Origin of the sequence: Aquilutibacter rugosus, from assembly GCF_036541335.1 — a bacterium.
GTDB classification, from domain to species: domain Bacteria; phylum Pseudomonadota; class Gammaproteobacteria; order Xanthomonadales; family Xanthomonadaceae; genus Aquilutibacter; species Aquilutibacter rugosus.
Genome location: NZ_JAZHBO010000001.1, coordinates 472,501 through 530,171, shown reverse-complemented (window position 1 = coordinate 530,171; position 57,671 = coordinate 472,501). Strand labels below are relative to the sequence as shown.

General features: G+C 61.9%; 45 protein-coding genes and 3 pseudogenes (2 of these 48 only partly in view). 24 read left to right on the top strand and 24 right to left on the bottom strand.

The features are described from left to right. Positions 1 to 399, bottom strand: partial view of a YybH family protein gene (locus V3390_RS02495; protein ID WP_331703229.1) — the 5' portion only. The gene continues 129 nt to the left of window position 1, outside the view; the window shows 399 of its 528 coding nt (coding positions 1-399); the start codon lies at positions 397 to 399; its stop codon lies off the left edge, out of view. Positions 400 to 1,667: 1,268 nt separating this feature from the next. On the opposite strand from V3390_RS02495, the gene V3390_RS02490 reads away from it, so the two are divergent. Continuing rightward, the gene (locus V3390_RS02490; RefSeq protein ID WP_331703228.1) at positions 1,668 to 2,204 is read left to right on the top strand and encodes a gamma carbonic anhydrase family protein; all 537 of its coding nucleotides are present in this window, start codon (positions 1,668 to 1,670) and stop codon (positions 2,202 to 2,204) included. Positions 2,205 to 2,208: 4 nt separating this feature from the next. Here V3390_RS02490 and aroE read toward each other — a convergent pair whose 3' ends face one another. Both aroE and hemB read right to left on the bottom strand, forming a co-directional pair. Next, the gene (gene aroE, locus V3390_RS02485; RefSeq protein ID WP_331703227.1) at positions 2,209 to 3,036 is read right to left on the bottom strand and encodes a shikimate dehydrogenase; all 828 of its coding nucleotides are present in this window, start codon (positions 3,034 to 3,036) and stop codon (positions 2,209 to 2,211) included. Next, complete coding sequence (gene hemB, locus V3390_RS02480; RefSeq protein ID WP_331703226.1) at positions 3,036 to 4,025, bottom strand: porphobilinogen synthase; 990 nt, start codon at positions 4,023 to 4,025, stop codon at positions 3,036 to 3,038. Before hemB ends, aroE begins: the two co-directional genes overlap by 1 nt. A gap of 46 nt (positions 4,026 to 4,071) precedes the next feature. On the opposite strand from hemB, the gene V3390_RS02475 reads away from it, so the two are divergent. Both V3390_RS02475 and nikE read left to right on the top strand, forming a co-directional pair. Further along, positions 4,072 to 4,917, top strand: a complete 846-nt coding sequence (locus V3390_RS02475) for an ABC transporter permease (protein WP_331690153.1) — start codon at positions 4,072 to 4,074, stop codon at positions 4,915 to 4,917. Beyond that, on the top strand, positions 4,914 to 6,464 hold the full coding sequence (gene nikE / locus V3390_RS02470; protein ID WP_331703225.1) for an ABC transporter ATP-binding protein: 1,551 nt from the start codon (positions 4,914 to 4,916) through the stop codon (positions 6,462 to 6,464). The genes V3390_RS02475 and nikE overlap by 4 nt, the downstream gene beginning before the upstream one ends. Positions 6,465 to 6,478: 14 nt before the next feature. Here nikE and V3390_RS02465 read toward each other — a convergent pair whose 3' ends face one another. From V3390_RS02465 to V3390_RS02450, 4 genes are all read right to left on the bottom strand, one after another. After that, entirely contained in the window at positions 6,479 to 7,909 is a 1,431-nt protein-coding gene (locus tag V3390_RS02465) for a hypothetical protein (protein WP_331703224.1), read from the bottom strand. After that, positions 7,906 to 9,285, bottom strand: coding sequence for a hypothetical protein (locus tag V3390_RS02460; protein ID WP_331703223.1), 1,380 nt, complete (start codon positions 9,283 to 9,285; stop codon positions 7,906 to 7,908). Before V3390_RS02460 ends, V3390_RS02465 begins: the two co-directional genes overlap by 4 nt. Positions 9,286 to 9,305: 20 nt before the next feature. Further along, positions 9,306 to 10,388 carry a hypothetical protein gene (locus V3390_RS02455; RefSeq protein WP_331690149.1) on the bottom strand — a complete coding sequence of 361 codons (1,083 nt, stop codon included), beginning with the start codon at positions 10,386 to 10,388 and terminating at the stop codon, positions 9,306 to 9,308. A 77-nt stretch (positions 10,389 to 10,465) separates the two neighbouring features. Beyond that, a complete protein-coding gene (locus V3390_RS02450) occupies positions 10,466 to 11,239 on the bottom strand; it encodes a glycosyltransferase family 2 protein (protein ID WP_331690148.1) in 774 nt (257 codons plus the stop codon). Positions 11,240 to 11,335: 96 nt separating this feature from the next. Here V3390_RS02450 and V3390_RS02445 point away from each other — a divergent pair, with 96 nt between their 5' ends. After that, a complete protein-coding gene (locus V3390_RS02445; RefSeq protein WP_331690147.1) occupies positions 11,336 to 12,034 on the top strand; it encodes a YdcF family protein in 699 nt (232 codons plus the stop codon). A gap of 406 nt (positions 12,035 to 12,440) precedes the next feature. Here V3390_RS02445 and V3390_RS02440 read toward each other — a convergent pair whose 3' ends face one another. Next, positions 12,441 to 14,693, bottom strand: coding sequence for a S9 family peptidase (locus tag V3390_RS02440; protein WP_406805166.1), 2,253 nt, complete (start codon positions 14,691 to 14,693; stop codon positions 12,441 to 12,443). 81 nt (positions 14,694 to 14,774) lie between these two features. Here V3390_RS02440 and uvrD point away from each other — a divergent pair, with 81 nt between their 5' ends. Further along, positions 14,775 to 16,988: a DNA helicase II gene (gene uvrD / locus V3390_RS02435; protein WP_331703222.1), complete on the top strand. Its 2,214-nt coding sequence runs from the start codon at positions 14,775 to 14,777 to the stop codon at positions 16,986 to 16,988. 153 nt (positions 16,989 to 17,141) lie between these two features. On the opposite strand, the gene V3390_RS02430 is transcribed toward uvrD, so the two are convergent. Beyond that, positions 17,142 to 17,438 carry a DUF2782 domain-containing protein gene (locus V3390_RS02430; protein WP_331690145.1) on the bottom strand — a complete coding sequence of 99 codons (297 nt, stop codon included), beginning with the start codon at positions 17,436 to 17,438 and terminating at the stop codon, positions 17,142 to 17,144. Between the two features lie 74 nt (positions 17,439 to 17,512). Here V3390_RS02430 and polA point away from each other — a divergent pair, with 74 nt between their 5' ends. After that, the gene (gene polA, locus V3390_RS02425; protein ID WP_331703221.1) at positions 17,513 to 20,275 is read left to right on the top strand and encodes a DNA polymerase I; all 2,763 of its coding nucleotides are present in this window, start codon (positions 17,513 to 17,515) and stop codon (positions 20,273 to 20,275) included. A gap of 371 nt (positions 20,276 to 20,646) precedes the next feature. Here the strand turns inward: polA and hemF are convergent, their stop codons facing one another. Together hemF and V3390_RS02415 are read right to left on the bottom strand one after the other, a co-directional pair. Continuing rightward, entirely contained in the window at positions 20,647 to 21,591 is a 945-nt protein-coding gene (hemF, locus tag V3390_RS02420; RefSeq protein ID WP_331690143.1) for an oxygen-dependent coproporphyrinogen oxidase, read from the bottom strand. Then, the gene (locus tag V3390_RS02415; protein WP_425493008.1) at positions 21,588 to 23,939 is read right to left on the bottom strand and encodes a S9 family peptidase; all 2,352 of its coding nucleotides are present in this window, start codon (positions 23,937 to 23,939) and stop codon (positions 21,588 to 21,590) included. Before V3390_RS02415 ends, hemF begins: the two co-directional genes overlap by 4 nt. A 99-nt stretch (positions 23,940 to 24,038) precedes the next feature. Here V3390_RS02415 and V3390_RS02410 point away from each other — a divergent pair, with 99 nt between their 5' ends. Together V3390_RS02410 and V3390_RS02405 are read left to right on the top strand one after the other, a co-directional pair. Beyond that, a complete protein-coding gene (locus tag V3390_RS02410; protein WP_331690141.1) occupies positions 24,039 to 24,311 on the top strand; it encodes a YcgL domain-containing protein in 273 nt (90 codons plus the stop codon). Next, entirely contained in the window at positions 24,304 to 27,429 is a 3,126-nt protein-coding gene (locus V3390_RS02405; RefSeq protein ID WP_331703219.1) for an ankyrin repeat domain-containing protein, read from the top strand. Before V3390_RS02410 ends, V3390_RS02405 begins: the two co-directional genes overlap by 8 nt. Here V3390_RS02405 and V3390_RS02400 read toward each other — a convergent pair whose 3' ends face one another. The 3 genes and pseudogenes from V3390_RS02400 to trxA all read right to left on the bottom strand — a co-directional run bounded on the left by V3390_RS02400 (position 27,430) and on the right by trxA (position 32,059). Beyond that, positions 27,430 to 29,259, bottom strand: coding sequence for a monovalent cation:proton antiporter-2 (CPA2) family protein (locus tag V3390_RS02400; protein WP_331703218.1), 1,830 nt, complete (start codon positions 29,257 to 29,259; stop codon positions 27,430 to 27,432). It lies immediately after the preceding gene. Positions 29,260 to 29,472: 213 nt separating this feature from the next. Then, positions 29,473 to 31,098: pseudogene (gene rho, locus V3390_RS02395) on the bottom strand (transcription termination factor Rho); the annotation flags it as partial. Positions 31,099 to 31,720: 622 nt separating this feature from the next. Beyond that, complete coding sequence (gene trxA, locus V3390_RS02390; RefSeq protein WP_331690137.1) at positions 31,721 to 32,059, bottom strand: thioredoxin; 339 nt, start codon at positions 32,057 to 32,059, stop codon at positions 31,721 to 31,723. A gap of 123 nt (positions 32,060 to 32,182) precedes the next feature. Here trxA and rhlB point away from each other — a divergent pair, with 123 nt between their 5' ends. The 7 genes from rhlB (at position 32,183) to V3390_RS02355 (ending at position 38,146) form a co-directional block, all read left to right on the top strand. Next, complete coding sequence (rhlB, locus tag V3390_RS02385; protein WP_331703217.1) at positions 32,183 to 33,868, top strand: ATP-dependent RNA helicase RhlB; 1,686 nt, start codon at positions 32,183 to 32,185, stop codon at positions 33,866 to 33,868. 13 nt (positions 33,869 to 33,881) lie between these two features. Next, the gene (ftsE, locus tag V3390_RS02380) at positions 33,882 to 34,568 is read left to right on the top strand and encodes a cell division ATP-binding protein FtsE (protein ID WP_331690135.1); all 687 of its coding nucleotides are present in this window, start codon (positions 33,882 to 33,884) and stop codon (positions 34,566 to 34,568) included. Beyond that, positions 34,565 to 35,506 (top strand): permease-like cell division protein FtsX, encoded by a 942-nt coding sequence (gene ftsX / locus V3390_RS02375; RefSeq protein WP_331703216.1) that lies wholly within the window; start codon positions 34,565 to 34,567, stop codon positions 35,504 to 35,506. Before ftsE ends, ftsX begins: the two co-directional genes overlap by 4 nt. Before the next feature lie 22 nt (positions 35,507 to 35,528). Then, complete coding sequence (gene ung, locus V3390_RS02370; RefSeq protein ID WP_425493007.1) at positions 35,529 to 36,215, top strand: uracil-DNA glycosylase; 687 nt, start codon at positions 35,529 to 35,531, stop codon at positions 36,213 to 36,215. Between the two features lie 64 nt (positions 36,216 to 36,279). Continuing rightward, positions 36,280 to 37,176 (top strand): RNA polymerase sigma factor RpoH, encoded by an 897-nt coding sequence (gene rpoH, locus V3390_RS02365; protein ID WP_331703214.1) that lies wholly within the window; start codon positions 36,280 to 36,282, stop codon positions 37,174 to 37,176. A 55-nt stretch (positions 37,177 to 37,231) separates the two neighbouring features. After that, positions 37,232 to 37,822: a DNA-3-methyladenine glycosylase I gene (locus V3390_RS02360; protein ID WP_331703213.1), complete on the top strand. Its 591-nt coding sequence runs from the start codon at positions 37,232 to 37,234 to the stop codon at positions 37,820 to 37,822. Between the two features lie 15 nt (positions 37,823 to 37,837). Continuing rightward, positions 37,838 to 38,146 (top strand): TfoX/Sxy family protein, encoded by a 309-nt coding sequence (locus tag V3390_RS02355; RefSeq protein WP_331703212.1) that lies wholly within the window; start codon positions 37,838 to 37,840, stop codon positions 38,144 to 38,146. Between the two features lie 31 nt (positions 38,147 to 38,177). Here V3390_RS02355 and V3390_RS02350 read toward each other — a convergent pair whose 3' ends face one another. Both V3390_RS02350 and V3390_RS02345 read right to left on the bottom strand, forming a co-directional pair. Further along, entirely contained in the window at positions 38,178 to 38,873 is a 696-nt protein-coding gene (locus V3390_RS02350) for a VIT1/CCC1 transporter family protein (RefSeq protein WP_331690130.1), read from the bottom strand. A gap of 121 nt (positions 38,874 to 38,994) precedes the next feature. Continuing rightward, the gene (locus V3390_RS02345) at positions 38,995 to 39,396 is read right to left on the bottom strand and encodes a hypothetical protein (RefSeq protein ID WP_331703211.1); all 402 of its coding nucleotides are present in this window, start codon (positions 39,394 to 39,396) and stop codon (positions 38,995 to 38,997) included. Positions 39,397 to 39,536: 140 nt separating this feature from the next. Between V3390_RS02345 and V3390_RS02340 the strand changes: the two genes are divergently transcribed. Then, on the top strand, positions 39,537 to 40,238 hold the full coding sequence (locus V3390_RS02340) for a transposase (protein ID WP_331703210.1): 702 nt from the start codon (positions 39,537 to 39,539) through the stop codon (positions 40,236 to 40,238). A gap of 15 nt (positions 40,239 to 40,253) precedes the next feature. On the opposite strand, the gene speE is transcribed toward V3390_RS02340, so the two are convergent. After that, positions 40,254 to 41,096, bottom strand: coding sequence for a polyamine aminopropyltransferase (speE, locus tag V3390_RS02335; protein WP_331703209.1), 843 nt, complete (start codon positions 41,094 to 41,096; stop codon positions 40,254 to 40,256). A gap of 137 nt (positions 41,097 to 41,233) precedes the next feature. On the opposite strand from speE, the gene speA reads away from it, so the two are divergent. Further along, the gene (gene speA / locus V3390_RS02330; protein WP_331703208.1) at positions 41,234 to 43,123 is read left to right on the top strand and encodes a biosynthetic arginine decarboxylase; all 1,890 of its coding nucleotides are present in this window, start codon (positions 41,234 to 41,236) and stop codon (positions 43,121 to 43,123) included. 115 nt (positions 43,124 to 43,238) lie between these two features. Next, a complete protein-coding gene (locus V3390_RS02325; protein ID WP_331703207.1) occupies positions 43,239 to 44,114 on the top strand; it encodes an NAD(P)-dependent oxidoreductase in 876 nt (291 codons plus the stop codon). A 100-nt stretch (positions 44,115 to 44,214) separates the two neighbouring features. Here the strand turns inward: V3390_RS02325 and V3390_RS02320 are convergent, their stop codons facing one another. The 4 genes from V3390_RS02320 to radC form a co-directional block, all read right to left on the bottom strand. Further along, a complete protein-coding gene (locus V3390_RS02320; RefSeq protein WP_331703206.1) occupies positions 44,215 to 44,760 on the bottom strand; it encodes an NADPH-dependent FMN reductase in 546 nt (181 codons plus the stop codon). Positions 44,761 to 44,794: 34 nt separating this feature from the next. Then, positions 44,795 to 45,946 (bottom strand): SPOR domain-containing protein, encoded by a 1,152-nt coding sequence (locus V3390_RS02315; RefSeq protein ID WP_331690123.1) that lies wholly within the window; start codon positions 45,944 to 45,946, stop codon positions 44,795 to 44,797. 2 nt (positions 45,947 to 45,948) lie between these two features. Next, positions 45,949 to 47,637, bottom strand: coding sequence for an arginine--tRNA ligase (argS, locus tag V3390_RS02310; protein ID WP_331703205.1), 1,689 nt, complete (start codon positions 47,635 to 47,637; stop codon positions 45,949 to 45,951). A gap of 92 nt (positions 47,638 to 47,729) precedes the next feature. After that, the gene (gene radC, locus V3390_RS02305) at positions 47,730 to 48,404 is read right to left on the bottom strand and encodes a RadC family protein (protein WP_331690121.1); all 675 of its coding nucleotides are present in this window, start codon (positions 48,402 to 48,404) and stop codon (positions 47,730 to 47,732) included. A 104-nt stretch (positions 48,405 to 48,508) separates the two neighbouring features. On the opposite strand from radC, the pseudogene coaBC reads away from it, so the two are divergent. From coaBC to V3390_RS02290, 3 genes and pseudogenes are all read left to right on the top strand, one after another. After that, positions 48,509 to 49,755: pseudogene (gene coaBC, locus V3390_RS02300) on the top strand (bifunctional phosphopantothenoylcysteine decarboxylase/phosphopantothenate--cysteine ligase CoaBC). Then, positions 49,752 to 50,210 (top strand): dUTP diphosphatase, encoded by a 459-nt coding sequence (gene dut / locus V3390_RS02295; RefSeq protein WP_331703204.1) that lies wholly within the window; start codon positions 49,752 to 49,754, stop codon positions 50,208 to 50,210. The pseudogene coaBC and the gene dut overlap by 4 nt, the downstream one beginning before the upstream one ends. Positions 50,211 to 50,312: 102 nt before the next feature. Further along, positions 50,313 to 51,710 (top strand): annotated as a pseudogene (locus tag V3390_RS02290) (phosphomannomutase/phosphoglucomutase); the annotation flags it as partial. A gap of 40 nt (positions 51,711 to 51,750) precedes the next feature. Here V3390_RS02290 and pyrE read toward each other — a convergent pair. Continuing rightward, on the bottom strand, positions 51,751 to 52,413 hold the full coding sequence (gene pyrE, locus V3390_RS02285; RefSeq protein WP_331703203.1) for an orotate phosphoribosyltransferase: 663 nt from the start codon (positions 52,411 to 52,413) through the stop codon (positions 51,751 to 51,753). A gap of 67 nt (positions 52,414 to 52,480) precedes the next feature. Here pyrE and V3390_RS02280 point away from each other — a divergent pair, with 67 nt between their 5' ends. Together V3390_RS02280 and V3390_RS02275 are read left to right on the top strand one after the other, a co-directional pair. Then, entirely contained in the window at positions 52,481 to 53,302 is an 822-nt protein-coding gene (locus V3390_RS02280; protein ID WP_331703202.1) for an exodeoxyribonuclease III, read from the top strand. Then, positions 53,280 to 54,611, top strand: coding sequence for an AmpG family muropeptide MFS transporter (locus V3390_RS02275; RefSeq protein WP_331703201.1), 1,332 nt, complete (start codon positions 53,280 to 53,282; stop codon positions 54,609 to 54,611). Before V3390_RS02280 ends, V3390_RS02275 begins: the two co-directional genes overlap by 23 nt. A gap of 18 nt (positions 54,612 to 54,629) precedes the next feature. On the opposite strand, the gene V3390_RS02270 is transcribed toward V3390_RS02275, so the two are convergent. Both V3390_RS02270 and V3390_RS02265 read right to left on the bottom strand, forming a co-directional pair. Then, positions 54,630 to 55,739: an anhydro-N-acetylmuramic acid kinase gene (locus tag V3390_RS02270; RefSeq protein WP_331703200.1), complete on the bottom strand. Its 1,110-nt coding sequence runs from the start codon at positions 55,737 to 55,739 to the stop codon at positions 54,630 to 54,632. Next, positions 55,739 to 57,217 (bottom strand): M23 family metallopeptidase, encoded by a 1,479-nt coding sequence (locus V3390_RS02265; protein ID WP_331703199.1) that lies wholly within the window; start codon positions 57,215 to 57,217, stop codon positions 55,739 to 55,741. Before V3390_RS02265 ends, V3390_RS02270 begins: the two co-directional genes overlap by 1 nt. A gap of 120 nt (positions 57,218 to 57,337) precedes the next feature. On the opposite strand from V3390_RS02265, the gene tyrS reads away from it, so the two are divergent. Then, positions 57,338 to 57,671: the beginning of a tyrosine--tRNA ligase gene (gene tyrS, locus V3390_RS02260; protein WP_331703198.1), read on the top strand. It continues 911 nt past the right edge of the window; only the first 334 of its 1,245 coding nucleotides appear in the window; it begins with the start codon at positions 57,338 to 57,340; the stop codon falls past the right edge of the window.

Genomic DNA, 57,671 nt, shown 5'->3' with positions numbered 1-57,671 from the left:
CTCGCTCTCGCTGCCAATCCAGGCCAGGTCGCCCGCGCTGCGCGCGATACGTCGCTTGAGCTGGTGATGGCTGCCCTTGAGGAACTTCGCATCGCTGATCGCGTGGTGGCTCATGTATTCGGCGCGGCTGCGCTCCGCCCCGCCGGTCTCAAGGATCAACACCTCAGGGGCCAGCAAGGCTTCCACCGTTTTGAGGTCGCCGGCAGCCAGTGCTGTGCCGAAACGCTCCGCTACCGCCACGGCCGGGCCGGCAGTGGCGGAAATGTCCAGCGCGGGGTCGGTTGCCGTGGGCTGTTCATGCGCGGCGTGCGCCGAGGCGGCTGGCTTGGTCTGGGCACTGGTGTCCATCACGCCGCCAAGGGCGAAGGCGGCAAGCAGGAAAGTCACGATCGATTTCATGGGTTTTACTCCGTCAGGTTCAGTGTTGGTGATCGTGGCCATCGCCTGCCTTGGCGGGTTCCGCCCACGCCCATGCGGCGGGCGAGCTCGCGACGGGGCATGCCCAGTGCCTCGCGGATCGACGGGATCCAGCCCCCGCGCCGTGCGACGAGGCTGGAAGGGGGCAAGGATTTCAAGGCGACAAGTCGCTCGTCGAGTCGCTTGCGCGCCAGTTGTCGCATGGGACGGGTGGTAGCCATTGTTCCTCCGCAAGCGAGATTGTGGCAGCCTACATAGTAGAACTGCTATAAAAAAGTTCCATTAATTCAGCATCAAGTGCAATACAAATATTGCATGCAATATCTGTTAAGAGTAATAAATATATGGCATATAACTTTAGCTAACAGCCATAAAAAAATACAACAAAAATGACTTCAAGGCCAACGAGACTGGAATCCATTAACAAGCGGGTCCGGTTTAAACGTCAAGACGGCAACGTCTCTTCCATAGTGGGTAGGGCGAAAAGTTCTCCATATATTTGCCGGCGGAACATATGGATGGAGATGTGGGCCATGTGATTGGCAGCTCAACACATGGTAGATATCGTCAACAATCTCGGCGACCGGCAACTGCGTCTACGTAGAACCTGCCGGCGCGGTTACGAAGCCAACGAAGTCAAGAAGCCGTTTCGGATTGTTCTCTCGATGTAAGGTAAATATATAAGGGTGGGGAGTGTCTCCTCAGGTGAACACTCAGTGTCAGGTAATGGACGTTATGGCCATAATTTGTAAATCCAAGTTCGGTTGTGATCAAGATTGGTCTGCTATGTCACCCATCGATGAGGACCCATCTGTTCGCCATTGCGACTCGTGCAACGGGGCGGTCCATCGATGTTTCAACCTCCAGGAGCTTGGCGAACACGTACAGCAAGGGCACTGTGTAGCCTTCGGTTCCGAGACCGACGGTGAGTGCGTGATTCCAAGCTACGTCGGGGAGTCACATGCACTGTATTTGCATGTCATCTCGAATGGGCTAACTGATTCGGACTAGGCTCGCCATTTGTTATTCTCGTTGGCCAGCGGTTACGATTGAGCTAGAGGGATTGGCGTACGCGTAACGAGTTGCGGCAGTACTGGCGCGATAGCTTGGCAAGGCGCGAGCCATGGGTCTCTACGAGCGATAGAGCGAAAAGGTCGTCAACGGTCTCGGCGACCGGGCCCCTACATTCGCTGTACGTGCCTGGCGAATCCGGTCTACGACACGCCCAAGTAATTCGGTAGGCTATAGCAATGACTATCCGGCCGTATCTAGACAATCTTCCTGCCCTTGGCGACCGCGTTTACGTGGATCCTGCCGCCACCGTGATCGGACGCGTGACGCTGGGCGATGACGTGAGCATCTGGCCGGGCACGGTGCTGCGCGGCGATGTGAACTACATCACCGTGGGTGCCCGCACCAATATCCAGGACGGGACCATCGTGCACGTCTCGCACGACAGCCCCTTCAACAAGCAAGGCGGCCAGCCGACGATCATCGGCCAGGGTGTGACCGTCGGTCACGGTGCCATCGTGCATGCCTGCACGATTGGTGATTACGCCCTGATTGGCATGGGATCGACCATTCTCGACGGTGCGCAGATCGGTGCGTATGCCATCGTCGGTGCGGGGGCGGTGATTCCGCCGGGCAAGGTGATCGGTGAGGGCGAAGTATGGGTCGGCAATCCGGCCAAATGCGTGCGCACGCTAGATGCCAAGGGCCGCGAGTCGCTGGAATACAGCGCCGCACACTACGTCAAACTGAAAGATCAGTATCTGGCGTCCGGCTGACAGATCAGTATTTGTCAGCGAACGAAGCGTAAACCGGCGCCGTATCGGGCATCGCGCCGTCGTTCCACAGCGCATACGACAGCGCGGCCTGTTCGATCAGCATCGGCAGGCCATTGACAAAGACTTGCACGTCGTGCACGGCGGCCCAAGCGCGCAGGGCCGAGGCGCGTTCGCCGTAGTTCAGATCCACCACCAGCGTGCGCGGCGAGGCGATCAGCTCGCCCTTGAGGCCGAACGCGGTGACCGGCGATTCAGTGGCGGTGTTGATGATCAGATCGAAGGCGCCGACCTCGCCCAGCTGTTCGATGCGGCGGGTGTGGACGCGGGCGGGTTCGCCGATGCGGTCGGCCAGTGCGTCGGCATTGGCTTGGCTACGGTTGACCAGATAGAGGGAGCCGACGCCGGCCTCGAGCAGGGCGGGGACGACGGCATGCGCCGCACCGCCGGCGCCGAGCACCAGCGTGCGGCGGTCGCGCAGGTCCTGGCCGAGCGTGCCGGTCAGGGCGCGGATCAGGCCTTCGCCATCGGTCAGATCGCCTTGCCAGCCGCCGTCGGGCATGGCGCTGAGCGTGTTGACGGCACCGGCGCGTTCGGCGGTGGGCGAGAGCAGCGTGCACAGGCCAAAGGCCTCGCGCTTGAGCGGGGCGGTGATGTTGGCACCCACGCCGCCGCGGGCACAGAACGATTCCAGCGCAGCGGCCAGCCCACCGGCGGGGACGTCAATGGCTTCGTAGTGCAGTTGCGGTTGCCCGAACTGTGCAGCAAACGCGCGATGGATCGCCGGCGACAGCGAATGCGATACGGGCGAACCCATCACGGCGTAAATGCTCATTACTCGTCCTTTAACCATTGCGCTGCATCGAGCGCGAAGTAAGTCAGAATGCCATCGGCACCGGCACGTTTGAAGCCAAGCAGGGACTCGAGCACGCAGGCACGCTCATCGAGCCAGCCGTTTTGCGCAGCGGCCTTGAGCATGGCGTACTCACCACTGACCTGATACGCAAAGGTCGGCACGCCGAACTCGTCTTTAGCGCGGCGAACCACGTCGAGATACGGCATGCCCGGCTTGATCATGATCATGTCCGCGCCTTCCTGCAGATCCTGCGCGATTTCCTGCAGGGCCTCATCGGTGTTGGCGGGATCCATCTGGTACGTCTTTTTGTCGGCCTTGCCGAGGGCGGCGGCACTGCCGACGGCATCGCGGAACGGGCCATAGAATGCCGAGGCGTACTTGGCGGAATAGGCCAGAATGCGCGTGTGGATGTAACCGTCGGACTCGAGCGCGTCGCGCAGGGCACCGATGCGGCCATCCATCATGTCGCTGGGGGCGACGACGTCGGCACCGGCGCGGGCATGCGACAGCGCCTGCTGCACCAGCACGTCCACGGTCTCATCGTTCATGACATAGCCGCTGGCATCGAGCAGGCCATCCTGACCGTGCGAGGTGTAGGGATCCAGGGCCACGTCGGTGATCACACCGAGCTGCGGGAAATGCGATTTCAGGGCACGCACGGCGCGCTGGCACAGGCCATCGTCATCGTAGGCGGCAGCGGCATCGAGCGATTTGGCCTCGGGTGCGGTGACCGGGAACAGGGCCAGGGCGGGAATGCGCAGTTCGACGGCGCGTTCGGCGACGCGCAGCAGCTCATCAATCGAAAGACGTTCGACACCGGGCATCGAGGCGATCGCTTCACGGCCCTGCAATTCGTGCACGAACACGGGGTAAATGAAGTCATTGGCCGTCAGCACATGCTCACGCATCAGCCGCCGGGAGAAATCATCGCGGCGCATCCGCCGCAAACGGTTATACGGATAGCTCATCCGAATATTTTACGCCCTCTGTCGCCGAACGGTATGATGCAAAGGTATGCCTGAGTCCATCGTTCGCCCTTCGTTGCCGCTAATTGCCAAGTTGTGTTTGGCCGGACTCGTGGCGCTGTTGCTGCTGTGTTTTCTCGGTCCGTATCTGTCGCCGTACAACCCGTTCTCGCCGCACTGGCAGGCGCTGTCGGTACGCCCGGGTGTGCAGCAGCATTGGTTCGGCACCGATGCCATCGGTCGCGATGTGTTTGCCCGCACGCTGGCCGGTGGTCGGCTGTCCCTGACGATCGGTCTGCTGTCGTCGGTGATCGCGCTACTGATCGGTGTCAGTTACGGGGCCATCGCCGGTTTGGCGGGTGGGCGCGTCGAACGCATCATGGTGCGCCTGCTCGATGTGCTTTCCGCGCTACCGTTTTTGCTGGTCGTGATCCTGTTGCTGACGCTGTTTGAGCGCTCGCTCGGGCTTCTGCTGGCGGCCATCGGCGGCTACGTCTGGATTGATCTGGCCCGCGTCATGCGCGCCGAGGCGTCCCGCCTGCGTGAGGCGCCCTTCGTGCTGGCATCTGAGGCGGCCGGCGCTCGCTTCAACCAACGTTTGCGCTGGCATGTCATCCCCAATCTGATGCCGCTGGCACTGGTGTACTTGGGTCTGATCCTGCCGCAGGCCATTCTGGTCGAGAGCTTTCTCGGGTTTCTGGGTCTGTCGGTCGATGAGCCCTCGGCCTCGTGGGGTTCGCTACTCGCCGAAGGCGTCCAGGAGATGGATTCCGCACCGTGGACCTTGCTGTTCCCGGCTGTGTTCCTGGTGCTGACTTTGTTGATCTTCCAGTTCCTGGGCGATGCCCTAAGCGACCGTCTCGATGTGCGCCGCGGCGCCGGAGCCGCTGCATGAGCCTGCAGCATCATCGCGTGGCCCTGGAGCAACTGGTGATCCGCAACGGCGCGCAGGCCTTGCTCGGCCCGCTCGATCTGTCGGTCGCGCCGGGTGAATGCGTCGGGCTGGTCGGCGAATCGGGCTCGGGCAAAAGCCTGACCGCGCTGACGCTGCTCGGTCTGTTGCCCTCCAACTTGCAGGCGCAGGGACGGCTGACCTTGGCCGGCCAACCCCTCGACCTGTTCAGTACCGCCCACCGTGAACTGCGCGGCCGCGTCTTGGCCTGGATTCCGCAGGATCCGCTGGCCAGTCTGCATCCTCTACGCACGGTCGGTTCGCAGCTGCTCGAGATTCTCCAAGTGCACGAAGGCCAGGCCGACCGCCGCCGCGCTCTGCAGTTGCTGGAACGGGTTCAGTTGCCCGATCCGCCGCAGGCGTTGCGCAAGGTACCGCATCAGTTCTCGGGTGGTCAGCGTCAACGCATTGCCATCGCCATGGCTTTGGCGGCGCGGCCCAAAATCCTGATCGCCGACGAGCCGACCTCGGCGCTCGACGCGCGGATCGCCCGCGACATTCTGGATCTGCTGGACACGCTCCGTCGCGAAGACGGTCTGGGCATGCTGCTGATCAGTCACGACCTGCCGCTAGTCGGCCAGTACGCCCAGCGCGTGGTGGTCCTGCAAAAGGGTCATGTGGTCGAGCAGGGCGATACACGTGCGGTCTTCGCCAACCCGCAGCAGGACTACACCCGCGAGCTGCTGGCCGCCGATCAGCTGCCTCCGCTGGCCGCGCCCCTGGACGACGCGCCGGTGGTGCTGCAAGCCAGCGGCTTGCGAGTGCAATATCCGGGCGCCACGCAGCCGGTGCTGCACGATGTCGGGCTGGAACTGCGCCGCGGCGAGGGCTTGGCATTGGTCGGCGAATCGGGCTCGGGCAAGTCCACCTTAGGTCGGGCCTTATTGAAACTACTGCCCGGGCAGACGTTTGGGGCCGTCCGCTTCGAGGGTCGTGACCTGCTGCAGATGTCCTCGGCCGAGCTGCGGCGTGAGCGGCGCCAGTTGGGCATAGTGTTTCAGGACCCCTACGCCTCGCTAAATCCGCGGATGCGCGTGCGCGACCTGATCGCCGAGCCGCTGCGTATTCATCAGCCAAAGGCCCCGGTGGACGCTACTGTCTCGGAGTTGCTGGTCTCCGTCGGCCTGGATCCCGCCATGGCCTCGCGCTATTCCCACCAGTTCTCTGGCGGCCAGCGCCAACGCATCGCCATTGCCCGCGCTCTGGCGACCGATCCGGCCGTCCTGATCTGCGACGAAGCCGTCTCGGCCCTCGACGCTCACCACCGGGCGGGCATTCTGGAACTACTGTCCCGACTTAAGTCGGAGCGGGGTCTAGCCCTGCTGTTCATCACCCACGACCTGGCCGCCGCCGCAGCCGTAGCCGAGCGCATCGCCGTCATGGAACGCGGTCATCTGGTCGAAGTGGGCGCCACCGCCGACGTCCTCCGCAGCCCGCAACATCCGCACACGCAGGCCTTGCTGGCCGCCCGCCCGGATCACGCGGCCTAAAACTAAAAAGCCGCTTAGGGTGTAGTTGTCGAAGGCGCGACCGCCGCCGGATCCACCACCGCCGGCTGTTGCAGCGTGGCATTGGGGTCAGCTGTGGCGTCAATGACGCCTTGCTGCGGTACCGGCGCGGGCAACGGGTCGATGGTCGGCGCCGACTGCGCGGCCTTGGTGCGCTGCTGATCGCGGTAGTACGTCACGCCCATCGAACCCAAAATCAGCGCCCCGATGATGGCCAGCGCGACGTACAGCATCAGCCGGTTGTTGTCCCAGAACGCCGCCGCATCGCGTCCGCTGCGCTGCACCCGTCGGGCCCCGCCGCCGCGACTGCTACCGCTCGAGGACCGCGCCGGACTCGGCTGCATCACCTGCGTCACCTTGGCGCGCAAGCGATCGCCCAGCTCGGGCGACTGCCCGGCATTGCGTACCTTGACCTTGTAGGCCTGAAAATCGGCCTGCGCGCGCTCCAGCTCGGACCGCAGACGATTGGCTTCGTCGGCCTGCTCGCGGGTCTGTTCGTGCGCGGTTTTTTCGTTACGCAAGGCCGCATCGGCCCGCTGCAGGTCGAGGCGCTGCCGCTCGGCCGTCTGCCGTAGCAGTTCCAGCTCCTCCTGCACCGTGCCCAGATCCGCCTGCGCCTGCGCCCGCTCGGCTTGCGCTCGCTGCTCGGCCTCGCGTGCTGCCCGCTCGCGCGCCGCCGACCCGACGCTGAAATTCACCGCATGATGATTGAGCGCATTGAGCGGCGTACTCACGCCGAACAGCGACTCGAGCGCCCGCTTGCGCTCCTCGACGCGCGGCTCCGTAGCCGCCTGCTCGTCTTGCAGCAACAGCAATCGCGTCATGCCGGCACGGGTACGCGCAATCATGGCGGCGCTCAAGGTGGCCAGCGCATCGACGCCGAACACATTGCGCATCCGCACGGTGGTCCGCTGCGCATCACGCGGCGCGCCTTCGGAGCCCTGCAGACCCAGATCCGGATCGGTCGGGCCACCGATGGCATGCGAACGCAACCACTCGATAGCGCCGTTGGCGTAGTCCGGCAACTGCACATTGAGTTGCGCCTGCGCCTGCGTCGGGTTGGCATCCATGGTCGAGACAATGCGATCCACCACGTGACGCAAGGCCTCAATCACCTGATCCAGCGCAATCAGCGGATTGTCCGGCAGCCACAGACCGGCGCCCACGTAATTGCCGCGATCGCCCAGCACCGGATCCGGTCGCCCACGATACACAGCCAGCCAGGTCAGCGTCTTCACCACGCCGGCCCGCACCGCAAAGCGCGACAGATCCACGGCATAGTCGCCGGTCACGGGGCGCGGATCCTGATTGATCAGGCCGACAAAATCCGACGATGGCAGATACGCCGGACGCGTCGGCGCACCGAACAGCGCGACCTTGCGGCCATCGGCATACAAATGGACCTCGAGTAGTGCTTGCTCGCTCATTTGCCGGGTTTCACGCCCAACAGGCCGAGCATGCTATCGGTCGCATTGCGCAGCCCGGAGAACAGCGAACGCGGCGAGATCGGTTCGGGATCAACCTGCACACCAAAGGCAAATCGGCTCAGCAGGTTCCACAGACGGCGGTGGTAGGTATGCAGCGCCCGCAACTCAATGCGATCGGGCGAGGCAATGATGCGATTGCTCATCAGCCCCGACGAATACTGCATCACCACCTTCTTCCGTTCGGGTCGGTCGCCCACGTTCATGGACTCAAAGTAGGCGAAGGCATCGCTATAGTGGTCGCGCGCAAAGGCGACGGCATCTTCGAGCTGCGGTTCCTCGAACCCGCGCGACGCGGCGCCCGGCTCAAACACGCTATCCCACTTGGTCAGCAGGAACATCTGCAGATCGAGACGGCGTTTGTGCGCCCGATGTTGCGAATAGTGCTGCATGGCACCGACCAGACCTTGAGCCGCATCGCGCATGGAGGCGGCATTGGAACCGCCGACCGGTCGGCGCGGCGAGGCGCCATCGAAACTCATCTGCGTCGCAGGCGCGACGTAGAACATCGAGATCGAGCCCTTAAAGTGATTGAACAGCGCCTCGAGCTCGGGCCGCAGGTCTTTGTACAGCGCCGGCGAGTTGTAATCGGGGCGATACCATTCGCCATCGCTCTCTAAGAACGCGTAACGCTGGACCTTGCCATCGTGGAACTGCAGCTCGACCGGTACAAAGAACGGCTGCGAGGCTTTGGTCGCCGGTGGCGCCACACCGCTCAGGAATGCCTGCAGGGCCTGATTGAACAGCCCGACGGCCTGCTCCTGGATCTGCTGGCCATAGGCGGTGGTCTGGTCGATCAGCGGTTGACCGAGCATGACCTGCACATTGGTCGCCTTGGATGCCCCGCGCAAGTATCCCAGCAGCGACAGCAGCAGCGCGGTCTTGCCCGCACCGGCCGTGCCGACAATCACCACCGGGTGATAACCCAGGGTATTGAGTTGCTCAGCGATGAGCTTGCCGTTGTCGTACGCATCGCCGCTGTCCCCGAAGCTGGAAAATGGTGCTTGGGAAGTGGTAAATGGTGCTTGGGAAGTGGTAAATGGTGCCGCGGCGTCGACGGAAGTCGGCGTCGGTGAGATAGGGGCGGTGGAGTCGGGTGGCGCAGCGACGGCGGGCGTCATGGCGGGCTCGCCGTACGATCCATCGGCAGCTGGCACTGCGGGGGCTATGGACGGATCCGGGATCGGCGCGGGCGACACCGGCTCCGCCGATGCCGGCACAGACGAAGGGGCTACTGGCGCAGCAGCGGGCGCGGCCTTCTCCCATGGAGCACGAACAGGAGAGGGTGGCGGCAGATCGTCATCGAAATCGGGGCACATGGATGTATCTTACTCGCGCGTCAACGACCGAACCCGCCGGAGAAACCGCCGGCACTGCCGCGCGGATCGTCACGACGGTCGAACTCGTCTTCCTCATTGCGGGTGAACTCGGCAAGGCGGGCGAACATATGCACCAGCAGCCAGTCCAGGAACACGGCAATGCCCAGGTACACCCAGGTCTGAATCTTGTCCAGACGCGACAGCATCAGCGGCAGTAGGTGACCCCATTCGCCGATGTTGCGTGCGCTCTGAATATCCAGCGCCGGCTTGAAGCGATCGTCCTGCATCACGCTCGGCACTTCGGCGCGGACCTTGGTGGTCTGTTCGGCGTAGTTGGCGGCGATCACTTCGAGCTGATTGCGGGCCTGATGCAGGTCCAGACCGCTATCGACCTGTTTCTTGAGCGCGTTGAGCTTGGCGATCTGTTCGGCGCTGTTGGCTTGCACGGTGTTGTACAGACCGACGTGCGCGGCGGCAAACTCCGGCGACTTGGCCAGCAGTTCATCGATCTGTTCGTTGTAGCTGCGGATCAGCGCCTTGTTCTGCGAGCAGTCGACATTGTTGCCCGACAGCCGCGTAAAGGTCGGCAGTTCGGCCTTGATGCCGTCGAGAATCTCGCGGGCCTTGGGGCCATCGCCGCAGTTGCGCGGGTTGGCGATCTCCTGCGCCAGCTGTACTTTCAGGGCTTCGATGCGGGCGCGCTTGGCGTCGGCCTCCTTGTTGCCCGAGCCGGTGCGCAAGGTCAGCGGCAGGTCGGTGTACTGGCGGGTGGCCGCGTCAATGGACTCAACGTAGATGGTCTTGCCTTCGAGCTTGAGCATTAAGGTGTTGAAGACACCAATGGCGCTGATGCCGAGCAGGAAGATAAACAATGGCAGGTCGCCGCGAATGCCCTCTTTATGCCCGCCGATGATTTTGGCGATGAACCACGCCAGTAGCGCGGCCAGCGCGGCAATGACTGCGACCAGTCCCTGATGCATGGTGCCGTACAGCAGGTGGTACCAGCCAAACCCGAGAATGCCCAGAAACAGCAGTGAATACAGGACCAAGCCGATACCGCGAGCGCGCTGTTGGCTTTGTTTGGTGCCGTGGGGAGTGGCCATTGTTGGAGTTACCTGCAAGTAAAACGGATTTCCTGCTTTGATAGCAGAACCCGCAGGTAAATAACAGTGCTGTCCGTTTAGTCGTTAGCCGGCGGGTCAAAAATGACCGGCGGATGACGTCGGATTTCGCGGTACGTGTCAACCATGCTGCGACTGCTCAACACGCGTCGAACCACGTGCGACGTGATCCCGAATAGGTCGTGCAGCGGACGGAAGTGCGAAGCGCGGAATTCCTCTTCGGACTCCTGCGACGAATAGCGGCTTTCGATCGGCACCGACACCACGCGCGTGCCCAAGTGTTGCGCGGCGCTGATCAGAATCTCGGCTTCGAACACAAAGCCTTCGGCCGGTACATCCTGCAGCGCCATCACATTGGCGGGGTAGAAACGTTGGCCGCTTTGCGTGTCGGCGATCTGGTAGCCGGTGCCCCAGGCAATGCCCCAATCGCCGAAGTGATTGGCCATGGTGCGGTACTTGGGCTGCAGGGCCCGCTTTTTCAGGCGCGCGCCGATCACGATATGGTTCGGATACTGATTGGCTGCCGCCAGCAAACGGGGGATGTCATGGCCGGCATGCTGGCCATCGCCATCCATGGTGACGACGCCCTGCTTACCCAGTTCCAGAGCCTTGGCAAAGCCATCGCGCAAGGAGGCACCTTTGCCCATGCGCTCGGGGTGGCGCACCACTGTTACGTTCAAGCCGGCGATGCGTTCCAGCGTGGCGTCGGTCGAGCCATCGTCCACTACGATCACAGTCGGGCAGTAGCGCAGGGCATCGTCCACGACGCCGCGGATGCGCAGTTCCTCGTTCAGAGCGGGGATGACGACGGCAATGTCGTTAACAGTCAGCATGGGGCGGCGAAGTGTAATGATGTCGACAATTTGTGCCTGCAGTATAAGCGGATGGCCGTGATAAGGAATAAAATGGACCCTAGGGGAGTTCATCGTATGAAATCGCGTCTTCACCATCGTATCGCTCTGACGCTCGACCGTGATGTCCTGCAGGTCAGTGCCGTTGCCCTGGCTGCCACTATGGCCACGGCGGGTTTACTGTATGTGGCGTATTTCGCCCACGTAGTGCGGGTGGCGCGACGGGCTCCCATTGCCAGCGCCGAGGCCGATCAGGTCCTGCTGTTCGGAAAATTCTCGCCCGACGGCAAGCCCGACGACGATTTCGAAGCGCGGATCGCCCGTGCCGTTGAACTCCATCGCAGCAGCGAAGCCGCGCAAAAGCCCGTTTCCTGGGTCCTGTTGGGCGGCGGCGAGCCGGGCCAGCCGTCCGAGGCGGAAATCGCCCACCGCCAGCTAAGCGATCGCGGCGTGGCCTTTGGTGCGGGTCGTGTGCATCTGGAACAAATGTCCCGAGATACCTTGCAAAACCTGCAGAACGCGCGCGAGATGTTGCGCGCGGCCGGTAGCCGCAAGGTGGCGCTGCTGTCCAGCCGCTACCACCTGGCCCGCTGCCAGATCTACGCCCGCCAGCTGGGCTTTGACAGCGAGCTGCTGGCCGCCGAACCGCGCCTGCCGTGGCGTTGGACCACGTTTGGTTCGCTAGCCGGCGAGGCCGCCTACGTCATGCTCTCCGACATCGGCGCCCGCTGGGCCCGCCTCACCCGCAACGCCCGCATCCTCAAGCGCGTCACCTGACCCCCCACCATCCACCGCGCTTGCAATGCCGCCTGCGCCCCGATCGGCTGAATAGCCAACTGCAGCCCCATCGTTTCGAGAATCGCAGTAAGGCTGCTCAAGGCCGGATTATCTGCCGGCGATAGGGTGCGGTACAGCGGTGTCGGATCGTTTCGGTACAGCTCCGCCATGGCCTCGCCATTGGATTTGCTTCTCATGGAACCCCACCTGTCCTCCACCCTCCCACTTGCATTCGTTTATAAACGAACAGATGTCAAATCCCTTCTAGACCCCAAAAAGAAAGCCGGCATCCGCCGGCTCTCTATTCGCTTTTGCTCTTGCATTCGCTCTCGCTCTTGCTCTTGCTCTTGCTTTTGCTTTTGCTCTTTCTTTTTTGATTTTTGATTTTTGATTTCTAATTTCTGACTTACGGCTTGGCCGCAAGGCAGCGTCCGAAGTAGTCAGCAGTAAGGCGATAGCGATGCAAATTATCCTTGCCCTTGAGGCCGTGCTTGGCACCCGGATAGGTCATCAGCTCGAACGGTATAGCGCGCTGCTGTAGCGCGCTCATCAGCGCTGTGGAGTTGGTGAACAGCACGTTGTCGTCGGCCATGCCGTGGATCAGTAGCAGGGAGTTGGGGCGAATGCCTTCGACATGGGCTAACACGCGCGCGTTGGCGTAGCCGTCTTTATTGGCAGCCGGCAGGTTCATGTAGCGCTCGGTGTAATGCGTGTCGTACAGGGCCCAGTCGGTGACGGGCGCGCCGGCCACACCGCAGCGGTACACATCCGGAGCTTGCGCCAACATCATCAAGGTCATGTAGCCGCCGTTGGACCAGCCGTACACGCCCACGCGGGAAGCATCAATCTGCGGATACTTGGCCAGCATGGCTTTGACGCCGCGGACCTGGTCCTGCACTTCGACAGTGCCTTGCTTGCCGTACAGTGCGCCGCCGAAATCACGGCCGCGACGCGGGGTGCCGCGGTTATCCACGGAGAACACCACGTAGCCCTGCTGCGCGAAATACTGGTTCAGATCGGGCGCCCAGGCGTTTTTGACCGTCTGCGAAGCCGGGCCGCCGTACACATTGACGATCATCGGATACTTGCGCGTGGGGTCAAAATCTTTTGGCTTGAGGATCCAGTACTGCAGGTCGGTCTTGCCGTCGGCGGCTTTGAGGGTGCCGAATTCGCGGTTGATCTTGGCTTCGCGCAGGCTGTAGAAGGGATGCTCGGCCTTGTTGGTATCGTTCTCGACCAGGCGTTCCAGCAGGCTGCCGTCGGCGCGGTGCAGGGTGGTCTGCGGCGGCGTCAGGTCGTTGCTCCAAGAGTCCACGAACACCTTGCCGGACTTGGCAAAGCTGGCGGCGTGGTTGCCGGGTTCCCGGCTCAAGCGGCGGATTGCGCCACCGGCCAAGGGTACGGCGTAGATCTGCGCTTCGGTCGGGCTGTCCTTGCCGGCGGTGAAATAGACCATCCCGGCCGACTCATCCACGGCGTTGATCGCATCGACCGGCCATGGGCCCTGAGTTAGCTGGCGGATGATCTTGCCTTCGGCACTGACCAAATACAGATGCTCAAAGCCATCGCGCTCGCTGGACCAGACAAAATCGCCATTCTTCAGGAACTTAGGCGTGTCGGTCAGCGGCACCCAGGTGTTGGACTGTTCGGTCAGCAGGGTGCGTTGGGCGCCATCGGCCAGATTCACGGTGCGAAGGTCCAGTCGGTGCTGGTCGCGCGATTGCAGCTGATAGGTCAAGGTGCGGTCGTCGCGCCAGTCGACGCGGGGCAGGTAGATGTCCTGCTCATCGCCCAGTGCAATCCATTGCGGCTTGGGCTGTTCGTCGGTGACGTTCAACACACCCAGCTGGATGCGTACGTTCCTGTCGCCCGCTGCCGGGTAGCGCTGTTCCACCACCTCGGTGCGGTCGGGGTAGACCTCGTAGCGCTTCTGGATCGGCACCTGCGATTCGTCGATGCGCGTAAAGGCGATGCGATTGCCGTCGGGCGACCACCAGTAGCCGGTGTGGCGAGCCATTTCCTCGTCGGCCACGAATTCGGCCACGCCATTGGCGAACTGCGGTGCGGTGTCGTGCGTCAGGGCGCGGCTCTTACCCGTAGCAACATCGACCACCCACAGATTGCGGTCGCGGATATACGCCACGGTGCGGCCGTTGGGCGAGATCTTGGCATCGGTGGCAAAGCCATCGGCATCGCCGGTCAGGCGCGTGGATTTACCGGTGCGCAGATCGTAGATGTAGAGCTTGCCGCCCAGCGGGAACAGCAGCTGCTGGCCGTCCGGGGCGTACTGGTAATCAATGATGCCGCTGAGTGAGGCAATGCGCTGACGCTCGCGACGGGCCTTTTCGGCATCGCTGAGCACTTCGTCGCCGGGCAGGATGTCATCGGCGTTGACCAGCATGGAGCGCTTGCCGGTGGCGATGTCGTACTTCCACAGGTCCAGACGGTTCTTGTTGTCTGGGCGGCCTTGCAGATACGTGACCATGGAGCCGTCGGGTGCAACCTTGACGCGAGTCAGCGAGGGGCCGGACAGCGAGACGTCACCGGCCAGGCCTTCGATCGTAAGTTGGGTAGGCGATTCAGTCACGGCGTGGCTCATCACTGGGGCAGACAATCCAAGAGCAAGAGTGGCGGCAAGGGCAAGACGGATGGGTTGCATAAGAACTCCGGTCGAATGAATCAGTCTAGCGCAGGCATTAGTCGGCCAAGGGGTGGCAAAAGTCACGGGTTAAAATAGGGGATGGACGTTTCTCACTTGCTCGATGACCTCAATCCCGCCCAACGCGAGGCGGTAAGCGCCGAAGCCGGCCATTATCTGGTGCTGGCCGGGGCGGGCAGCGGCAAGACCCGCGTGCTGACCCATCGCATTGCGTGGCTCAACGAGGTGATGGGCGTGCCGACGTTCGGCATTCTGGCGGTTACCTTTACCAACAAGGCGGCGGCTGAAATGCGCCACCGGGTCGAGCAGCAGCTGCGCGGCGGCACTCGCGGCCTGTGGATCGGCACCTTTCACGGCATCGCCCACAAGCTGCTCCGTCTGCACAGCAACGATGCCAAGTTGCCGGAGTCGTTCCAGGTCTTGGATAGCGATGATCAGCTGCGCCTGGTCAAACGGGTCGTGCGCGATCTGGAGATCGACGAGGCGCGCTTCCCGCCCAAACAGATCGCTTGGTGGATCAACGGCCAGAAAGACGAGGGCAAGCGGCCGGAGCATTTTCAGCCTTCGGCCAATGATCCGTTCGGACGCGTGATGCAGTCGTGCTATCAGGAATATCAGGCCCGTTGCGATCGCGCCGGTCTGGTCGACTTTGCCGAGCTCCTACTGCGCGCGCACGAGCTGCTGCGCGATCAGCCGGCCTTGCTGTCGCACTACCAGCGTCGCTTTGGCGAGATTCTGGTCGATGAGTTCCAGGACACCAACCGCATCCAGTACGCCTTTATTCGACTGTTGGCCGGTGACAGCGGGCACGTGTTCGTCGTCGGTGACGATGACCAGGCCATCTACGGTTGGCGCGGCGCCAAGGTCGAGAACGTGCAGCACTTCCTGCGCGATTTCCCCGGCTCGCGCACGATCAAGCTCGAGCAGAACTACCGTTCCACCTCGACGATTCTCAACGCGGCCAACGCGGTCATCGAACACAATCCCGACCGGCTCGGCAAACGCCTGTGGACCTCGGCCGAGGACGGCGAACGCATTGACGTGTTCGCCGCCTACAACGAGCAGGACGAAGCGATGTTCGTCGCCGACCGCGTGCTGCAATGGATCGATGGCGGGGGTTCCTACGCCGACAATGCCATCCTGTACCGTTCCAACGCCCAGTCGCGCGCCTTCGAAGAAGTGCTCCAGCGCGAAGGCATTCCGTACCGTGTGTACGGTGGCTTCCGATTCTTTGAACGCGCCGAAATCAAGGATGCGCTGGCCTACCTGCGCCTGATCGCCAACCGTTCCGATGACGCCGCCTTTGAGCGGGCGGTCAATACGCCGACGCGTGGCATCGGTGAGCGGACCATGGAGGCCGTGCGTCAGCAGGCTTCGGCCGGTTCGATCTCGCTGTGGGAGGCTTCGCTGAACGTGCTGGCAGCGCGGCAGTTGCGCGGCGCCGGTCACAATGCCCTGGCGGCCTTCCTGCAGTTGCTCGAGCAACTCGCCGAAGAAGTCGCCGACCTGGACCTCAAGGACAAAATCGATCACGTGCTGGCCCGCAGTGCCCTGCGCGAGTTCCATGCCAAGGATGCACGCGGACTCAGCGTCGGTGAATCCAAGGTCGAGAACTTGGACGAACTGGTTTCGGTTGCCGAGCGTTTCCGTGCCGCCGAGATCAGCGACGACGAGGGCGTGGAGATGAGTGAGCTGGTGGCCTTCCTCAGTTATGCGTCACTAGAGGCGGGCGAAGGCCAAGCCGATGCTGCCGCCGACTCGGTCCAGATGATGACCCTGCACAGCGCCAAGGGCCTCGAGTTTCCGCAGGTCTTCCTGGTCGGCCTCGAGGAGGGCGTGTTCCCGTCGTCGCGTTCCACCGAGGCCGAGGACCGCATGGAGGAAGAGCGCCGGCTGGCCTATGTCGGCATCACGCGGGCACGGCAACGGCTGTCCATCAGTTGGGCGCAGGCGCGTCGCATCCACGGTACGGAGATGTACGGCATGGAGTCGCGGTTCCTGCGCGAGATTCCGGCGAATTTGCTCAATGAGTTGCGGCCCAAGACGCGGCCTTCGTCATCGTTCCAGCGTGGGGGCGGTCAGTACGGTGCGCCTGCCTTCCAGCGGCACTCCATCGAGGAAGCGTCCCCGATCCCCTTGGGCGCCCGTGTCAGCCACGCCAAGTTTGGCGAAGGCACCGTCTCGGACATCGAGGGTTCGGGCGATCATGCACGCATCCAGGTGCACTTTGACGAAGCCGGTGCCAAGTGGCTAGTCCATAAGTTCGCAGCGCTAACGCGCGTCGCGAACGAGTAACTGGAAAATGGAAAATGGAAGTTGGTAACTGGTAATAGCAAAGGCAACGGCAACGGCAAAAGCAAAAGCGCAAGCGCTCACCATTTACCCGCTTTTGCTTTTGCTGTTGCCTCTACCAGTTACCAACTCCCATTTTGCATTTCCCTTTTCTACTTACCAACCAAACAGGCGCCAGTACACGCGGGCAACGCCGTCGCGCTTGTCGAGCACGCCGTCATTGTTCTCGTCGCGAATGTAATACGGGGCCCCGCCCGAGGGCGTGACCTTGATCAGACGCAGTTGTCCGGCGACGCGGTATTCGGTCACCAGATCGCCGTTTTCGGCCATGCGCTCGGTCACGACGGCGCCGGTCAGCTGGCGTGACGGGTCGTTGGTGGTGGCGCAGGCGGCCATTGTCAAAGCCATAGCAGCAGCGGTGGCAAACAGGGTGGTGCGGGCGCGCAGGTTCATGAGCGGTGTCAAATCAACGGATATCCACGCCATTATGCGCCAACCGCAGGGATTGGGGCACGTAAAATGGGTGGATGAAAACCCTCACGCTAATTGACGGAAGCAGCTACCTGTTCCGCGCCTTCCACGCCCTGCCGCCGCTGACCAATGCCGATGGCGAGCCGACCGGGGCCCTGTTCGGCGTCGTCAACATGCTGCGGGCCCATCTCAAGGAGCAGCCCGACTACATCGTGTTCGTGATGGATGCTTCGGGCAAGACCTTCCGTAACGATCTGGACCCGCAGTACAAGGCCAACCGGCCGCCCATGCCCGACGAGCTGCGTCAGCAGATCGAGCCCCTAAAGGCCATCGTGCAGGGGCTGGGCGTCAAGTTGCTGAGTATCCAGGGTGTCGAGGCCGATGACGTGATCGGCACGCTAGCCACCACCGGCGCGGCGGAGGGCCTGGCGGTCAAGATCTCCACTGGCGACAAGGACTTTGCGCAGTTAGTAGGCCCCGGCATCCGTCTGGTCAACACCATGACCGGCAGTCAGCTGGATAGCGATGAGGCGGTCGTCGCCAAGTTCGGCGTGCGCGCCGATCAGATCGCCGATTTCCTGGCGTTGATGGGCGACAAGGTGGACAACATCCCCGGCGTCGAAAAATGCGGCGAAAAAACCGCGGCCAAATGGCTCAATCAGTACGGCACCTTGAGCGATGTCATCGAACACGCCGAAGAGTTCACCGGCAAGATCGGCGAGTACCTGCGCGCCGCACTGCCGCGTCTGCCGCTCAACCGCGAGCTGACCACGATCCGCACCGATCTGGAGTTGGGGGTCGAGCCCGATGATCTGGCGCGCAAGGCGCCCGATATCGAGGCGCTCACCACTCTGTTCACACGCTACGGCATGAAGCAGGCGCTCAAAGATGTCACCGGTGGCGAGTCGGAGTCGGCGGGCAAAGCGCCCGCCCGTCGCGGTGCCGGTAGCGACGGCGGTGTGGTCGAGCCGAGTGCCGCGCCCGCCGCCGAGTGGGCCCAGGAGGGCAGCTACGAGACCGTGCTGTCGGTGGAATCGCTGCAGGGATGGGTCGCGCAGTTGCAGTCGGCCGATGAGTTTGCCTTCGACGTGGAGACCGACAGTCTGGACCCGATGCGGGCGAATCTGGTCGGCATCAGTCTGGCCATCGAACCGTTTAAGGCTTGCTACATTCCGTTGGCGCATCGGTACCCGGGGGCGCCGGCGCAGTTGGATCTCACGATGGTGCTTGATGCCCTGCGACCGGTCATGACGGATCCTGCCAAGCGCAAAATCGGGCAGCACGGTAAGTACGATCTGCAGGTGCTGCAGCGGCACGGTCTGATGGTCCAAGGCTATGCCGACGACACCATGCTCGAGAGCTTTGTGCTCAACACCACCATTACGCGTCATGACATGGACAGTCTGGCCAAGCATTATCTGGGCTACACCACGGTGCAGTTCGGCGATGTGGCCGGCAAGGGCAAAAAGCAGCTGACCTTTGATCAGGTCGAGCTGGAACCCGCCACGCGGTATGCCGCCGAGGATGCCGACGTCACCATGCGTCTGCATCGGGTCTTGCGTCCGCAGTTGCAGGCCATCCCGAGTCTCGAGGCGGTCTATCGGGACATCGAGATGCCGTTGGTGCCGGTGTTGCGCAAGATCGAGGCCAACGGCGTCAAGGTCGATGCCGATGTGCTCCGTGCGCAATCGCAGGATCTGTCTTCGCGCATGGTCGAGGCGCAACAGACCGCCAATCATCTGGCAGGTCGGCCGGTCAATCTGGATTCGCCCAAGCAGTTGGGCGCCTTGCTGTTCGACGAGTTGGGTCTGCCGGCGGTGATCAAGACGCCGGGTGGGGCGCCTTCGACCAATGAAGAAGCGCTCGAAGCGATTGCCGATCAGCATGAGTTGCCGCGCATCATCCTGCAGTACCGGGGCCTGGCCAAGCTGCGCAGCACCTATACCGACAAGTTGCCAGAGATGATCAATCCGGAGACCGGTCGTGTGCATACCAGTTATCACCAGGCGGGCGCGGCCACGGGGCGCTTAGCATCCAGTGATCCGAACCTGCAGAACATTCCGATCCGTACCGCCGACGGACGGCGCATCCGTGAGGCGTTCATCGCGGAGCCCGGCAATCGGATCGTTGCCTGCGACTACTCGCAGATCGAGCTGCGGATCATGGCGCACCTGTCCGACGATCCGGCCTTGCTGGCCGCCTTTAACGGCGGTGAGGACGTGCACAAGGCCACCGCCGCCGAAGTGTTTGGCGTGCCCTTAGCTGAGGTGTCCGGTGATCAGCGCCGTGCCGCCAAGGCCATCAACTTTGGTCTGATGTATGGCATGAGTGCCTTTGGGCTGGCGCGCCAGTTGGGGGTGCCGCGGGGTCAGGCGCAGGATTACATCGCTGCCTACTTTGAGCGCTATCCGGGCGTGCGCGCGTTCATGTCCGAGGCGCGGGCCAAGGCGGCTGAACAAGGCTATGTCGAAACCGTGTTCGGTCGGCGTCTGGTGCTTGCAAATATCCATGCGCGCAACGCGGCGCTGCGGGCCGGTGCCGAGCGGGCCGCCATCAACGCGCCAATGCAGGGCACAGCGGCCGACATCATCAAACGGGCCATGGTTGACATCGATCAGTGGATGAGCGAACTACGGCTCGAGCAGAAGCGGCTTCGGATGGTTCTGCAGGTGCACGACGAACTCGTCTTTGAGGTCGAGGAGTCGCTAGTCGAAGAAATCACCGCCGGGGTCAAACAGCGCATGAGCGCCGCTGCCAGCCTAAAGGTACCGCTAGTGGTGGACTCGGGCGTCGGCCTGAACTGGGAACAGGCCCATTGAACCGAGCAGCAGTCCACGGACAGTCCGCCCGAGGCCTTTCATCAGAGTGAATTGAACATAAATAATTTCGGAAAATAAAACCGGTTTAACGGTTTCAAAACGCGACTTTGTGTTTTCATAACGGTGTCGGGCGCAATACCCGACACGCGGAGGGCATAACCCACCCCTCGATGCTCTCCGTACTGAAATAGAGCCCTCCCCTGGCACTATTTCCAAGCCTCACAGGACCACCCCTTCCTGTGAGGCTTTTTTATTGGGACGCACCCATTTAAAAATTCGTTAATAGGGTCGTACCCCATAAAAATGGGGTACGACCCTATTAACATCGAATTAATTGGGTACGTCCCAATTTTTGATTTTTGATTTTTGATTTATTTTTTCTCGCGGAGCCATTCACGCGGCACGAGATACTCGGACAGCCGCGCCTCTTCGCCGGTGGGTTGATAGCCGTATTCCCAGCGCACGAGCGGCGGCAGCGACATCAGGATGGACTCCGTACGGCCACCCGATTGCAGGCCGAAGTGCGTACCGCGATCGAGCACCAGATTGAACTCGACATAGCGACCACGACGGTACAGCTGGAACTGCCGCTGGCGATCGCCGTAGGGCGTGTCTTTGCGGCGCTCGACAATCGGCAGATAGGCATCGAGGAAACCGTCGCCCACTGCGCGCTGATACGCGAAATCGGTTTCAAAGTCGGTCTGCAGATCATCAAAGAAGAGACCGCCGACGCCGCGCGTTTCACTGCGGAACGGCAAGTAGAAGTAACGGTCGCACCAGTCCTTGTGCTCCTGATAGCGCTGCTGGCCGCCGAACGGCTCGCACAGACCACGCGCCACCTGGTGCCAGCCGATGACGTCCTCGTCGAACGGATAGAATGGCGTCAGATCGAAGCCACCGCCGAACCACCATGCCACCGTTTCGCCGTCGCGGATGGCACGGAAAAACCGCACGTTGGCATGCGTCGTGGGCACGTAGGGATTGCGCGGATGAAACACCAACGACACGCCGCACGCATTCCACGAAGCGCCATTGAGCTCCGGACGTGCCGCCGTTGCGGAAGGCGGCAACTTGGTGCCGGCCACATCGGAGAATCCGATGCCGCATTGCTCGAACACCCCGCCATCACGCAGGATGCGCGTGCGGCCACCGCCGCCCTCGGGCCGATCCCAGATGTCCTGCTGAAACTTGGCACTGCCATCGGCCTGTTCGATGCCGGCGCAGATACGGTCCTGCAAACCCAGCAGATACTCGCGGACGCGGGTGAATTCGATATCGGTCGCGCCCGACGAGGGCACGTTGCGAACAGCGGTCATTTCAGTTCGGTCTCAAACAGTTCGTAGATGCGGCGATATTCGTCGTACCAGGAATCGGAGTTGACGAAGCCGTGGCGCTCCATGGGGTAGCTGGCCAATTCCCAACGGGTCTTGCGCAGCTCGATCAGACGTTGCGCCAACATCACCGAATCCCGGTAGAAGACGTTGTCATCAATCATGCCGTGCGCAATCAGCAGACGATCTTGCAGCTGATCCGCGTAGTAGATCGGCGACGACTTGCGGTACGCCTCGGGGTCGAGCTCCGGCGTGTTGAGAATGTTCGATGTGTACTCGTGGTTGTATTGCGCCCAGTCGGCCACAGGACGCAGCGCGGCGCCGGCCTTAAACGTGCCCGGTGCACGCATCAGCGCCATAAAGGTCATGAAGCCGCCGTAGGAACCGCCGTAGATACCGGCCTTGTCCTTGTCGCCTTGCTTATTGGCAACGACCCAGTCGAGCGCGTCCAGATGATCTTCGAGCTCCGGATGGCCCATCTGCCGGTAGATCGCCGTACGCCAATCGCGGCCGTAACCCTCGGACGCGCGATAGTCGATGTCCATCACGACATAACCGCGTTCCACCAGCAGGTTGTGGAACATCTGCTCACGGAAATAGGCCGGATAACGCTGCGAGACGTTCTGCAGATAACCGGCACCGTGGACAAAGAACACGATCGGATACTTACGGCCGGCTTCATACTTGGCGGGGCCGTAGAACTTGCCCCAGATGGTGCCCGCACCGTGCTTGGAGGGAATCTGCACGTACTCGGGCTGGATCCAGGTGCGGCTCTTGAACTCGGGGCTGCGCGTATCTGTCAGCGCCGTGGCCTGACCGCCGTTGAGCGGAATCGTGGCCACCTGTGTCGGCAGGTAGCTGCCCGAGTAACGCACCAGAATGCGCTGCTGATTGGGCGCGATGGCATAGCCTTCGACCCCTTTCAACGAGGTCAGCTCACGCACCGAACCGCCGTCGCGATTGACGGTGCACAGCTCGTACGTGCCCGGGTTGGCGCGATTGCAGACAAAGAAGAACTGCTTGCCGGCGCGATCGAGCGTCACGTCGGAGGCCTCCCAACGGCCGGAGGTCAGGGCCTTGCCTTCGAGATAGAGATGCGAATAGCCCGACTGCTCGGACAGATACCACAGGCGGTTATCGGGCGTGTAGCCGAAATCGTTGAAGTTCCAGTTGATCCAGGCCGGGTCGGTCAGACGATGACGGCTGACGGCGGCGACGCTATCGAACTTGCCCTTGGGTGCGAGCGAAACGATCCAGCGGTCTTTGTTGTCCACGGCGCGGACCATGAAGGCCACCTCGTCACCGCCGGCAGTCCAATGCACGGCCGTGCCGCTGTCATCGCCATCGGTCTGGATGCGCACGGCGCGCGAACCCTTGAGGGGATCCTTGCCGGCTTTGGCGCGCAGGTCCTTAAGCGGATCGACCTGGATGCCGGGCAGGCCATCGAGCGCAATCTGCCGTGCCTTGCCCGCCTGCACATCGACCAGCCAGACTTGCTGATTGACTGGATCGGTGCGACCGACCAGCGTGCGCGAGGATTCCGGCTCGGTGTAACCGGTCTCGGTGATCCATTTGGGTGTGTTGGTTTCGCGGCCAGTGTCGGCGCCCTTTTCTTGCGTGATTGCCAGCATCCAGCGGCCGTTGGGCGACAACGAGGTGCTCTGGATCTCAAAGTTGCCGTCAATATAGGCCGAAGGCGAGGCCTGCGTCGGATCCTCGGCGCGCCAGTCACGGCTCTGGGCGGCGGCGGCCTGCTTGCGGGCCACGTCATCGCGCAGCGTCTTGAACAGCGCCAACTGTTGCTGCTGCAGCGTGTCGCGCTTGGGTTCGACTGCCGGATCCTTGCCAACCTTGACCGGCGCAATGGCCGTCACACCGGCGTTCGGACGCCAGACAAACCAATCCTTGCCGCTGCGATAGACCAGCTGCCCGTCGGCTGACCACTGCGGCGAGGCCTCTTCCGTAACGCTGCGGGTGACTTGAATCAGACGACCCGAGCTGAGTTCGCGCACAAACACATCGCCATTCCGTACGAAGGCCATGCGGGCGCCCTGCGTATCCGACACGGGATAAGCGCCGTCGATTTCGGCGCGTTGCGCACCGGTCAGCTTGCGCGTGCCGCGGCTTTCCTGCTCGACCTGGAACTGATCGCGCACGTTGCTGTCGGTGCGCTGCTGCGTGTAATTGACCGTGCGACTGTCCCACGACCACCACGCACTTTCTACCGGGCGACCGATCCAATCGGGATTGGCCATGGCCTGTTCCAGCGTGACGGGAGTCGGGTCCTGTGCCCGAGCGACGGAGGCGAGAACTAAACAGCACGCAACGAACAGCGGTCGGACCATGAAAATCACCCGTAAAAATAGTGCTAAAAGCATAGCATTTGCTATGCTGAAGCGGTTCCGGCACCGGTTGTCCCTCAGCGCTTATCCATGCAAGTTTTCGTTTACCGCAGCGTCCGCAAGCAGGGCGCGTATCTGTACGTGTCACGCCGTGACGCGTTTGATGCCGTGCCGCCACCTATTCTGCAATCGCTGGGTCGCCTGGATTTCGCACTGGAATTTGAGCTCACCCCTGATCGCAAGCTCGCCCGTGAGGATGCCGCCACCGTGCTGCAGCATCTCAAGGAGCGTGGCTTTCATCTGCAGCTGCCGCCTAACACCAACTTCGATCCCATGACCGATGACTGGGGGACCGATGCCTAAGTCATCCAGCTGGTGGCAGAAGCTGCTGCGTTCTCCGGCAAGTGCATCACAACGGCGCGAGCGTCTGGAGCCGGGCAGTGCCGATCACGACCACGCCCCCTTGGCGCGCGATGACTGGAGCAACGTCCCCGAAGCGCCTGAGTCCCTGCGTGATCTGAAATGGGCAGATAGCCCGTTGCGCGCCAAACCGCGCAGCGCACCCGCACCGTCGCCCGCTCCTGCGCATATTCCGCATGCGGTGCCGACGCCGCCCGAACTGGCACCGCCCGTTAGTGGTGATCCGTCGCTCGGCCTTCGTAAGCGTCGAGTCCATACCGATCAGCCGCAGTCCGAGTTGTTGAGTGCCGAGCTCGAAGAGGCGCCCGAGGCGGTCGCCGCACTGGTCCCTTCAGGCGCGGAACTGGCCCTGCCGACCGATGTCGTGTCGCTCGACAGCGATGGTCCGCTGATTGACCTGGCTTCGTATCCCGATGACGAGCCGGCTGCAGAACCTGCTGCCGAGACGCCCGCACGCGATCCGCGCTTGGATCTGGCTCTGTACGAGGCAGCCCGCGCCGGTCGCGTCGAAGAGGCGCTTGCTTTGCTCGAGCAGGGCGCTGACCCGCATGCCGGCCCCGCCGAATCCTCGCGCGATCGTCGCCATCTGCCCCTGATCGCTGCGGTCTTGCCTGACTTGCGTCTGCTGCGGGCGCTGATTGCGCGCGGCCTGTCGGTCAACGAGACCTCAAACGGCGTCACGCCCTTGCTGGCCGCCTGCAAAGACAGCTGGCACGGCCGTCCCGATGCGGTCATGACTCTGATCGCCAACGGCAGCGATGTGCGTCAGACCGATCCCGATGGCAACACGCCGCTGCATCATGCCGCGCGCAGTTCCGATCCCGGCGTCGCCGCCATGCTGCTCGATGCCGGCGCCTCGCTCGATGCACTCAACCACGCCGGCCAGTCGCCGCTGGGCACCGCCATGGAGTCGGGCAACTTCCGACTGGCGCGGTTCCTGCTCGACAAGGGCGCCGGCATCCAGCTCAACGGCGGTCGCTCACCCCTGTTCGATGCGGCCGCCATTGACGATGACGACATCGGCGGCGTGCAGCTGCTGCTGCGCCACAAGGTCAAGGTCAACGTCCAGGACGCACAGGGTCGCACCCCGCTGCAGCTGGCCGCACAACATGGCAATGCTGACATTATCGGTCTGCTGCTCGAGGCCGGTGCCGACCCGCTGATCCGCGATCAGGACGGCATGAACGCACCCCTGCATGCGGTGGCTGGCGGTCGCGGTCTGGCCTTCAAACGGTTACACGAGGCCCTAAGCGGCACGCCGGCGGCGAACTGGTCCGTTGACGGTGCGGGCAATACGGCCCTGCACTGGGCTCTCAATGCCGAAGGCACCACCGCCGATCTGGTCGGGCAACTGCTCGCTGCCGGTGTTGATGCGCAGGCCGTCGACCGTGAGGGCCGACGCCCTGTCGATCTGGCCGCCCGCAACGGCCGCTGGAAGTTGCTCTCCGCACTCGATCCCGATTACGAGCTCCCAAGCTCCCTGCGCGAGCTCGATGGCGATGGCTCCTCGCAAGATGCCTCGCCGATTGCCTTGCTGCGTGAGGCCCTGGATCAGGGCGACCCGACCCCGCGCGCCGATCTGGTGCCGCTGTTGTCGGCCCGCGATCTCGGATTGCTGATGCATCGCATTGATGCCTTGCCGACACCGGAGCGCATCCGCTGGTTGCTGCAGCAGGGTGCGGATCCGCAAGTGCCCGATATGCGTGGCGATGTGCTGGCCTTCCACCTGATGGATCGGATGCCGGCCGCTGCCGATGCACTGCAAGTCCTGCTCGATGCCGGCCACTCGCCGTCCGGTCATGGCGGGTTTGCGCGCTTTCTGCACAGTGTTGCGCAATCGGTCGGTAAGCCGGTATGGACTCCCGAGATCGCCTCGCGCATGCAGACCATGGCGATCGATTTGCTGAACCGCGGTGCCGATCCGTTTGGTCGTGACTTGCTCGGTCAGGGCGCGCTGGAGCATGCGGTGCGCCTGGGCTGGGTGCCGGTAGTGACGCGCCTGCTGGAGATCGGCCTGGATCCGAATCGGCCGGCCGCGCGCGGTCTGTCGCCGCTGTACCTGGCCACCGAGCAGGGCAGCGAGCCCATGGTCCGCGCACTGATTAAGGCCGGCGCGTCGCCCAATGCACTCGCGGCCGATGGCCAGTCCCCGCTGGGCGTTGCCTTGGCCAGTGGCGATGACCAACTGGCCCGCTGGCTGGACTGGCGTCAGTGGAACTTCCCGCGACGTCCCTTGCGCGGCAGCGATCTGCCTGCAGCGGCCATGGTCGGTGACCTGGAGGCGGTCCGCCGCCTGCTCGACTTGGGCTTCGATGTCGACTCGCAAGATGACCGCTCCTGCACTGCCTTGCTGCGGGCCGCCGGTGGCGGTCACCGCGCCGTCGTGCAGTTGCTGCTGTCACGCGAGGCCAGCCCGCAAATCGCCGCCACCTCCGGCGCGACGCCGCTGTCCGCAGCCGCCAGCATGCGCCAGCTCGATATCGTCGATGACCTGATCGCCGCCGGCGCCAACGTCAACAAGACCTTGCCCGGCGAGTTGTCGGTACTGAACCTGTCCGCGGCGCTGGGACTGCCCGACGTGGCGGACCGTCTGCTCAAGGCCGGCGCCGATTTCAACGTGCGCGATGCGCGTGGCCGCACCGCCTTGCATTGCGCTGCCATGCAGGCCTTCACGGCAACCGATAGCGAGCGCGTGCTCGAGCTGTTTCGTGTGCTGCTCGATAATGGCGGCCGCGCGTACATCAACTCCGAAGCGGCCGGTGCCACGCCGTTGCTGATGCTGCTCGGATCCGTTGCCGAACCCGGCACGCAGGCCAACGAGACGGTGATCAATGCGGCGCTGCGTGTGCTGCTCGATGCCGGCGCCAGCCTGGAGACACAGGATCCGCGCGGATTTACGCCGCTGCATCTGGCGGCCTTGCACGGCCTGCCGTCGGTGGTGCGCCAGCTGCTCATGGCCGGTGCCGACCCCGAAGCGCGTGACTCACTCAACCGTCGCGCCCAGGAACTGGCGCTAATGCGCGGCTATATAGATATCAGCGCCGAGCTCGAAGCGCACTAACTACGGGGTCCGATCGAGATCGATCGCCTCGTCGACGCTCGCATCGGCATCGAACAGCTCTTCGAGCTGCTTGCGAGCGGAGCCCGCTGTGTTGCGTAATTGCTCCGGATCGTCATAGATCAGGAACTGATCCTGCAGGAGCTTTTCGTCCCAGCGGGCAAAGCGTGCGGTGCGTTGCTTGGCGGTTTCCGGATCGCTGCCCAGTGCCTCGAGCACCTGACGGCTCAGTTCCATGCTGGAGTAGAACATTTCCCGCACCGGTATTGCACCCATGTCCATCAGCTCCCAGGCATGTTGGCGATCGCGCGCACGCGCAAACACCTTGGCCTCGGGATACATGCGACGAATAATCCGCACGGTACGCTTGTTGTCATCGCTCTTTTCCAGCGCAATCACAAACACTTTGATATTGGCGCCACCGGCCGCACGCAACAGACCCGGTCGCGCCGAATCGCCGTAATACAGCGTGTTACCGAAGCGGCGCATGAAACTCACCTGTTCGGCCGAGTTGTCGATGGCTACGTAGTGAATCTTGTGCGCCGTCAGGAAACGGCCGACGATCTGTCCGAACCGGCCAAAGCCGGCAATCATGACCTGCGCGTTGGCGCCGGCATCGGCCGGGATGTCGTCGTAGACCGGTCCGCCTTCCTGACGATCAGCAATCCGCTCGCGTTCGCGCACCATCGGTACCAGACGACCGATTAGCGACACCATGATCGGCGTCAGCGCCATGGACAGCGACACCACGGCAACCAGTTGATCGTTGAGCGCCTGCTCGATCAGACGATTCGCCACGGCCTGGTTCAAGATCACGAAGGCGAATTCGCCACCTGTTGCCAGCACGGCGGCCAGCTGCAGCGATTGCAGATGGTTCAGCTTGCCGGTGAACCGACCCACGCCATAGAGGACTGCGAATTTCACGGCCACCAGCAGGGTCAGCATGACCAAGATGCGCACCGGTTCGGTGACCACCACATCCATGTTGACGCTCATGCCAACCGCAATAAAGAACAGGCCCAACAGTAGACCCTTGAACGGTTCGATCTGTGATTCCAGCTCGTGACGGAACTCGGATTCGGCCAGCAGCACACCGGCGATAAAAGCGCCTAGGCCCGCGGACAGGCCGACGTTGGCCATCAACCATGCCGAACCCAGCACCACCAACAGCGATGCGCCCGTAAAGACCTCGGGGATGGATGTGCGGGCCACGATCCGGAACAGGTGCTTCAAAGCAATACGGCCAATCAGCAGCAGCGCCAGGAACCCGCCCACCGCCTTGAGAAAGGCGGCCATGGACAGGCCTTCCTCGGAACGAAGAGAACCCAACAGCGGCACCGCAGCCAGCAAAGGAATCGCGACCAAGTCCTGCAGCAACAAGATCGCAAATGCCAGTCTGCCGTGTTCTTCGAGCAGTTCCTTGCGCTCAGCCAGGAGTTGCAGACCCACAGCGGTCGAGGACATCGCCAAGGCCGCACCCACCACGAAGGCCGTGCGGTCCGACAGACCCAACAGCTCGCCCAGGAACGCCAGCGCAACGGCGGATACCAGCCACTGCAGACCGCCGCTGACGAAGATCGGGCGCCGCATGACTTTGAGGCGCGTGATGGACAGCTCGAGGCCGATCAGGAACAGCATCATGACCACGCCGATTTCGGACGCGGCCAGGATGCGCTCGGGATCACTGATGATGCGCAGGCCGGCGGGGCCTAGCAGGACACCCGCGGCAAGATAAGCCAGCACCGCGCCAAAGCCGAACCGCTTGAACAGCGGAACCGCGATTACGGCTGCCAGCAGAAAGACGATAGGAAGCGATAGGGCGTCGTGGTGCATAGGAGTAGGAATGAGTATTCAGAAGTGAGGAGTGAGAAATGAAGAGTGAGAAATTAGTGCCGATGTCTGACACTTTAACGGGAAAGCCCCGCGAACTAACGGGAAAGTCCGGCAAAGCGGATAAAAGTGGGCGGTAGAACAAAAAAACCGCGGACTGAACCCCGCGGCCTTTTTGATTTTTGATTTCACGCGTGCGCGCAGCGCACGAGCGCGTTAGCGTTTCATGGAGGAGAAGAACTCATCGTTGGACTTGCTGCTCTTCATCTTATCGAGCAGGAATTCCATGGCGGCAATTTCATCCATGCCATGCAACAGTTTGCGCAGAATCCAGATCTTTTGCAGCAGATCCGGTTCGATGAGCAGATCTTCCTTGCGCGTACCCGAGCGGTTGATGTTGATCGCAGGGTAGACACGCTTTTCAGCAATGCCGCGCGACAAGTGCACTTCGGAGTTACCGGTGCCCTTGAATTCTTCGTAGATCACTTCGTCCATCTTGGAGCCGGTGTCGATCAGCGCGGTGGCAATGATGGTCAGCGAACCGCCTTCCTCGACGTTACGCGCGGCACCGAAGAAACGCTTGGGACGGTGCAGGGCATTGGCATCTACACCACCGGTCAGGACCTTGCCCGACGACGGCAGCACGTTGTTATACGCGCGGGCCAGACGGGTGATGGAGTCCAGCAGAATCACAACGTCTTTCTTGTGCTCGACCAGACGCTTGGCACGTTCGATCACCATTTCGGCGACCTGCACGTGACGGGCAGCGGGTTCGTCAAAGGTGGACGAGACCACTTCGCCGCGCACAGTGCGCTTCATTTCGGTGACTTCTTCCGGACGTTCGTCGACCAGCAGCACGATCAGATGCACGTCGGGATGGTTGCCGGTGATGGCGGTAGCGACCTGTTGCATCAGCATGGTCTTACCGGCCTTGGGCGGCGACACGATCAGTGAACGTTGGCCTTTGCCTTGCGGCGCCATCATGTCCAGGATGCGGCCGGTGATGTCTTCGGTCGAGCCGTCGCCACGTTCCAGGTTGAAGCGCGTGCGGGGGAACAGCGGCGTCAGGTTCTCAAACAGGACCTTGTTCTTGCTGGCCTCGATCGGTTCGCCGTTGATGGTGTCCACAATGGACAGCGCGAAGTAGCGCTCGCCGTCCTTGGGGTAACGGATGCGGCCGGACAAATGGTCACCGGTGCGCAAGTTGAAGCGACGGATCTGCGACGGCGAGATGTAAGTGTCATCGGGGCCGGCCAGGTACGAGGCCTCGGCACTGCGCAGGAAGCCGAAGCCGTCCGGCAGGATTTCGAGCACGCCGTCAGCAGCGACGCCTTCGCCATGGCGGGTCAGAATCTTGAGGACCGCAAAGATCACGTCCTGCTTGCGGGCGCGGGCTACGCCTTCGTGGATCTGCAGCTGCTCGGCGATATCGAGCAACTTAGCGGCCTGCATGCGCTTGAGGTCACCCAGCGAATACTGCGGGAATCCCTCAGGCACCTGCGGGTGGGGGCGCGGCACAAACGGTTCGAAGGAATCCTCGGTCGTCATGCCATGGCGGTCGCGGCTGTTGCGGTCGCGGCGGTTGCGGAAGCGGTCACGGCGGTTGCGGTTGTTGCCACCGCGGTCCTGACGGTCGCCATCCTGGCCGCCGTTGTTGTCGCCCTGGCCGCCCTCGTTACCGTTGGCCGAGGTCCACGGTGAGCCGTTGTTGTCGCCGCCGTCGTTGCCGTTGCCGTTGCCGTTGTTGCCGCCGCCGTCGTTGCCGTTACCGTTGCCGTTGTTGCCGCCGCCATGCTGCCGTTCACCGCCAGCGTCGCCGCCTTGCGATTCGCCGCGCGGTTGGCGGTCGTTGCGGTCTTGGCGGTCTTGCCGGTCCTGGCGCAGCGGACGCTCATAGCGCTCGCCGCGTTGCTCGCCACGTTCCTGCCGCTCGGTACGGTCCGGGCGCTCGGCGCGTTCAGCACGTTCGGATTGATCAGCGCGCTCGGCGCGATCAGAGGATTCCTGGGCGGCGGGGGCGGCATCGGCACGCTCAGCGGGCTCGGCCGGCTTGCGGCGGACTACCTTTTTAGCGGGTGCGCCATCGTCAGAGGCAGCAGGCGCTGCGGACGCGGCAGCCGAATCATCGGCAGGTTTAGCGACGCGCGTACGGCGGCGCTTAGGGGTTTCTTCTGGAATCAGGTCGTCGTTGTCAGACAAAGGGAATAACCTCGCAATGGGCGAGCACGGCTCCGCTCGAACGCGGTAGCCAGCGTGACGCAGAACGCGTCGGGAGTGGTGAAATTGAATTCGGGGATTGGCGCTGAGACGCGCCGAGTGGTCCCATGATGCCATGCCCGCAGGCCGCCGTGCAAGCGGCTTCCTGAACGGGATGCAGCAAAAAGCGGCCCGCAGGCCGCCTTTTTTGATTTTTGATTTTTGATTTTTGATTTTTGATTTGACGCTTAAGTCGGCCGCAGGCCGCTTACAGCGTCTTATCGATCATCTGCGCCAGCACTTGGCGGGCATTGCCCGGAGCGCCGATCAGCGTGTCAACGACTTGGCCGTTCTTGAACATCAGCACGGTCGGAATCGAGCGCACGTGATAGCGCATAGACACTTGCTGGTTTTCATCGACGTTGACCTTGGTGACTTTGACCTTGCCCGCATAGGCGTCGGCCAACTCTTCGACCACTGGGCCGATCATGCGGCAGGGGCCACACCACGGGGCCCACAGGTCAACCAGCACGGGTTGCTCGGACTGCAGGACCGTTTGATCGAAATCGGCGTCGGTGACGTTCAGGACGTTGTTGCTAGCGCTCACAGGATGCTCCGGGGATAGTTGGGTCGGCCGCGGTGTTGGCGGCGGGTAGGGTAAACTTGGGTCTTCTTTCCATAGTATCAAGTGCCGTCCCCCACACGGCGCCTTGCAGAGCCAATTTATTTGATGAGCGAAAAGCCCCTTACTGACGTGACCTTCCGGTCCCTGGACTTACACCCCGCATTAGCAGCGGGCCTGGAGGCGGCGGGCTTTCACCAGACTACCCCGATTCAAGCGCTGACCTTGCCGCTGGCATTGGCCGGCAGAGATGTGGCCGGACAGGCCCAGACCGGTACAGGCAAGACTCTGGCCTTCTTAGTGGCGGTCATGAACCGCTTGCTGACGCAGCCGGCACTGGGCGATCGCAAGCCGCAGGATCCGCGGGCACTGATCCTGGCTCCGACGCGCGAGCTGGCCATCCAGATCCATAAAGATGCAATGAAATTTGCGGCCGACACCGGTCTCAAGTTCGCACTCGTCTACGGCGGTGTCGATTACGACAAGCAGCGTGAAATGCTGCAGCAAGGTGTCGATGTGATCATCGCCACGCCCGGTCGTCTCATCGATTACGTCAAGCAAAATCAGGTCGTGAGCCTGCATGCCTGCGAAATTTGCGTCCTGGACGAAGCCGATCGCATGTTCGATATGGGCTTCATCAAGGACATCCGTTTCCTGCTGCGTCGCATGCCGATCCGGACCACGCGGCAGACCTTGCTGTTCTCGGCCACGCTGTCGCATCGCGTGCTGGAGCTCGCCTATGAGCACATGAACGAGCCGGAAAAACTGGTGGTCGAAACCGACAACATTACGGCCGACCGCGTGCGTCAACTGGTGTACTTCCCGGCCGACGATCAGAAAATCCCGCTGCTGCTGGGCCTGATCTCGCGTAGCGAGGGCGCCCGCACCATGGTGTTCGTCAACACCAAGCATTTTGTCGAGCGCGTCGCCCGCTCCCTGGAAAAGGGCGGTTACCGCGTCGGCGTGCTGAGTGGCGATGTCCCGCAGAAAAAGCGCGAAACGCTGCTGAACCGCTTCCAGGCCGGTCAGCTCGAGATTCTGGTCGCTACCGATGTCGCCGCGCGCGGTCTGCACATCGACGGCGTCTCGCATGTCTATAACTACGACCTGCCGTTCGATGCCGAGGACTACGTCCACCGGATTGGCCGTACCGCCCGTCTGGGTACCGAGGGCGATGCGATCAGCTTTGCCTGTGAGCGCTATGCGATGTCCCTGCCGGATATCGAGGCCTACATCGAGCAGAAGATTCCGACGGCGCATGTCGAGCCCGAGTTGCTGATCCCCGTGCCGCGGCCGGAGCGTGAGCGTCCCGAAGGCGAGGAAACCGAGTCGGTTGGCGCGATCTTCCGCGAGGCGCGCGAGTTCAACGAGGCGCAAGATGCCAAGCGTGATGGCGGCAACAAGCGCCGCAGCAGCGGTCGCAAGCCAGGTGGTTCTTCCGAGCGGCACGGTGGCGGCGAGCGTTCGCGCAGTGCCGGCACCGGTGCGGGTGCGGGTGCTGAGCGTAAAGAAACGGTGGCCGCAGTCGCGCCGGCTCTGGACGAGAACGGGGAACCGCGGGCCAAGCGCCGTCGTCGCCGCAAGCCACGTCGCGATCCGCAGGGACCAATCGCCACCGCACCGAACGCGACCGGCGCCACCGGCACGGCTTCGGCAGCGCCCACCGAGGCGAACCGCAACCGCAAGCCGCGCGACACCGGCAAACCCGGCACGCCGGCGCCCAAGTCCGACAAGCCCGGCTTGATCAAGCGCCTCGGCGGCCGAATCAAGTCGCTGTTCGGCGACAAACGCTAAGAGGGCCGACCGGATGAGCGTGCTGCGCTTTGAGGGAGTCACCAAACGCTACGAAGGCGGCCACGTCGCCCTCGATAACGTCAACTTCGATCTGGCCAAGGGCGAGATGGCCTTCCTGACGGGTCACTCCGGCGCCGGCAAGTCCACCTTGCTCAAGCTGATTCACCTGGCCGAACGGCCTTCGCGCGGGTCCGTGTTTTTTAACGGCACCAACCTGCTCAAGGTGAAGGGTCGCAAGATTGCCTTTCATCGTCGGGCCGTGAGCGTGGTGTTTCAGGATCACCGTCTGCTGACCGATCGCACCATCGCCGATAACGTGGCGCTGCCGCTGTTGCTGCGCGGAATGCGCCGTCCGGAAGTGAACCGCCGCGTCTCCGAGATTCTGGAACGTGTCGGCCTGGGTGCCCGCCAGCGCGCCCTGCCGGGTCAGCTGTCGGCCGGTGAGCAGCAGCGAGTCGGCATTGCCCGCGCCATCGTGTCGGAACCTGACCTGCTGGTGGCCGATGAGCCGACCGGCAACCTCGATCCCACACTTTCCGCCGAGATCATGAGCCTGTTCGCCAGCCTGCCCGATCGCGGCACCACCGTGCTGATCGCTTCGCATGACCTGGGCCTGGTTCGCCGTATGCGGCGTCGCGTACTGGTACTCAACCACGGCCAACTGGCCGATGACATTGCCGCTGAGGACCTTGCCGAATGAACAGCACCGTCCTCGATCCGCAACTGCATCACGGCGGCTTCCGCACCTGGGTGGATCACCACCTATTTAGTCTGGTGCGTAGTCTGGGCAACATGGTCCGCAAACCCATCGGCTCGCTGCTGACCATTTTGGTGATGGCAATCGCACTGGCCCTGCCGCTGGGTCTGCTGGTGGCGCTGGCCAACGTCGACCGCTTTGCCGGCAACGTCCAGCAGTCGCGCGAGATTTCCGTGTTCCTCAAGCCTGAGGTCTCGGTTGCCCAAGCCGGCAACCTGGCCGACCAGTGGCGCGCCCGCCCCGATGTCGCCAACGTCGATCTGGTCACGCCCGAGCAAGGCCTGCAGGACCTGCGCGCCACCACCAGCCTGGGCCCGACCTTGGACAACCTGGGCAACAACCCCTTGCCGAGCTTGCTGGTGGTGACCCCTCGCGGCGATGAAAACCGCCTAGCCGACTCTCTGCAGTCCATCGCCGAGGTGGATGTCGTGCAACACGACCAGGCCTGGCGCGATCGGCTTAACGGCTGGCTCGGCTTTGGCCGCACCATCGCCCTGGTGCTGGCGGCGCTGCTGGGCCTGGGCGCCGTGCTAATCGTCGGCAATGCAGTGCGTGCAGACATACAATCCCATCGCGAAGAAATCGGTGTGCTCCAGCATCTCGGCGCCACCGATGGCTTCATTCGCCGCCCGTTTTTGTATCTCGGCGCGGTGTTCGGCGTGCTGGCCGGCCTGTCGGCGCTGGGTCTGCTGACCTTGGCGAACTACTACCTGACCCCGTCGCTGGCCCAGTTGGCGGCCACCTATGGTTCGCGCTTCGCACTGCAGGGGTTCAATTTTGTGCAGGCGACCGGCATCGTCTTGCTGGCAGCGCTGCTCGGGTGGCTAGGCGCCGGCCTAGTTACCGGCCACTACCTGCGCGACACCCGCCCGAACCAGTAAGGTGGCATCCGTGATGTCCGTGATACCCGAAGCGGATACCGCCGGCCGCATGATCCCGTCCTGGCAAACCCGACTGGAGTCCCATCTCGGGACGCCCGCCATGCAGGATCTGCGGGCCTTCTTAAAGGCGCGCATGGCCGCCGGCGCGACAGTTCTTCCGCCGCCGACGCAGTGGTTTGCCGCCCTGAACTCCGTCCCGTTCGAAGATGTGCGCGTCGTGATCCTCGGCCAGGACCCGTACCACGGGCCCGGACAGGCCCACGGGCTGTCCTTTTCGGTGCCCGATGGGGTGCCCGCACCGCCTTCGTTAGTTAATATTTTCAAAGAGTTACAGCGCGAGTACGGGGTGCCGATCCCCGCTTCGGGCAATCTGCAGCGCTGGGCGGATCAGGGGGTGCTGCTGCTCAATTCGGTGCTGACCGTGGAGCAGGGCGCCGCGGGTGCGCATGTCGGCAAAGGCTGGGAGGGCTTCACCGACGAGATCGTGCGCCAGCTCGCCACCGACCGGGAGGGGCTGGTCTTTATGTTGTGGGGCGCCTACGCGCAAAAGAAGGGGGCGATGATCGACCGCTTCCGCCACTGCATCCTGCGTGCACCTCATCCGTCGCCGTTGTCCGCTCATCGGGGATTTCTGGGCTGTGACCACTTTGAGAAGGCCAATCGGTACCTGCAAATGCGGGGCGAGCGGCCGATATTCTGGGCTGCCTGAACCGTCGTTAAGGTCGCCATTTGGCCATTAGCACTCTGGGTAGGAGAGTGCTAATATAGGTCCCATGACGCAGTCCACTGAACTTGTTGTTGCCCGTTCCGCCGGTTCTTCGGCGGTCGCCGCTTCGTTGCCGGTACTGAACCCGCTGGGCTCTCTCGAGTCGTATATCAGCGCGGTCAACCGGATCCCGGTGCTTGAGGCGGAGTCTGAGCGTGAGCTCGCCCGCGAGTTCCGCGATTACAACGACCTCGCTGCTGCACAGGAGTTGGTGCATTCGCATCTGCGCTTCGTCGTGCACGTGGCGCGTGGTTACAAGGGCTACGGCTTGCCGCTGGCCGATCTGATTCAAGAGGGCAACATCGGCCTCATGAAGGCCGTCAAGCGCTTCGACCCCGAACAGGGCGTTCGCCTCGTGTCGTTTGCCGTGCATTGGATCCGTGCCGAGATGCACGAGTTCATTCTTAAGAACTGGCGCATCGTCAAAGTTGCAACCACCAAGGCGCAGCGCAAGCTGTTCTTCAACCTGCGCAAGTCCAAGACGCGTCTGGGCTGGTTGAACGCCGAGGAGGTCAGCGCCGTCGCCCGTGATCTCAACGTCTCCGAACGCGAGGTCCTGGAAATGGAATCGCGCTTGAGCGGCACCGACATCGGTTTCGATCTCACTGCCGATGACGACGAAAACTCGCATCGCCCGCCCTCACCGGCGGCCTACTTGCGCTCCGCCGAAGAAGATCCTTCGCAATTGCTTGAGCGTGAGGATGAATCCTCGCATCAGCTCGCTCAGCTTGCGCAAGGATTGGCGGAGCTCGATGAACGCTCGCGCGACATCATCACGCGCCGTTGGCTCAAGCCGGACGACAAGTCCACGCTGCAGGATCTGGCAGATCAGTACGGCGTCAGCGCCGAACGCATCCGCCAAATCGAATCCAACGCCATGAAAAAACTCCGCACCGCCTTTTAATTTAATGGGGACGGAGGGAATTAATTTCCCTTAACGTTTGGGGCCCAGCAAGCCAATGACACCAACCAGCGACAACCGCGAGCGGTGTTCTTGGGCCACCAACGCATCGGACGAAATGCGCGCCTACCACGACACCGAGTGGGGCGCCGCGGTGCATGACGATACCCGCCTGTTCGAAAAGATCAGTCTCGAAGGCTTTCAAGCCGGCCTGAATTGGTCCACGATCCTGGCCAAACGGCCCGCGTTCCGTGAGGTCTTCCACGGTTTTGAAATCCCGCGTGTCGCGACCATGCACGAAGGCGATGTCCTCAATCTGTTAGAGGACAAGCGCATCATCCGTCACCGCGGCAAGATCGAGGCCGTCATCCACAACGCCTCGCGCGCGCTCGAGATCCAGCAGGAGTTCGGCTCTCTGGATGCCTTCGTCTGGGGTTACAAGGCGGACACCAAGTCGCGCCCGAAACAACTCACCCCCGAATGGCTGTGCGAACACACCACCTCGCCGGAGTCGGTCGCGCTGTCCAAGGATCTGCGCAAACGCGGCTGGAAATTTGTCGGCCCCACGACCATGTACGCGTTCATGCAATCGTGCGGGCTGGTCAACGATCACATCCACACGTGCGAAGTGCGCCCCGACGGCTGTTAGGTTACGCTGCACAAAATGGCCACCGATCGTGAATTCGTCGACTACGTACTGGAGCAGGCCGGACTCGGCACGCGCCTGACATTTAAGCGCATGTTCGGCGAGTACGGCTTCTATGTCGATGGCGTGATCACCGCGTTCGCGGCCGACAATTCTCTGTTTCTAAAGGCCAGCAAGGCGACCAATTTGCCCGTGCCACTGATCGATCTGCCGCAACGGCCGCTGTTCCCGGGTTCCAAAGACTACGCCGTGCTCGATGAGCTGCTCGATGACAGCGACACCCTTCAGCAGATGCTACTGAATTCCGCCGCAGCGCTGGGGCGTTAGTCGTTTGCCGATTGCTCGCAGGCGTTAGCCGTCAGGCAGTTGCGACACCGAACAGATTGCCGACCAGAGCCGTCGCCGCCATTGCGAAGGCGCCCCAAACGGTTACCCGTACAATCGACTTCAAGTACGACGAGCCCCCGGCCCGCGCACCGACCGCACCCAGCGCGACCAACAGCACCAACGCGGCGGCGACCACTGCCGTCACCAACTGCTGCGCCGGCGCCACCAACACGATCAGCAACGGCAACAGCGCACCGACCGCAAACGTCAGCGCCGAAGTGAACGCCGCCTGCAACGGATTGGCGGAACTGAAATCCGTGATCCCCAACTCATCGCGCGCGTGAGCGGCCAACGCATCGTGCTCGGTCAATTGCCTCGCGACCTCATCGGCCAGTTCCGGCGTCAGGCCGCGCGACTGATAGATCATCTTGAGCTCGTTATGCTCAGCCTCCGGCCCCGTGGCGAGCTCATGACGCTCGCGCGCCAGGTCGGCCTCCTGCGTATCCTGCTGCGACGAGACCGACACATACTCACCTGCCGCCATCGACATGGCGCCGGCAATCCCCGCTGCCAGGCCCGCCACCAGCACTTGCTGTTTCGATGAGCCCGCCGCCGCCACGCCGACAATGAGCGATGCGGTGGAGATGATGCCGTCGTTGGCGCCCAAGACCGCGGCGCGCAACCAGCCAACTCGGTGGACGCGGTGAGATTCGCTGTGACGCATCATGGGCACTTCATTCCTGTCAAAGTGGTGGGGTGGTCGGCCGAGCCGGTCGGCCAAGTCGGTCGCCAGCGCGCTAGGCCGCCGGCCCGGCAGACGCTCGCTAGTGTCGTTGGTCGAGCAACGGTCAGATGGTTTCCGGCACCTCAACAGGTGTTTGTCCGATAGCCATGGCCAAATTGCGCCACTTCTCGCCGTCTCGAATGTAAATGTACGCCAAATCCACCGGCTTGCCATTAATTTCCAGCTCCCAGTACTGCCTTCCGTCGGCAACGTAGGGTCTATTGCTCGAAGGCCCGACCGGATCCCAAACCAACGCGATGCCCGTACTGTCCACGGTGGCGTTGCGGGCCTGTTTGTCACCGCAGGGTGCGCAATAGTACTTGACCTGCCCGGCCATGTTGACGATCTGCATCGCGGCTACGGCGTCCTTCAGGGTGTTGTATTCGAACTGATCGGCGTTGGCGAGCCGCGGTGCCATCGACACGCAGAGCGCGAGTGTGAGAGCCGGTGCTAGTAACGATTTCATCGGATGAGTCTCCGTTGTGAACGGTGCGTTGGTCGGCCGATATGGCACCCGACGCCGACACTGGCCTTCGACAAATGCTGATAATCACGGGCTGCGGGCGCGGGCATTGTATGGGTTCGACCTCTAATCGAGCGTACCCGATGCCTCGTCAACCGCGAATGATGATTCCGGGGGTTCCGTTGCATGTGGTTCAGCGGGGCGTCAATCGTGGCGCGATTTTTGTCGACGACGTAGATCGCCACACCTACATGCGGCTGCTGTGTGAGGCGTGCGGTGAACAGCGGGTCGCGATGCATGCCTTCGTGCTGATGAGTAATCACGTGCATCTGCTGCTCACGCCGGGCCCCGAACCCTTATCCCTGGCGAAGGCGATGCGGGTATCCGGTCAATGCTATGTGCAGTATTTCAACGTGCGGCATCTGCGCACCGGCACCCTGTGGCAGGGGCGGTACAAATCGTGTCTGGTCGATACGTCGCCGCGGCATGTGCTGGCGGTGATGCGTTATATCGAGTTGAATCCCGTGCGGGCGGCGCTAGTCGCGGATCCTGCGGCGTACCGGTGGTCGAGTGCGGGGCACCATCTCGGTCTGACGACGGATGAGCGACTGACCACGCATCCAGCGTATCTCGGGCTCGGGGCGGATCGCAGCGAGCGGGGCCTGACATACCGGCGCTGGTTGGAGCTGGGTACGAGTGCCGACGATCTGGATGCCATCCGCCGCTACGCCGCCAAGGAGAGAGCCTTTGGCGGGCAGCGTTTTCAGGCCATGGTGGCGGCAACTCTGGGGCGCGACAGCGTGGCGCGCAACCGCGGTCGGCCGCCAATTGTTAAGGGAAATTAATTCCCTCCGTCCCCATTATTTAAGGGCTTGGGCGACGAATGGGGGAAGGGTTTGGCCGGCGGCGTGTGCGGTGCCGGTGTAGTAGAGCGTGGCAAGGTCGACGGGGAGCTCGCGGAAGGCGAAGCCTTGGCCGCCCTTACGCGCCATAGTGACCGACCACCAGCCGGTGGGATAGCACGGCTGCGGGAACGGCAGCGTCTGGAACTCGGCAAAGCCGGCCTTGCCCATTTCGCCGCGCAGTTCCTTGATCAGATCGAGCAACATCAGCGGCGACTCGGACTGCTGCACCAGCACGCCGTTGTCACGCAGCGCCTTAAAGCAGTCGGCAAAGAACGCCTTGTTGAACAAGCCCTCGGCAGGACCGACTGGATCGGTGGAGTCGACGATGATCACGTCGACCGAGCGCGGCTCGAGGTTCTTGATGTAGGCCAGACCGTCGTCCCACATCAGCGTGGCGCGCGGATCGTCGTTCGAATCGCACAGCTCGGGGAAGTATTTTTCGGCCATGCGCGTGACCTGTTCGTCGATGTCGCACTGAACGGCGGATTCGACGCCCTTGTGCTTGAGCACCTCGCGCAGCGTACCGCAGTCACCACCGCCGATGATCACGACCTTCCTCGGGTCCGGATGCGTCAGCAGGGCCGGATGCGCGATCATCTCGTGATAAAAGAAGTTGTCCTTGGTCGTCAGCATCATGGCGCCATCGATCAGCATCAGGTTGCCCCAATCGGTGGACTCGAAGATCTCGATCTTCTGGAATGGCGACTGGACCTCGTCGAGCTTGCGGGTGATCCGATAACCGATGGCCGAACCCGTCGGGTCAAAGTTCTCGTAATGCCATTGTTGGTTGTCGCTCATCGCGAAAGCTCCATAGGTGCTGATAGTGAATGCCCGAATTATACCTGTTCCCTGTTTCCGCACCTGGTGTTAACTGGCGTTCGCTTCGATGGCGCTAAAATGGATGAGTTTCCCTGTGCCCGAGAGCCTGCTACCCCATGTCCAGCTGGACCATTGACCAAGCCCGCACCGCATACTCCATCCCGCACTGGAGTGATGGCTATTTTGATGTCAACACGGCCGGTCAGGTCATCGTGCGTCCGCAAGGTGAGCAGGGGCCCAGTGCGCCCCTGGCCGAACTGATCGATGGCGCCGTAGCCCAGGGCAGTCGTCTGCCGCTGTTGTTGCGCTTCCCGGACATCCTGGATCACCGCCTCTCGAAATTGCAGGATGCGTTTGCCCAGGCCATCACCGATTGGGATTACGCCGGCAAATACCGCGCCATCTATCCCATCAAGGTCAATCAGCATCACGGTGTAGCAGCCACTCTGGCCAAGCATGCATCGAGCGGCTTCGGTCTGGAGGCTGGCAGTAAGCCCGAGCTGATGGCCGTGATTGCTTTGGCCCAGCCGGGCAGCGTCATCGTCTGCAACGGCTACAAAGACCGCGAATATCTGCGCTTGGCCCTGATCGCACGCAAGCTGGGTCACGATACCTGGATCGTGGTCGAGAAGCCTTCGGAATTAAAAATGGCGCTCGAAGAAGCCGAGAAACTTGGCGTCAAGCCGGGCTTGGGTGTGCGCATGCGTCTGGCCAGCCTTGGTGCCGGCAAGTGGCAGAACAGCGGCGGCGATAAGGCCAAGTTCGGTCTGTCACCGCGCCAGGTGCTGGACCTCTGGAAGACTCTTCGCGATGCGGGCATGAGCGATTGCCTAGGCCTGCTGCATTTCCATATGGGGTCGCAGATCAGCAACGTGCGCGATATTGCCAGCGGCATGCGTGAGGCCGTGCGCTACTTTGTCGAGCTCAGCGTGCTCGGCGCACACATCCGCTTTATGGATGTCGGCGGCGGTCTCGGCGTCGATTACGAAGGCACTCGCTCGCGCGGTTACTGCTCCACCAACTACAGCATCAGCCAGTACGCCTCGAGCATCATTCAACCGCTGGCCGAGGCTTGCGACGAGTACGATCTGCCGGCGCCCGATATCCTGACCGAATCCGGTCGCGCCCTGACCGCGCATCATGCCGTGCTGGTGGCCAATGTGGCCGAAGTGGAAAAGGCCCCCGAGGGTCGCGTCCCCGACGAGCACGACGATGAGCCTGCTGTCATCCGACGCCTGCGTGAAACCTACGACGAGCTCAACGAACGGCCCGCCATCGAACTGTTCCACGAGGCCGTACATCACCATAACGAAGGCCTGGCCCTGTACTCCCTAGGTCAGATTGACCTGGTACATCGCGCCCGTATTGACGATCTGTTCTACGCCATCGCGCATATCGTCAAAGACCGTCTTAGCCCGTCGGAGAAATCCCATCAGGCGGTGCTCGATGAGTTGAACCAGCGACTGGTCGACAAACTCTTCGTCAATTTCAGTGTGTTCGAATCCATTCCCGATGTGTGGGCCATTGATCAGGTCTTCCCGATCCTGCCGATCGAGCGACTCGACAGCGAGCCGGCGCGCCGCGGTGTGCTGGCCGATATGACCTGCGATTCCGACGGTCGCATCGACACCTACGTGGGCTATGAAACGCTCGATACCAGCATGCCCGTCCACGATGTCCATAGCGGTGATATGTATCGCCTGGGCTTCTTTATGGTCGGTGCATATCAGGAGATTCTGGGCGACATCCACAATCTGTTCGGCGACACCGATGCGCTCGAAGTGCGGGTCCGCGACGGACAGATTGTCAGCACGCAGGCTCGTCGCGGTGACACCACCGACGTCATGCTCGACTACGTGGGCTATTCGCTCGCCGACTTGCGTGCAGCCTATCGCAGCAAGGTGGACGCAGCGCACCTGCCGGAAGCCGATCGTGAGCAGCTCCTTGCCGATCTCGAGAAGGGTCTGACCGGATACACCTATCTCGAATCCGCCCCGATCTTCTAACGCTCTTGCCTTTGGTCTTGCTCTTGCTCTTGCCTTTGCTTTTCATCTCTTTTTTGATTTTTGATTTTTGATTTGTTTTTTTGATACTTCGAACGAAGTGAGAAGTGAGGAAAAAATGAGAGTTGGACTGATCGGCCTTGGCGCAATGGGTGGCCCAATGGCGCAGCATTTGGCGGCGGCCGGTTTGCTGTCCATCGTCGGTAACCGTAGCCTGCAGAAGGTCACGGATTTCGTTGCAACGCATGAACGCATCCATGGCGCTTCGGGACCGCAGGACTTTTCGAACTGCGATGTGGTCATTCTCAATGTCTCTCTCGACGCCGATGTATTGCAGAACGTGCATGCATTGGCCGAGGTGCTGCAGCCCGGCAGCATGGTCATGGATCATTCGACGGTGTCCGTGCAGACGGCGCGCGATGCGGCAGCTTGTCTGGCCGGAAAAGGTATCGCGTTTGTCGATGCGCCGGTCAGCGGCGGTGTCGAGGGCTCCCGTAACGGCAAACTGTCGGTGATGGTTGGTGCCGAGGCGGATGCCCTCGAGCGCGTCATGCCATTGCTCAATACCTACGCTGCGCGCGTTACGCACATGGGCGAGGTCGGCAGCGGCCAGGCCACCAAGGCCGTCAATCAGATCATGGTGGCAGGCATCAATGAGGCCGTGTGCGAAGCGCTAGCCCTAGCCGAAGCGCTGCAGCTCGATCCGGCCAAGTTAATCCCGACGCTGATGAGCGGCGCGGCCAGTAACTGGTTTCTCGACAAACGCGGCGTCACCATGCTGAACTCGCAGTTCACGCCGGGCTTCAAGAACGCGCACATGCTCAAGGACCTGCGCATCGTGCAGGGCATGGCCGACAGCCTGGGGCTTAACTTGCCCGCTTTACGACAGGCCGAATCCGATTACGCCGAGCTGGCAGAATCGCGCGCCTTGCCCGACGCGGATACCTCATCGCTGATCAGCCTGAAGCGCAAAAATGGGGACGGAGGCAATTAATTCCCCTTAACAATTGGCGGGGTGGCCGCGGCGCATCGCGCCAGCCCAAACCCTACGCCTTCAATTGTTAAGCAGAATTAATTGCCTCCGTCCCCATTTCTCACACCCAGGCGGTGAAGGATTCGACGTAGTTCGCGACGGACTTGGCGGCGCGCTCGTCATTGACGGTCCCGTCTTCGGCGATGGTGTCCTCGTTGGCGCCGCCAATCGTGACTAGAGCGCCCGTAAAGACCTCGCAGCCAAAGTAGCGCAGCACCTGCAGCCAGGCGGTTTGCGACAGCATGGTGCCGAAGCCACCCATACCAATGCCAACCAGGCCCACTTTGCGGCCGCTGAAGATCGCGGTCTTGTCGGCGCGCGACAACCAGTCAATCGCATTCTTGAAAACGCCGGGAATGCCGTGGTTGTATTCGGGCGTGACCAGCACGATGGCATCGGCGGCAAGGATCTGTTCCTTGAGCGCAGTCACTGCGGCGGGGATGCCGTCGGCGGCTTCGACATCGCCGTTGTACAGCGGAATGCCGTCCAGCGTGGCGACCGTCACCTTGGTGCCCGCGGGTGCCTGTTTAGCAATGGCCTTGGCCAGGCGGGTGTTGAACGAGCCTTTGCGTAGGCTACCGGAAATTGCGAGAACGTTTTTCGACATAGAAACGGACTCCGGATGACACCCGAATTCGGGATCAGTTGATGTGGACTTCCATGGCGTTGACACCGCCACCGCTGAGTTTACGCTTGGCAGCGCTCAGCTCCGATGAGTTCTCGGCATAGGGTCCCAGACGGACCCGATAAACGCTCTTGCCCGCATTGGTCGAGGATTCGACCCGGGCGCCAAGACCCAACATGGCGATCTTGGCTTTGACCTTTTCGGCCTGACCCTTGTCGCTAAACGCACCGGCCTGCACCAGCACCTTGCTGTTCGAACTGGCCGAAGCGGCTGCGGGCGCTGCCGACGTCGTCTTGCTGACGGCCGGTTTCTCAAACGTGCGGGTCGGATCCAGCGATGCGGCAGGCATCACCATGGCCACGCCTTTGCCGACCGCCGTGACGTCCGGGTTCTTGGCATAGGCGGCAACCGCCTTCGCCTTCGGCTTGGGGGCTTCGGCAACGGTTGTAGCAGCGGCCTTAACCGGACGATCCTTGACCGAAGGCGTCACCGCAGCGACCGGCTTGGGCAGCGCCTTCGTTTCGGCGGGCTTGGTTTCGACAGTGGCCGGCTTGGCGCTGGCAGCGGGTGCCGACAACGTCGTCTTGGGGGCAGTAGTCGAAGCGGCACGCGGCACATTGACTGCTACCGGCTTGGGCAGGGTGGCTGCGGGTGCATTGGCATCCGGCATCACGACCACGCCTGCATCGGCTTGCGAACCCGCGACACTGGCAGCGAGCGCAGCGGCTTCGGCCTTCTTGCGGGCAGAGGCCTCGGCTTGCGAACGACGACGCGCCTCGGCCTGGTTCAATGCGGCCTGCTGCTCAGGCGTCATCTCCACTTCTTTATTGGCCAGCACGTTGTAGAAATCGAACTCAGTGCCTTCCTCCGTCGATTCAGCAGCCGGCTCCGCAGCGGTCGCCGAGTCCGAAGACTTGGCCACCACGCCATCGCCATCGGCAACGCGCTGCTCCGTAGCCATCGAGACCGGCTCGGCATCGGCATTGGGCTTGGGCCGCAGGAAGCTGTCGGTACCGTCCTCTTTCAGGAGCTTGGGCGCGCCGAATAGCACGGCGGCACCGATCGCGGCGCCGACCACAAACACGGTCGAAGGGGACAGGCCACCACCACGACGCTGGGGTGCAGCGCTGCGACGAGCTTGAGTTTTAGTGTTGCGACGGGTTGCCATGATTACATTACCTCGGGTGCGCTGATGCCCAGCAGTTGCAGTCCATTGGCCAACACTTGCCGCGTGGCTTGTGCCAGTACCAAACGCGCATCCCGCACGTTCGAGTCATCCACCAGGAACTGGTGGTCGTTGTAGTACGACTGGAAGGCCTGCGCCAGTTCCAGCACGTAGGCCGCAATCAGATGCGGCTCCAGATCACGTCCCGCCGCGGCCACCACATCGGGGAAGCGCAGCAAGGTCAGAATCAGTTCGTGTGCCGCGCGATCATCGAGATCCAGCGGCTGCTTCAGCCCATTGTCACGATCGAAGGACAGACCGCGCTCTGCCAGCTGGCGGAACACACCGCAGATCCGCGCATGTGCCACCTGCACGTAGTACACCGGATTGTCCAGCGTCTGCGACTTGGCCAGGTCAATATCAAAGGTCAGCTGCGAGTCGGGCTTGCGGGCCACCAGGAACCAGCGCGTCGCATCGGCACTGGTTTCTTCGATGAGATCCCGTAGCGTGATGTAATCGCCGGCGCGCTTGGAGACCTTGACCTCTTCGCCATTGCGCATCACGGTGACCATCTGGTGCAGCACGTACTCCGGCCACTCCTTAGGAATGCCGATATCGAGTGCCTGCAGGCCGGCTTTGACCCGGGCCAGCGAACCGTGGTGGTCGCTACCGAGTTCGGTGATTGCACGCTCGTAACCGCGACGCCATTTGTTGGCGTGGTAGGCCACGTCCGGCAGGAAGTAGGTATAGGTGCCGTCGGACTTGCGCATCACGCGGTCCTTGTCGTCACCGTAATCGGTCGAGCGCAGCCACAGAGCGCCATCGGCCTCGTACGCCTTGCCGCTGTCCGTCAGGGCCTGCACCGTCTGATCCACTTGGCCGTCGGCATACAGCGACGACTCCAGGAAATAGACATCAAAGCCGATCTTGAAGGCCTCGAGATCCAGGTTCTGTTCGTTGCGTAGGGCGGCCACGGCATAACGGCGGATGGCGTCCAGGTCACTGATGTCGCCGGTCGCGGTGACTTGCTGACCCTCGACCGTGACCGACTTGCCGGCCTTGAAATCATTGGCGATGTCGCCGATGTAGCTGCCTTTGTACCAGTCGGACTGCCACTCGGCGGCATCCGGGCCGACGCCATTGGCGCGCGCCTGCACACTGAGTGCCAGATTGTTGATCTGTGCACCGGCGTCGTTGTAGTAGAACTCGCGTTTGACGTTCCAGCCGTTGGCATCGAGGATGCGCGCAATGCAGTCACCGATCACACCGGCGCGGCCATGGCCGACGTGCAGCGGCCCAGTCGGGTTGGCGCTGACAAATTCGACACCGGCGGTGCGACCCTGGCCTGACTCGTTACGGCCATAGGCGCCGTCTGCAGCCAGCAAATCGGCCAGCGACTGACGCCAGGCGGATTCCGCCAGGGTGAAATTGATGAAACCCGGGCCGGCGATTTCTGCCTTGCCAATCAGGGTATTTGCAGGAAGCGCCTGCAGCAGCTGCTCCGCCACCGCGCGCGGATTGGTGCCCGCCGGCTTGGCCAACAGCATGGCCGCATTGGTCGCAAAGTCGCCCTGTGTGCGGTTCTTGGGGTGTTCAACGACAAAATCGGGGGTTGCCAGATCGGCCGGCAAGCTGCCCTGGTCACGAAGCTGACCGACAGCACGGTTCAGCAGATCGCGGATTTGCGTTTTCACTGCGTCAAAAACCTATGGAGTTACTTTGCATGTTACCCATAAGTTACGAAAATACAACACTTTTTTAGACTTTTTCTTATTCTGACATCACCTTAGCACCAACCCAGCTTGGCCAGACTGACCGGTTCGCCATCGCCGACAATGAAGTGATCGAGCAGTCGCAGGTGTACCAGCTCCAGTGCGGCCTTCAGTTTTTGGGTCACGGCGCGGTCCGCCATGCTCGGCTCCCGCGATCCGGAGGGGTGGTTATGGCCGACCATGACCGCCGAGGCGTTGAGCTGTAGGGCCCGGCGGACCACCTCGCGCGGGTGAACCTCGGAGCCGTCAATGGTGCCGCGGAACATCTCCTCGAACAGGATGGGGCGGTGACGGGTGTCTAGAAACAGCACCGCGAACACCTCGTGCTTATGGGCGCGCAGTCGTTGCTGAAAGTATCGGCCCGCCATCAGCGGATTGCGCAGCACATCGGTCCGCTCCAGCTCGCTCTGTAAATAGCGTTGGCCCAACTCCAGGGCTGCCACCAGCAGGGCACTGCGGGCCACGCCAATGCCGCGCTGCTCGGCCAGCACGCCCGCCGGCATTTCCAGCAGCGCGCGCAGACCGCCGACCGACTGCAGCAAACCGATCGCGGTCATCACTGCCGTCTCTCCCTTCAGGCCGCTGCCTAAAAATACGGCCAGCAGCTCGGAGTCACTTAACGCGGCAGGGCCGCGCAGCATCAGTTTTTCGCGAGGGCGTTCCTCGATCGGCCATTCATTGATCTTCATGCTGCCAGCGTGCGATGACGGCCATGCCGCGCCTATCAGAGCTTGCCGCCTTGCGGTTAAGATGTCTGGACATTCAACGGCGACCAACAGGTCCACGGGTTTCCATGGCAGAAGCGCAAATTCTGGTCTGCGTGTGCGGCGGTATCGCGGCGTACAAATCAGCCGATCTGGTCCGAAGGCTGCGCGAGCGCGGCGCATCCGTCCGCGTGGCCATGACCGACGGGGCGACTCAGTTCGTGGGTCCCGCCACGTTTCAGGCAGTCAGCGGCCAACCGGTCCGACATAGCCTCTGGGATGAGAGTGCCGAGGCGGCAATGAGCCACATCGAACTGGCGCGCTGGGCCGATGCCGTGATCGTGGCGCCGGCCACCGCCAACACCCTGGCCAAACTTACCTACGGCATGGCGGATGATCTGGTCACCACCTTGTGCTTGGCCACCAAAGCGCCGATCTTTGTCGCACCCGCCATGAATCACGTCATGTACACCGCCGCGGCCACACAAGCGAACCTTGCCACACTGCGCTTGCGAGGCGTGACCGTCATCGGCCCCAACAACGGACCGCAGGCCTGCGGCGAGTTCGGACCGGGGCGCATGGCCGAACCCAACGAAATCGTGGATGCGGTCAGCGCGGCCACCGGCTTCGAAGGCAAGATCCATCGCCCGTACGACAAAGACGATCAGGGGGTTGCGTGACCTTGCCATTGCACGGATTGCATGTACTGGTTACTGCGGGACCCACTTACGAAGATATTGATCCGGCGCGGTTTATCGGTAACCGCTCCAGCGGCAAGATGGGCTTTGCCGTCGCTCAGCAGGCACAGGCGCTCGGCGCACGCGTGACGCTCGTGAGCGGACCTGTGCACCTGGACACACCGGCCAATGTCACTCGCATTGATGTGCGGTCGGCCCAACAAATGCACGATGCCGTGCTGACCGCCTTACCGGCAGACATCTACATCGGCGCGGCGGCGGTGGCGGACTATCGGCCGGCGAAATACGCTTCGATCAAGATCAAGAAGCAGAACGACGACGATGGCCTAGTGCTCGAGCTCGAGCAGACCAAGGACATTCTGAAAGTGGTTGCCAATCATGCGCAGCGGCCGGGCATTGTCTGCGGTTTTGCCGCGGAAACGCACGACGTCGAAGGCTATGCGCAAGGCAAACTTGAGCGCAAGAATCTGGATCTGATTGCCGCCAACCGCGTCGGTGTGGCCGGTAGCGGCTTTGAGTCCGACACCAACACGCTGTTCGTGTACACGCGCGGCAGTGATCAGAAACTCGTATACGGCCCGGCCTCTAAAGATGAGGTCGCGCGGCAACTGTTAGATCGGATCGTGACCCTGTTATGACTGCAAAACTGCAAGTTCGCGTGCTGGATGCGCGCTTCGGTTCCGAGTGGGAACTGCCTTCGTACGCTACACCCGGTAGTGCCGCATTGGATTTGCGGGCTGCCTTGACCGAGCCATTGACCGTGGCACCGGGGCAAACGGAACTGGTGCCGTCGGGTTTGTCGATCTATGTAGCCGATCCCGGTTTGTGCGCGATGATTCTGCCGCGCTCCGGCCTGGGCCACAAGCAAGGCCTGGTACTGGGCAACGGTACGGGTCTGATCGATTCGGATTATCAGGGGCCGTTGATGATCAGCGTGTTCAACCGTTCGCAACAGGCCTTTACCATCGCGCCCGGCGATCGCATCGCGCAGCTAGTGATCGTGCCGGTGGTGCAGGTCGAACTGGACCTGGTGGACTCGTTTACGCAAAGTGAACGCGGTGAGGGCGGCTTCGGTCACACCGGGGTGAATTAGTCTCAGTTGTCAAAGCCGGTTCGCAAGGCAATGGCATAATGGCGAAATTGTCTTTGAATTAGGGGTCTATTGCCCATGTCGCACACCACTGCCGTTGAGATTCCCGATGCTTCCGGTCGCACTTTGGCCGTGCAGCCGGGTATCTTCCGTGCCTATGACATCCGCGGGGTAGTCGGTACCGATCTGGACCAGGGCGTTGCCGTAAAAATCGGGCAGGCCATCGGTTCGGTAATGCATGACAAAGGCCTCTCGCAGATCGTGTGCGGTCGCGATGGCCGTCTGACCGGCCCGGCCCTGATGCAAGGCCTGATCGAGGGTCTCAATCTCGCCGGCATTGATGTGATTGATATCGGTCTGGCCCCCACGCCGCTGACTTATTTTGCGGCGTATTCCACCGGCACCGGTTCGTGCGTCTCGCTGACGGGTTCGCACAATCCGCCCGATTACAACGGTTTCAAGATCGTGATCGATGGTGAGACGCTGTCCGGCGATACCATCACCGCTTTGTATCAGCGCATCGCCGCCGGCGTCCTGCATCTGGCAGCGCAGCCCGGTCGCGTGGAATCGCGCGATGTCTCGCAGGACTATGTCAATCGCATCACCTCGGATGTCAAGCTGGCTCGTCCCTTGCGTGTCGTCGTAGATGCCGGCAACGGCGTGGCGGGTGAACTCGGTCCGCGTGTGTTGCGTGCCCTGGGCGCGCAAGTGACCGAACTCTACTGCGAAATCGACGGCACATTCCCCAATCACCACCCCGATCCGTCCGAGCCGCACAATCTGGTCGACCTGATTGCCGCCGTGCGCGAGCAGGGTGCAGATCTCGGTCTGGCCTTCGATGGCGATGGTGATCGTCTCGGCGTCATCACCGCCGATGGGCAGAACATTTTCCCCGATCGTCTGGCCATGTTGTATGCCCGCGATATTCTGACGCGGGAGCCCGGCGCCACCATTGTTTACGACGTGAAATGCACGGGCGCCATGCACGACTGGATTCTCAAGTCCGGTGGCGAGCCACTGATGTGGAAGACGGGCCACTCACTGGTCAAGGCCAAAATGCGCGAGACCGGTGCCGCGTTTGCCGGCGAAATGTCCGGCCACTTCTTCTTTAAGGAGCGCTGGTACGGCTTTGACGATGGCATCTACGCCGCTGCACGCACGCTGGAGATTCTGGCCAAGTCCGAGTCGCCTTCGGCCGAGCTCAATGGCTTGCCCAACGGCGTGTCCACGCCCGAGATTAAAGTGCCCCCGCCGCAGGGTAATCCGCACGCTTTCGTCGAGAGTTTTGTCGCGGCCGTGCCGTTTACCGATGCGCGTATCGCAACCATTGACGGACTGCGTGTCGACTTTGCGGATGGCTGGGGTCTGGTTCGCGCTTCCAACACCACGCCGGTGCTGGTCATGCGTTTTGAGGCCGAGAATGAGTCGGCGCTGGCCCGTATCCAGGCGCAATTCCGTCAGGCGCTCGTTGCACTCGAGCCGGAGTTAGAGCTGCCGTTCTAAGCGCGTTCTAATTGCGTTCTAAGCGCGCTCTAATTGCGTTTTATGCGCCGTAGCGTTGGCGATACGCGGCGATGGCGTCAGCATGCTGCAAGAAGCGCTCGTCGTCTGCGGTGAATGCCACCAGGTCGGCGAGCGTGGCAATGGCCAGCACCGGCACGCCCAGTTCGGCGCTCAGTGATTGCGTGGCCGATTGCGTGTTGCTCGGATCGGGTTCAATGCCGCCGGGCAACTCCTGACGATCCAGCGCGATGGCAATGCCGGCAATGTGCGCACCATTGGCGCGAATGATATCCAGCGATTCACGGATGGCGGTGCCGGCGCTGATCACATCATCAACGACCAGAACCTTGCGGCCCTGCAGCGGGGCGCCAACCAAGGTGCCGCCTTCGCCATGGTCCTTGGCCTCTTTGCGGTTGTAGGCCAGCGGCAAATCACGCCCACGCGCTGCCAGCTCGACGGCAATGGCCGTCGCCAGCGGAATGCCCTTATAGGCCGGTCCGAAAATCAGATCAAAATCGAGGCCGGCGTGTTCGATGGCATCCACATAGCCAATGGCCAGCTCGCGCATCAGGCGACCGCTGTTAAACAGACCGGCATTGAAGAAATAGGGCGACTTGCGGCCGGATTTTAGTGTGAACTCACCGAATTTCAGCGCTTGCGCGTCCAGAGCAAGGTTCAGAAAGCGGGTCTTATGGTCGGTCATCGCAAGTTCTCCTAGCTCCAGTCGGCACTGTGCGATTATAGACGCTACCTCGTTTTTCATCGACTGAATGCGCATCATCAGCTTTAACGCCAACGGTATCCGTTCGGCCGTCTCCAAAGGGTTTATGGATTGGTTTCTGTCACAGGATGCGGATGTACTCTGCATCCAGGAGACCAAGGCCCAGAAAGATCAGCTCACCGATCCGGTTTTTATTCCCGAGGGCTATCACGTCCACTTTAAAGACGCGCAGAAAAAGGGCTACAGCGGTGTGGCCATTTACTCGCGGCGTGAGCCCGACGAGGTGCGGACCGACATCGGCTGGGATCTGTTTGATGACGAGGGCCGCTATATCGAAGCGCGATTCGGCAACCTGAGCGTCGTTTCGTTCTATATCCCCTCGGGCTCGTCAAAAGAAGAGCGGCAGGACTTTAAGTACGTGGTGATGGATCGACTGCAGCCCGTGCTCGACGAGTGGTGTGCCAGCGGTCGCGATTACGTGCTGACGGGCGACTGGAACATCGTGCGCAGTGCGCTCGACATCACCAACTGGAAATCCAACCAGAAGACTTCGGGCGTGCTGCCGCACGAACGCGAGTGGATGAACCGACTGTTCGGCCACGACATCTCGCATCAGCCGCTGTCAGATCTCATCGACGGTTGCTGGGTCGACGCGTATCGCCATCTGCATCCGCAGGGCCAGGACTACACGTGGTGGTCCAACCGCGGGGCCGCCTTCGCCAAGAATGTCGGATGGCGCATCGACTACCAGTTGTGCACGCCCTCGTTGCGTGACACGATCACTGCATGTTCGGTTGCACGTGAGCCGCGCTTTTCCGATCACGCCCCATTGACGGTGGATTATGACTATGACTTCAGCAGCAACATCTGAAACCACTGATGCCGTGAGCTACAAGGGCTGGCGTGGCATTCGCCGCGCCTTTGGCACGCCTTCGGCACTGACGATGTTGCTGCTGGGCTTCGGTAGTGGCCTGCCGTTCCTGCTGATTGCCTCGCAAACGCTGTCAGTGCGCCTGCGCGATGACGGTATCGACTTAAAGAGCATTGGTCTGATTTCACTGGCCTCGTTCTTTTATCTGCTCAAGTTTGTGTGGGCGCCATTGCTCGATCGCTATAGGTTCCCGCTGCTCGGTTTCCTGGGTCGTCGTCGGTCGTGGCTGCTGATTTCGCAGATCGTGATGCTGATCGGTCTGGCGGCGCTGGCCTTCGTGCAGCCTAAAGCAGATATTCCGCACTTGGTGATGTGGGTGCTGATTGCGTCGTTTGCCGGTGCGACCATGGATACCGTGGTCGATGCGTACCGCATTGAGATTGCGCCCGAGTCGGCGCAGGCTGCACTCGCAGCGACCTATACTTTGGGTTACCGCGTCGGTCTGATTCTGGCCGGTGCTGGTGCGCTGTATTTAGCTGAGCTCGAGGGCTGGCGCCAAGCATATCTCGTTATGGCCGGTCTGATGCTGCTGCCGATTGTCACCACCTTGCTGGCGCGTGAGCCGGTCGAGCCGCAGACCACGGTGCGTCGTGAGATCAACCTCGCGCAAGCCTTTATCGAGCCCATCGCCGGTTTTTTTAAGACCAACGGCGTGCTGGTAGCGATAGCCCTGCTGGTGTTTGTGGGCTTGTACAAATTCCCCGATCAGGTCATCGGTGTGATGGCCGGTCCGTTCTATCTGGATAGCGGTTTCACCAAAGCCGATATCGCCACGGTCTCTAAGCTGTTCGGTGTGTGGATCGGTATTGCCGGTGCATTCCTGGGCGGCATCTGCGTAGCTGCTTTCGGGTTCCGCAAGATGCTGCTGGTTGCAGCCATCGGCGTGGCGCTGTCCAACATCGCCTTTATTCTGATGGCTCAGTATCCCGGTCAGATCTGGTCGTTCTACACCGCAATCCTGGCCGACAACCTGTTCCAGGGCTTTGCCGGTGTAGTGTTCATTGCATTCGCTTCGTCGCTAACCGACCGCAACTTTACCGCCACGCAATTCGCATTGCTGGTCTCTCTGGCCAATTTGCCCGGCAAGTTCGTGGGCGGTGCCTCGGGCTACATTGTCGAGGCCACTTCGTACAAGACGTTCTTTATCGTCAGTGCGCTGACCGTGGTGCCGGCATTGCTGCTGCTGGCCTGGCTGTGGAACAAGATCCACGATCCTAACGGCCAGCCTGCGGTTAAAAAGAACCCCTAAGCCTACGCCATCGGTCAATTAGGGCTGATGGATGCTGCCAAGAATTCGCGGGCCGGTTGCACCGGTGACCGCCTGGAGATTGCCGGGTTGACCTAGCAAGGTCCGCATGGCCAACCATGCAAAGGCCATTGCTTCCATGGCATCAGAGTCGATACCGAGCTCGGATGTGGTCTGCACCGACACGCCCGGCAAGGCATCACGCAGTGCCTGCATCAGCACTGAGTTTCTCGTGCCGCCGCCACAGACCAACACGCGTTGCGTTGTCGGCTGATGCGCCTTGAGTGCATCAGCGACCGTGATAACGGTTAGTGCCAACAGCGTGGCCTGCACATCAGCCGGGTTCTCGTGACCACGCAGCTGCGCACTGACCCAATTCAGATGGAACTGCTCGCGCCCCGTGCTCTTCGGTGGCGGCAGGGCAAACCATCCATCGCTCAACCAACGCTGCAGCAAATCCGCATCCACAGTGCCGCTGGCAGCGAACGCGCCGCAATCGTCATACGCATTGCCCGTGTGCAACTGACACCACGCATCCATCAGCGCATTGGCAGGACCGGTATCAAAACCGCGAACTTCACCATCACGTGGCAACAGCGTGAGATTGCCGATACCACCCAGATTGAGAATGGCGCGGTCTTCGGTTGCATCACCCAGCAACGCCGCGTGGAAGGCCGGAACCAGCGGCGCACCTTGACCGCCCGCAGCAACATCGCGACGTCTGAAATCCGCAACCGTCGTAATGCCTGTGCGTTCGGCAATCACGTTGGGGTCGCCGATTTGCAGCGTAAACGGATACATGCCGTCAAACGCAGCACCACTGGGACGATGGCGAATCGTCTGTCCATGCGAGCCGATCGCAAGCACTGCAGAGCTGTCCACATTGGCCTGGCGTAGCAGCGCCTGTGCGGCAGCGGCAAACGCTTCGGCCACCTGCACATCCAGTGTGCCGTACTCATCAAGTGACTGCAGTTCGCCACCTTGGCCCAGCGCAATCAGTCGCTCGCGCAAGTCCGCATCCCACGGATGCGTCAGCGAATGGACAAGACGGCATTGGCCATCGGCAAAATCAACCAGCGCTGCGTCAATCCCATCGGCGCTGGTGCCGGACATCAGACCAATAAATTGCATTAGCGCGAAGCGACCTTGATCGTTGGCGCCTTGCTGGCCACGGTGGGCTTGCGGCCGGCTTTGGTGTCCTGCAGCTGCTGCTGCAATTGTCGTGCGGCCGGTGACTTGTCCACGTAAATGACGTCCTCGACACTGCGGATCTTCTGCAGCGAGCCGGCCGCATAGGCCAAGAACGATTGCAGTTGTGCACCTTGCAAGGGCGCCGGTGCGTTCTTCGTCACGGTTAAAGGATTACGGTGCACACCGTTGACCCGGAACTCATAGTGCAGATGCGGGCCGGTGCTCAAACCCGTAGATCCGACATAGCCGATCACCGTACCTTGTTCCACGCGCTGCCCCGGTCGGATGCGCGCAATACGCGACATGTGTCCGTACAGGGTAGTAATACCGCGACCATGGTCCAGCACGACGGCATTGCCGTAGCCGCCATTGCGTCCGGCTGACACAACACGCGCATCACCGGCGGCCATGATTGGCGTGCCTGTGCCTGCAGCGTAGTCGAGACCTTTGTGCATGCGCATGACGCCCAGTACCGGATGTCGACGACCGCCAAAGCGTGAGCTCAAACGCGCATAAGGAATTGGGGTACGGATAAATTCTTTCTTCAGCGGACGTCCGTCGGCTGTGAAATATTCGGCCTTACCGTTCTGCTCAAAGCGATAACCGCTGTGCAGTGTATTGCCGGTGGTGAGTGTTGCGGCCAGTACCGGCGACGTGTCGACCAACTCGCCATTGCGGAACGTGCGCTCAACTACGGCGCTGAACCGATCGGTCGATGCCACATCCTGATCGATATCCACGTCGTATTTAAAGATTTCATCGGTGAGTGTGCGGATCTGCTCATCGTTGAGTCCCTGTTCGTGTGCGGAATCGATCAGCGAATCGCCAACCTGGCCGCTCAATACCACCAGGCGGCGATCGACATCGGCGGCGATGGTGTCGCGTTTTAATGTCTTGCCGGCAAACGCATAGGCCAAGGTGGAACCGTCGGCCTGCGGGAACGTGACGCCACGCAGTGTGCCTTTTACGAACTCAAATGCAACCGAGTCGCCGGTGCGTAGAGCATTCAAGCGATCGCGCACTTCAGCAAAACGGCGTAAGGCACGCGCATCGTTACGCGAGAGTTGCAGCTGTTCCAGCAACTGATCCACCGACTGGCCTTTTTCGCGGCGAATCACGACCTTGCCATCGGCATGGACACTTTGATTGGCGCTCAACTTGGGCAGCGGCAACGCAAACGATGCGTATTGCGCCTGACCGATCGCTTTGTCGCCCGGCATCTGATCAAGGCCCGGCACAATCGCACCAACCAGTGCGGCCATTGTGGCAAACACGCTGGTATGAGCCCAGTCACGACGCGTCCAGCGACCCTGGAATCCGTTGCGCAAATGCTGCGCGACGACGTGCTTATGCAAGGTGTCAAAGCGCTTGCGGCGTAGCTGTTCCTGCTGCTCGCGACTGAGGCCCGATGCGGTCATGCGTGAATCCTGCGGTAAAAAAGGGGTTTTCGCGTACGAATTCCTCTAACATTAATGATCTGCGCCCTTCACGTCAAATGAACGGAGTGCAAATCTTCCTTATTTATCAAATACTTAACAATGCAACAGCTCAACGGAACGCCCCTTACCGACGATCAGGTCAATGACGCGCTGGCACTTATCGGCCGCGGTGCCGAGGAGATCCTGAAACGAGAGGAGTTGGCCGCCAAGCTCAAGCTCGGTCGACCGCTGCGGATCAAGGCCGGTTTCGATCCGACCGCTCCGGATCTGCACTTGGGCCACACCGTGCTGCTCAATAAACTGCGCCAGTTCCAGGAGCTCGGGCATCAGGTGATCTTTCTGATCGGTGACTTCACCGGTCGCATCGGCGATCCCACCGGCAAGAACGTGACGCGCAAACCGCTGTCCGAAGACGACGTGATGCGCAACGCGG

Coding starts and splice junctions, on each gene's coding strand:
- V3390_RS02490 (WP_331703228.1), top strand. CDS start 1,668: ATGACTATCCGGCCGTATCTAGACAATCTTCCTGCCCTTGGCGACCGC.
- aroE (WP_331703227.1), bottom strand. CDS start 3,036: ATGAGCATTTACGCCGTGATGGGTTCGCCCGTATCGCATTCGCTGTCG.
- hemB (WP_331703226.1), bottom strand. CDS start 4,025: ATGAGCTATCCGTATAACCGTTTGCGGCGGATGCGCCGCGATGATTTC.
- V3390_RS02475 (WP_331690153.1), top strand. CDS start 4,072: ATGCCTGAGTCCATCGTTCGCCCTTCGTTGCCGCTAATTGCCAAGTTG.
- nikE (WP_331703225.1), top strand. CDS start 4,914: ATGAGCCTGCAGCATCATCGCGTGGCCCTGGAGCAACTGGTGATCCGC.
- V3390_RS02465 (WP_331703224.1), bottom strand. CDS start 7,909: ATGAGCGAGCAAGCACTACTCGAGGTCCATTTGTATGCCGATGGCCGC.
- V3390_RS02460 (WP_331703223.1), bottom strand. CDS start 9,285: ATGTGCCCCGATTTCGATGACGATCTGCCGCCACCCTCTCCTGTTCGT.
- V3390_RS02455 (WP_331690149.1), bottom strand. CDS start 10,388: ATGGCCACTCCCCACGGCACCAAACAAAGCCAACAGCGCGCTCGCGGT.
- V3390_RS02450 (WP_331690148.1), bottom strand. CDS start 11,239: ATGCTGACTGTTAACGACATTGCCGTCGTCATCCCCGCTCTGAACGAG.
- V3390_RS02445 (WP_331690147.1), top strand. CDS start 11,336: ATGAAATCGCGTCTTCACCATCGTATCGCTCTGACGCTCGACCGTGAT.
- V3390_RS02440 (WP_406805166.1), bottom strand. CDS start 14,693: ATGCAACCCATCCGTCTTGCCCTTGCCGCCACTCTTGCTCTTGGATTG.
- uvrD (WP_331703222.1), top strand. CDS start 14,775: ATGGACGTTTCTCACTTGCTCGATGACCTCAATCCCGCCCAACGCGAG.
- V3390_RS02430 (WP_331690145.1), bottom strand. CDS start 17,438: ATGAACCTGCGCGCCCGCACCACCCTGTTTGCCACCGCTGCTGCTATG.
- polA (WP_331703221.1), top strand. CDS start 17,513: ATGAAAACCCTCACGCTAATTGACGGAAGCAGCTACCTGTTCCGCGCC.
- hemF (WP_331690143.1), bottom strand. CDS start 21,591: ATGACCGCTGTTCGCAACGTGCCCTCGTCGGGCGCGACCGATATCGAA.
- V3390_RS02410 (WP_331690141.1), top strand. CDS start 24,039: ATGCAAGTTTTCGTTTACCGCAGCGTCCGCAAGCAGGGCGCGTATCTG.
- V3390_RS02405 (WP_331703219.1), top strand. CDS start 24,304: ATGCCTAAGTCATCCAGCTGGTGGCAGAAGCTGCTGCGTTCTCCGGCA.
- V3390_RS02400 (WP_331703218.1), bottom strand. CDS start 29,259: ATGCACCACGACGCCCTATCGCTTCCTATCGTCTTTCTGCTGGCAGCC.
- rhlB (WP_331703217.1), top strand. CDS start 32,183: ATGAGCGAAAAGCCCCTTACTGACGTGACCTTCCGGTCCCTGGACTTA.
- ftsE (WP_331690135.1), top strand. CDS start 33,882: ATGAGCGTGCTGCGCTTTGAGGGAGTCACCAAACGCTACGAAGGCGGC.
- ftsX (WP_331703216.1), top strand. CDS start 34,565: ATGAACAGCACCGTCCTCGATCCGCAACTGCATCACGGCGGCTTCCGC.
- rpoH (WP_331703214.1), top strand. CDS start 36,280: ATGACGCAGTCCACTGAACTTGTTGTTGCCCGTTCCGCCGGTTCTTCG.
- V3390_RS02360 (WP_331703213.1), top strand. CDS start 37,232: ATGACACCAACCAGCGACAACCGCGAGCGGTGTTCTTGGGCCACCAAC.
- V3390_RS02355 (WP_331703212.1), top strand. CDS start 37,838: ATGGCCACCGATCGTGAATTCGTCGACTACGTACTGGAGCAGGCCGGA.
- V3390_RS02350 (WP_331690130.1), bottom strand. CDS start 38,873: ATGATGCGTCACAGCGAATCTCACCGCGTCCACCGAGTTGGCTGGTTG.
- V3390_RS02345 (WP_331703211.1), bottom strand. CDS start 39,396: ATGAAATCGTTACTAGCACCGGCTCTCACACTCGCGCTCTGCGTGTCG.
- V3390_RS02340 (WP_331703210.1), top strand. CDS start 39,537: ATGCCTCGTCAACCGCGAATGATGATTCCGGGGGTTCCGTTGCATGTG.
- speE (WP_331703209.1), bottom strand. CDS start 41,096: ATGAGCGACAACCAACAATGGCATTACGAGAACTTTGACCCGACGGGT.
- speA (WP_331703208.1), top strand. CDS start 41,234: ATGTCCAGCTGGACCATTGACCAAGCCCGCACCGCATACTCCATCCCG.
- V3390_RS02325 (WP_331703207.1), top strand. CDS start 43,239: ATGAGAGTTGGACTGATCGGCCTTGGCGCAATGGGTGGCCCAATGGCG.
- V3390_RS02320 (WP_331703206.1), bottom strand. CDS start 44,760: ATGTCGAAAAACGTTCTCGCAATTTCCGGTAGCCTACGCAAAGGCTCG.
- V3390_RS02315 (WP_331690123.1), bottom strand. CDS start 45,946: ATGGCAACCCGTCGCAACACTAAAACTCAAGCTCGTCGCAGCGCTGCA.
- radC (WP_331690121.1), bottom strand. CDS start 48,404: ATGAAGATCAATGAATGGCCGATCGAGGAACGCCCTCGCGAAAAACTG.
- dut (WP_331703204.1), top strand. CDS start 49,752: ATGACTGCAAAACTGCAAGTTCGCGTGCTGGATGCGCGCTTCGGTTCC.
- pyrE (WP_331703203.1), bottom strand. CDS start 52,413: ATGACCGACCATAAGACCCGCTTTCTGAACCTTGCTCTGGACGCGCAA.
- V3390_RS02280 (WP_331703202.1), top strand. CDS start 52,481: ATGCGCATCATCAGCTTTAACGCCAACGGTATCCGTTCGGCCGTCTCC.
- V3390_RS02275 (WP_331703201.1), top strand. CDS start 53,280: ATGACTTCAGCAGCAACATCTGAAACCACTGATGCCGTGAGCTACAAG.
- V3390_RS02270 (WP_331703200.1), bottom strand. CDS start 55,739: ATGCAATTTATTGGTCTGATGTCCGGCACCAGCGCCGATGGGATTGAC.
- V3390_RS02265 (WP_331703199.1), bottom strand. CDS start 57,217: ATGACCGCATCGGGCCTCAGTCGCGAGCAGCAGGAACAGCTACGCCGC.